Here is a 57,342-nt window from a genome sequence, read left to right as displayed (position 1 = left end):
CGGCGACGGACAGATCACCCTCGAAGGCAGCAACTCGATCCTCGGAACGTGGACCAACCTCGGCAACCTCTCCGGCATCGGCCTGACCGGCGCACAGGTCGAGGGCCCGATGTGGATGAAGTTCCGCGACCGCAACGAGTGGGCGCTCTACCTCGACCAGTACTCCTCCGGACGCGGTTACATGCCGGTCACCTCGACCAACCCCTCCGTCCCCGGCACCTACCAGCTGCCGACGGCGGGCAGCTACGACATGGGCGTCAGCAAGAAGCGTCACGGCTCGATCCTGAACCTCACGGCCGCCGAGGAGACCCGCGTCCTCGCACGCTGGAGCGACATCCCGGCCAAGCGGCTCCAGTCGTTCAACTTCCAGGACCGGTACGTGCGGCACGCCAACTTCGACGTGCGCATCGACCAGAACATCACCGGCCCGGACGCCCAGTTCCGGCTGCGGCCCGGCCTGGTCGGATCCGGAACCGTCTCCTTCGAGTCGGTGAACTACCGCGGCTACTTCCTGCGGCACGTCAACAACGACTTCCAGCTGGTCCGCAACGACGGCACGGCCCAGTTCGCCGCCGACGCCACCTTCAACCAGGTCGCCGGACTCGCCGACCCCACCTGGTCCTCCTTCCAGTCCTACAACCACCCGGACCGGTACATCCGCCACTACGCCTACTACCTGGAGCTCGACCCGATCACCACCGCGACAGGACGCGCCGACGCCACCTTCCGCGTGACGGACTGACCCGACACCGACAGGGACGCCGGCGCCTCCAGGAGAGCGCCGGCGTCCCTTTCCTCTGCCTCCGCATGCTGACGGAGGTGGCCGTCGGCGTCTGCTCACGGGCCCGCCCCCCGTCGGTCGCACGACATTCGATACAGCGAGCACCTGGAAAGGAAGTACCGTGATCCTTCGCCATCGGGCCGTGGTTGGCCGGTGCCGTGGCCTTGCTCACGGCACTGGTCTGTGCGCAGGGACCCGCGTCCGCGGTTGACGGCCGCCCGTACACGAACCCTCTGAAGTCCTTCAAGGGTGCGGATCCGTGGCTGGAGTACTACGACGGCAACCTCGTCACGACGACGTTCACCGGCGTCCTGGGCATGCGCAAGTCGCCCACCCTCGCCGGCCTCGCCACCGCCCCCAACGTACAGATCTGGTCGGACACCACCCCTACCCGCAACTCCAACATCTGGGCCCCGGAGATCCACTTCTCCGACGGCCACTGGTACCTGTACTACAGCGCCGGGCAGAGCGGCACTCCGGGGCGAACGGCACCCAGCGCACGCATGTCCTGGAGAGCGCCGGCACGGACCCGATGGGCCCGTACGCCTACAAGTCGATGATCAAGGGTGCCAACCTCTACCCGACCGACTGGCTGATCGACGCGAGCGGAGCCCTTTCACAGCCCGTGCCGGTCGAGGATGCTCATCAGCTTGCGTCGGCGTTTGAGTTCCGCCCGCAGGCCGGCGAGATACGCGGTGAACGCGTCCTCGGTCCCCAGCGCGCGATGGCAGTCACGGGCCGCCAGGAGCAACCCGGCCAGGTGCTCGTAGGCACGGTCCCCGGTCGGCTCCTTCGACCGCTCGACCAGCCGCAGGTACACGCCGAGCGCCTCGGCCGGACGTATCTCGCGCGACAGGTCGGCGAGTCGCTCCCACTGCCGGTCGTCCGCGCGGTCGGCCGCCTCGAGCCAGGCGGCGTCCAGGTCGCCGTCGTCGAGCAGCGCGTCGATCAGCACGGGCCCGCCCTGCCGGCCGCCGCGCTCACGGCGGGCGTCCTCCCTCAGGACGGCCAGCGCGGCCACACGCTCGGTCTCCCAGCACTGCGCCACCTGGGCGGCAGAGCGCAGCTGCTGGTAGGCGGCCAGAGACCGCTCGGCATGGAACCGGTCCCGGCGCACTCCGACCACGTCCGCCGACCGCCCCACCTTCGCATAGCGGGCACACACGTAGTCGACCAAGCGGCCATCGATGTACATCTCGGCGGCACAGTCCCGAATTCCGCGCTCCGCCCACGTGAGCGCCTCGTCCGCGCGGCCCGCCGATTCGAGTTCCTCGGCGATGCGCAGATGCGTGGCACCTGACGGGTCGAGATCCTGCGCGTACAGGGCGACCAGCGTATCGACGTCGCCCTCCGCCTTGACCAGACGCTCCATCAGATACCGCTCCGCCCACCCGGACGGCCTGCGCCGCCGTGCCTCGGCCGCCAGCTGCCGCAGGCGGGCAAGCCCGCTCGGTCCCAGCACCTCGGCGTAGTCGAGCGGGTCCGGGTCCGCCACCCCGCTACCGTCGCCGAGGACCTGCCCGACCAGCCACTCGGCCAGCCGCCCCGGATCGGGGCGCGCTACTCCGCACGCCTCCCGATGGGCCTCGACCACCGTGTCAGCGGCCTGCCCGACCACCCCGTCGGAGTCGTCGATCTCCTCGTACACCTCCCCCAGCACCCGGATCGCCTCCTCGGCCAGACCGACCGCCTGCGCCGCCTGTCCGCCGGCAGTCAGGGCGCCCAGCGCGGCCGCCGCCTCTGCCACCTGTCGCCCATACCCCGCGGCATCCGCGTACTCGACGTACCCGTACTGGGCAAAAGGCCGCGGATCGATCAGCGCCAGGATCCGTTCCCGGACGGTACCGAGGTCGGAACGAGCAGCGGCGGCCCGCAGCTCCAGGCGCCGTCGCAGCCCGCGGTCCTCGGCGATCTGCTCCCGCACCAGCCCCAGGAGTTCGTCCCGGGACAGCGCCGTGAGCCACGCCTCCAGGCCGGAGGCCCGTGCCCGTGCGGCGGCCCGCTGACGCGGGAGCGCCCTCGCCCGCCGGAGCACGGTCAGCCCCACCGCCACACAGTGCTTGCAGAAGTTGCCCTCCTGCCGTACGGGCAGTCGCACCACCCCGAGACCCCCTCGTCGCCTCCGAGGGTGAGCTCCACCTCGTAGACATCCGTACCGTGCACCACGGCGGTGACCGAGCCCTCCCCCACCTCCAGCCCGCTCACCGCGTCCAGATACCCCAGTCCTCGCTCGAAGGACCGAGTCCCGGCCAGCGCCCTCAAATCGTCCTCGCCGAACCCCAGCACTTTCGGTGACACACCGGTATTCAACCGCGGAAGGCGGGGAGTCCCGAAGATCTCAGCTATCCCCCTATGAGGGGCCGCAAGCAATGCTCTCGGTGCCCCATCCCGACCTGACGCGCGTCGGGCCCGACCGGGGGCTGCCTTGTGGACACGATCAAGGGGAACGCCGTCCTCATGTCCGAAGAGGACTTCAGTTCGTGGACCGAGACAGTGCACCTCCTGCGCTCTCCCAAGAACGCCCGTCGCCTGCTCGACTCCATCGCCGAGGCGGAGGCCGGCAAGGCACAGCATCGCGAGCTGATCGACCCCGATGCGGAGCGTGCGTGAAGATCTCGTTCACGACCCACGCCTGGGAGGACTACACCTACTGGGCCGAGAACGACCGCAAGATGGTCAAGCGCATCAACAAGCTGATCGACGACACCATGCGTGATCCCTTCAAGGGCATCGGCAAGCCGGAGCCCCTGAAGGGTGACCTGTCGGGCTACTGGTCCCGGAGAATCGACGACACGCACCGACTCGTGCACAAGCCGACCGACGATGAGCTGATCATCGTCCAGGCTCGATACCACTACTGACACGACCCGAAGAACCTGCACGGGTCCCGAAGCGCGCATGACGCTGAGGCGACGCCACCCCTGAACTGCAGCCGCCCAGCCACGCGAGAACACATACGTTGCGGTTCGAGATCCGCACCGTCGAGGCGAGCTCGGCCCTCGAGGCCCGCTCGCGCGCCGAGGCGAACCGCCCGACGCTCTCCGCCTCTGCCAGGAGGATCAGCGCGGTGGCGAGCGCCCCCACGCCAGGCAGCGCCGAACGCCCAGCCCTCGGGCCCCCGCCCGCGCCCGCGCCCGCGCCGGGCATCTCACCAGCGACCTGACGCGCCCCCTGTTCGCCTCCGCCACAGCAGACCCGCACGAGGCCGACCGGCCACGGGACGAGGCCCACCGCCGAGGACAGCGCGACCAAGCCGCACTACCGTTCCCGAACCTCGCGTCCCCTGCGTGTCCCCTGGCCACTGCTCTACGCCATCCTGCCGCCCCTCCGGTCACGACATCACCGCAGGTCACAGCACAGAGGCAACCCCAGCCAGGTGATCCTACGCCGGCAGGCGTTCAGCCTTCGATTCAGGCGGGCCGTGAAGTGAAGATCGCGGCTGCGCCGGCAGGCAGTCGGTAGCTGTAGGTCCTGCTGCCCCAAGGGACGTCGAACACGGCGTCGCGTGTACCGGAGTTGTAGGTCACCTGCAGCTGGGTGCCATCGGGCAGGGTCGCGTTCTTGCGCTGGAGGCCGGCGCTCGTGCCGGTGGCCGACGTGGTCTTGCCGTCGGGAGCGAACACGGAGACGTCGTGGATGGACCACCAGCTGCCGGAACCGGCCGTGTTGACCACGCGGATGTAGCGGGCGGTGGTGATGGGCAGCTGAATGCGGGTCACGGTGCTGCCGGGGCCGGTGGCGATGGGCTCGCCCCAGGTGGTGCCGTCGTCGGAGGTGTACACCTCGTACTGGCGGGCGAAGTCGCCGGACGAGGCGCTGGTGTCCAGGACGACCTGGTCGAAAGTCCGGGTGGAGCCGAGGTCGAGCTGGAACCAGTCGCCCGGCTGCATGCCGTGTCCCGAGCTCCAGCGGGTGGACGCGTCGCTGTCGATGGCCTTGGAGGGCGGGTCGTCCGAGCTGCTCGCGGAGGCCGTTGCCTGCCAGCCGTCGCGGGAGAGGGCCGCCTCACCGGTGGGCGGGGTGAGCGATGCGCCGGTGGGCAGGGTGTAGGCGAGCCACTGGTCGCCGATGCGTACCTGAGGCTGCTGGGTGAGCAGGCTGCTGTCGTAGGTGATCAGGGCCTGGCTGCCGTCGGGGTTACGGAAGGGGATGTCCACGGAGCCGATGGCGGACGGGGCGGTGCTGCCGTGCTGGGTGCCGGTCCAGGTGAAGGTGGCGGCTGTTCCGGCGGTCAGGGTGTAGGTGAAGTGGCGGTCGCCCCAGCGAACGGTGAAGGTGCGGTCGGTGCTGCCGGAGTTGTAGGTGACCAGCGCGGTGGAGCCGTCGGGGTTGGTGAAGGCGACGTCCTCGATGCTGCCCTTACCCAGGGTGCTGGAGGCGACCCGGCGGGCGCCGGGCTGGACGAACTTGCTGGCGTGTGCGAGGCCCCAGTAGTCGGCCGTCGGCGTGTAGGTCCACTTGCCGTCGGTGTTCGGGGAGACGGTCACCACGGGGCGGCAACCCTGGCAGCCGTTGTTCGTGGGCCCGCCGCTGGAGTCCAGGGCCAGGTTCCAGCGGATGATGCTCTGGGCCCAGTTCCGCGGGCCGTTGATGACGTTGTCCATGACGCCGGCGAAGGCGCCCTTCTCGTCGCCCTCCCAGTTGCCGCCGGAGCACTCGGTCTGGAAGGCGGGCTTGTTGGGATAGTCGTTGTGGACGACGGTCTGCGCCACCTCGTCCCCGGCGTAGCAGTGCCAGGCCGTGCCGGTGACCTGCTGGGCGGTTGCCGGGTCGGCGTAGAAGGACTCGGGGTAACTGGTGACGTCCCAGTTGTGGTCGTAGCCCAGGATGCCGGTCGACAGGCCCTGCTTGCGCAGCGTCGGGGCGAGGTGGTCGGTGACGAAGGTCTTGGCGTCGTCTGCGGGCAGGTACATGCCTGGGTAGGTCGACGGTTCGTGCAGCGGCTCGTTCTGCGGGGTGACGTAGCGGACCGGGACGCCGGCCGCCGCGTACGCCTTCAGGAACTTGGCGAAGTAGTCGGCGAGCGGCTGGTAGGCGTCCGTCTTGAGCCGGCCGCCGTTCATCGAGTCGCTCGTCTTCATCCAGCCCGGCGGGCTCCACGGGGTGGCCATGAGGGTCAGCTGAGGGTTGATCTGCCGGGCCTGCTTCAGCAGGGGGATGGTGTACGACCGGTCGTGGTCGATCGTGAAGTTGGCCAGCGTGGGGTCCGTCTCGCCGGCGGGCATGTCGTCGTAGGAGTAGTTGCCGCTCACGGTGAAGTCGGTGGCGCCCATCGGCTGGCGCAGGAAGCTCAGGCCGATGCCGTCGCGACGGCTGAACAGGTCGCGCATCAGCGCGTTCCGCTGTGCGGCGCTGAGCTTGGTGCCGACCAGCCAGGCGGAGGAGTCGGTGAACGAGGCCCCGAAGCCGGTCATCGGCTGGTACTTGCGGGTGGTGTCGACCGTGATGGTCGAGCCAGACGATGCCCGTCCGGTCTTCCAGGTCACAGGCGACTGCTGGGACAGGTACGTCTTCGTGGACGGGTTGGTGACCCAGACCGACGCCTTGCCGGCGGTGCCGGCGGAAGCCGGTGTGGCCGACGGCAGGACGGGGAGCGTGGCGAGCAGGGTCGCGGCGGCTGCCAGGGAGGTCCGGCGCCATTGCCGGGTGATGGTTCTCATGGAGCGGCTCCTTGCGGGCATGACGGCCATGCACGGCGGCGCGCGTGCATGACGTGGGCGGTGCGGAACCGGCGCGTGGGGGCCGGGTGGGGGCGCCGGAGCTAGGGTCACTTCAGGCCGGTGGTGGCGATGCCGGCGACGAAGTGGCGCTGGAAGAGCAGGAAGACGATGGTCACCGGGAGCAGGACGACGACGGCGCCGGCGAGCAGGATGCCGAAGCGGGTGAAGTCCTGCCCGCTGCTGGCCAGGGCGAGGCCGACGGGAAGGGTGTACTGGCTCTCGTTCTGGGCCACGACCAGCGGCCACAGGAAGTTGTTCCAGGAGCCGAGGAAGGTGATGATCCCCAGGGTGGCCAGGGCCGGTTTGGTCAGCGGAAGGATGATCTTCCAGAAGATGGCCAGCTCGCGGCAGCCGTCGACGCGGGCGGCGTCGATCAGCTCATCCGGCAGGGTGGAGATGAACTGCCGCATCAGGAACACCCCGAACGGGGTGGCCAGGAACGGCAGGATCAGCCCGAGCAGGGAGCCGGTCAGCTGCATGTTGGCCACCAGGACGTACAGCGGTACGAAGGTGACCAGGCCCGGAACCATGAGGGTCGCGATGACCACGGTGAACACGACACGCTGTCCCCGGAACTCCAGCTTGGCCAGGGCGTAGCCGAGCATCGAGCAGAAGATCAGGTTCCCGGCCGTGACGGCCAGGGCCACGATCACGGAGTTGGCGAACATCCTCGTGAAGTCCAGGCTGCCGAACAGTTCCTGGAAGTTCGTGAGCGTGGGGCGGGTGGGGATCAGGTCGGGCGGGATCTTGCGGATGTCGGCCTCAGGCTTGAACGACCCGGACAACATCCACAGGAACGGCGTGACCATCAGCAGCAGGAGGCCCGTGAGCGGGAGGTACAGCCATGGACGGCCCCACTCCTGGCGGATGTGGCGACGGCGTACGGACTTCTGTACAGCGGGAGCGAGAGGTGCGGTGCTCATGGGGCATCAGTCCTTGTCGCGCAGCATGCGGAACTGCAGCACGGTCAGCGCGATGATGAGAACGAAGACGACGTAGCCGGCCGCCGACGCGACGTCGTAGTTGCCGTTGCCGAACTGCTTGTAGGCGTACAGCGTGGTCGACAGGGTGGAGTCCAGCGGTCCGCCGTCGGTCATGACGAACGGCTCGTCGAAGAACTGCAGGTAGCCGATACCGGTGGTGACGGCGGTGAGGAGGAGGGCGGGGCGCAGGAGGGGGAAGGTGACCCGCCAGAACCGCTGCCAGGGCCCGGCGCCGTCGAGTTCGGCGGCCTCCATCAGGGACTGGGGCACGGACTGCAGGCCCGCCAGCATGATGATCATGACGGTGCCGAGGTTGCGCCACACGGCCATGAGGATCATGACGGGCAGGGCGAAGCGGGTGTCGGCCAGCCACGCCGGGCCGTCGATCCCGAACCAGGCGAGGACGGTGTTCACCAGGCCGGCGTGGGGTTCGAGGAGGGTTTTCCACACCACGGCGACGGCCACGATGCTGGTGATCACCGGCAGGTAGAAGCCGACCCGGAAGACGGCGCGGAAGCGGCGGATGCCTCGGTCGAGGGTGACGGCCGCGGCGAGCCCGGCGGCCAGCGTCAGGGGCAAGGCCACCAGGACGAAGACGCCCGTGTTGCGCAGGGCGGTGAAGAACTGCGGGTCCTGGAACAGCCGTATGTAGTTGTCGAGGCCGACGAACGACACGTTCAGCGGGGTGCGCAGGTCGGCGCTCTTGGTGTCGGTCAGGCTCATCAGCGTCGACCAGACGACCGGCAGCAGCATGAAGGCGAGGAACAGGGCGAGGAACGGGGCGGCGAGCACCCACGCGGCGCGGGCCTGGCGGCCCCGCGCGGTGCGCCGCGGCGAGGAGGTGCGGCGGCGCACCGCCGGCTGTTTGCCGGCGGTGTCGCGCTCCTCGGTGCCCTGCCCGGCGATGGTGTTCGTGGACATGGTGGTCATCCGTCCGTGGGCATGGTGGTCATCCGTCCGTACGAGGGATACGAGAGATACGAGTCCGTACGAGGGTTACGGGCGGCGGCGCGTCAGCGGCCGGTGCCGATGCTGGTGGCCTTGGACTGCAGGGTCTTCTGCACGTCGGCGACGGTGACCTTGCCGTAGGCGAGCTTTTCCAGCTCGGAGTCGATGGCGTCGGCGATCTGCTGCCAGGTGGTGATCGCCGGCGGCGCCTTGGTGACCTTCAGCTGGCTCTCGAAGGCGGCCATCTTCGGGTCCTCGCTCAGGTCACCCTCCGACCAGGACTCGACGGCCGCGGGCAGACCGCCGCTGGCTTCCCCGTACTCGGCCAGGTTCTTCGGCTCGGTGAGGAACTTGACGAACTTCCAGGCCGCGTCGGCGTTCTTGGCGTCCTTGAAGACCGCCAGGTCACTGCCGCCTGCCAGGCCGGCCGCCTGCGTGCCCTTCGGCAGCGGCATGGTCTGCCACTTGCTGTCCAGCTCGGGGGCGTTCTTGTGGAGGTCGCCGCCGACGCTGGCGCCCTGCTGCACGGTGCCGATCAGCCCGTTCTGGAGATTCTGGCGGGCGTCGGTCTTGTCGTTCGGCGTCAGCTTGTCCTTGAACATGCCGCTGTAGTACTCCAGGGCCTTGGTGACCGCGGGCGTGTCGAACGTGAACTTCTTCGCGTCGGCGTCGTAGATGTCACCGCCCTGCTGCCACACCATCGGCAGCCAGAACAGCCAGGAGTTGAAGCCGACCTGCAGCTGGGTGGCGTTGCGCAGCTTGGCGTTCTGCTTGCCCGCGGTGGCCTGGATGGCCTTGAGGTCCTTCAGGTAGCCGTCCCAGTCGCCGGCCGGGGCACCCTTGATCCCGGCCTTCGTGGTGATGTCGGTCCGGTAGTAGATCACCGACGTGTCGGCGGTGAAGGGGACACCGTAGGAGGTGTCCTTGTACTTGGTGGTGTCCCACTGGCCGGGGAAGAACGCGGACGACTCGAACGAGGCCGGGGTCGCCTGGAAGCCGTTCATGGCGGCCATCTCGGCCATCCAGGTGGACCCGATCAGGGACATGTCCGGGGTGTTGCCGCCGGCGATCGCGGTGGTCAGCTTCTCGTGGGCGGCGTCCCACGGCACGGCGGTGATCTGCACCGTCACGTCCGGGTTCTGCTGCTCGAACTTCTTCGCCAGGCTCTCCAGGTCCTTGTCGGCCTTGTCGCCCATGGACCACATGACGATCTTGCCCTTGGCCTTGCCGCTGCTGATCTTCGCCGGGGCGTTGTCGGAGGCCGAGGAGTCGTCGCTCCGGCCGCAGCCGGTGGCCAGCAGGGCGGCGGCCACGGTGGCGCAGGCGATCTGAAGGGTTCTGGCGGTGGGACGGGTGGTACGCATGGTTGCGGCTCCTTGCGGGTCGTGCTGAACGGGGCGCGGGGGGGTGAGTGGGGCAAAAGGGGCTGACCGTCCGGTGGGTCAGACTGCGGGGTGTGGGCGGCCGTCGTCGACGGTCACCTCGGCGGTGAGACGCGGATCACGGCTGGAGCGTCCGACGTGCAGGCGGTAGCGGCCGGGCGGCGTACGCCAGGCGCTCGCTTCGCCGTCCCAGATCTGGAAGGCGCGGGCGGGCACGTGGATCTCGGCGGTGACGCGAGCGCCCGGTTCCGCCTGGATCGTGGCGAAGCCGGCGAGCAGGCGCACCGGCCGGTCGGAGCCGTCCCGCGGCGGCTCCAGGTAGACCTGGACGACCTCACGGCCGGCCCGGGGGCCGGTGTTGGTCACTGCCACGGTCAGGTTGAGCCCGTCTCCGCCGGCGGGGCTGGGCAGATCGGCGGAGACGGGAGTCGGGGAGAGGGACACGGACTCGTACGTCCACCGGGTCCAGCCGAGACCGTGACCGAAGGGGAAGGCCGGGACGAGCTCGGCGCGGTCCCAGGCCCGGTGACCGACGTGGACGCCTTCGCCGTAGTCCACGATGCCGTCGCGGGGGCGGGCGTCGGGGACGGGGACGTCCTCCGCTCGGGCGGGCAGTGTCCACGGCAGGCGACCCGCCGGCTCCGTACGACCCAGCAGTACGTCGGCCAGGGCGTGCCCGGCCTCCTGGCCCGGCAGCCATGCCCAGAGCAGTGCGGGGGCCTCGTCGGCCCAGGGCAGGAGCACGGGGGCGCCGGCGTTGACGACCACGATGGTGCGCGGATTGGCGGCGAGCACCTTTCGCACCAGGTCGTTCTGGTGGCCGGGCAGGTCGAGGGCGGTGCGGTCCCAGCCCTCGGACTCGACCTCCTCGTTGGTGCCCACCACGACGACGGCCACATCGGCCGCCTGGGCCGCGGCGGCGGCTTCGGCGATCTCCTCGTACGGCGTCGGCCCGGGCGGAGCGTGCCGAACCTGGGCGGTGACGAAGCGGCCGTAGCCACCGGCGTCCACGACGGTGAGGTCCAGGGCGAGCGCGAGCCTGCAGCCTTCCGGTCCCACCTCGACGTCGATTCCCCGCAGCGTCGGGTGGTTGTGGCTGGACTCCAGCACCAGCTCCACACCCCGGTCGTCGTCTCCGGCCAAGACCTCCTCGTCGTCCAGGCTCACGCTGAAGCGCCCTGAGCAGCCGAACTCCAGGCGGTGCGTCCCCGGTTCAGTGAGGGTCAGCACCGTGCGCAGCACCACCCGGTGGGTCGCCGGGCTGAAGCCGTCGTACATGGTCCAGTCTCCGGTGGCGTGGGCCTCGCCGCCGATCCGGTTGCCGTCGGCGTCCAGGTGGTCGGCGCGTATGCCCGTCGCGCCGGTGTCGGGGTCGGTGAACAGCGCGGCGGCGGCGTACGGCAGGCGCATGCGGGCGTCACCGCCCCGGTGCACGGTCAGCCGGACGTCCTCGGGGAGTGCGGCGCGCAGCCCTTCCTCGAACATCACGGTGCGCACCGCCGGGACGAAGGCGCTACCACCGCCCTGGAGGTACGGCGCGACGGCGTTGGGGCCGATCAGCGCGACGCTGCGGATTCCGTCCGGCGTCAGGGGCAGCAGGTCCGCCTCGTTGCGGAGCAGCACCGTGCCCCGAGCGGCGACCTCGCGCAACAGACGGAACTCCTCCGGTTCGGGCTCTGCCGGGACGGTGGCCGGCACAGGCTCGCCGAGCCGACCCACGTGCCGGGCCAGGCGCAGCAGCCGCAACACCTTGTCGTCGACGACCTCCTCGTCCACCTCACCCGCGCGCACGGCCGCCACCAGAGCGTCCCCCCACGGGCCGTCGGGCCCGGGCATCACGAGATCCAGGCCGCCGACCGCCGAGGCCACGGTGGAGCGGGTCGCGGCCCAGTCACTGACCACGGGCCCTGCGAAACCCCACTCACCCTTCAGCACCTCCCGCAGCAACCGCGCGTTCTCCGTCATCGGCGCCGACTCGGTCCCGTCGTCGACGCCCGAGTACGCGGCCATCACACTCCACGGCGCGGCCTCGGCGAGAACCTGCTCGAAGGGGGCCAGGTAGACCTCCCGCAGCGTCCGCTCGTCCAGCCGGGCGCGGTACTCGGTGCGGTCGGTCTCGGAATCGTTGGCCACGAAGTGCTTCAGGCACGCGCCCACGCCCCGGCTCTGCAGGCCGCGTACGACGGCGGCGGCCAGGGCGCCGGTGAGCAGCGGATCCTCGGAGAAGTACTCGAAGTGCCGCCCGGCGACCGGGGTGCGCTGCAGGTTGACCACCGGCGCCAGCACCACGTCGACACCCTTGCGGCGGGCCTCCGTGGCGAACAGCTCCCCCAGGCGCTCGCCGAGCTCGGTGTCCCAGGCCGCCGCCAGTGCGCTCGGCGCGGGGGCCAGCAGCCCGGTCTCAGCGGGGTCGTCACCCGTCCCCCGCACTCCCTGCGGGCCGTCGGACATCGTCACCGCCGACAGACCGATCCGGGGCTCGGCCGGGAGTCTCCACAGGTCGGCGCCGGTCAGCAGCCGGACCTTGGAGTCCAGGTCCAGGCCGCGGACGCGGTCGCGGAGTTCGGCGTCATCGGGGAGGGCAGGGCGGCTCATGCTCGTCCTTCCAGGCCGCGGGGCGGCACGAAGCGGGCGGAACGGAGAGCAGGAAAGCACACTTACTAAGTACTTGGTAAGTGCTTGTGCGTAAGTTCTTTCTCAGGTTGGATCGGAGAGTGACCACTGATCGACAGGCCCGTAGACTCCGCACGATGAGCGAGAGCACGCCGAACGGGGAGCGGCAACCCCGCGCCGGAAAGAGCCTCAAAGCCCAGCGGCGACGGCAGGAGATCCTGCAGATCGCCATGGACACCTTCGCGGCCCGCGGCTACAACAACGCCTCCCTACAGGAGATCGCCGACCGGGCCGGCGTCACCCAGGCCGGCGTTCTGCACTACTTCCGCTCCAAGCCCCAACTGCTCACCAGCGTCCTGGCGTTGCGCGACGAAACGGACATCGAACAACTCGGCACCGAGCGCCCCCGCGGCCTCGCCTTCCTGCGGCACCTCGTCGACACCGTCCGCCGCAACACCGAACGTGAAGGCATCGTCCGCCTGTACGCCGTGCTCTCAGCCGAGAGCGTCACCGAAGGCCACCCCGCCCAGGACTACTTCCGGGACCGCTACGCCGGTCTGCGCGCCATGGTCACCGACGCCCTCGCCGAGGCCGCCGAACTCGGCGAGACCCGCCCCGGCCTCAACCTCGAAGAAGCAGCCACCGCGATCATCGCCGTCATGGACGGCCTCCAGGTCCAGTGGCTGCTCGCCCCCGACTCCGTCGACATGGCCGCGGGCACCGACCGCGTCATCAACGCGCTCCTGGCCGACATCAGCGGCAAACTCACCTGATACCCGGGCAAGCCCTCGCGGCTTCTGCCCCGACGCCAGGTCCCGTCCGCCGCCGCACAAGGGGGACGCGCCGCTCAATGCCGGGCCCACTGACCTGCGGGCCCGGACAGTACGGCAGCAAGGCCGGCTGGAGGCATCCACTGCCACCCGGCCCGGAAACAGCCAGCATGTGCGGGGGCCTACGAGCAGAGGTGCTCCTCGTGCCTTTTCCCGTACGGGCCGTTTCCACGGCGCCTCGACAGGGCTACGGAATCAGCCGCAGGTTCCAGCCCTCTCTTCGACACGCACATCACAGCGCCGCCGCCATGGCCGGCCAAAGCCTGCGTGGAGTCGACCGAGGTGGCTTCGCGGCAAGCCTTCGCGATACCTGCCGTCCTCACAGCGTCCCCGATTCGCCTCGGCCTCCCCTGTCGAGGCCGCCGCCGGGGGGACTCCCGCCCCACGCTCCGCCGCATTCACGCAGGTCAGCACAGGGTGCACCGTCATCCACCTACACCCCGTCCAACTGACGAGCAGCGGATTCAGTCCGTTGGACCCGAGTTGGGGTTCCGGCGTCCCGGAAGGTGCGTTTCTGCAGGTCAGAGGACTGCAATGGTGGGGCGGGTGGGACTCGAACCCACGGCCGACGGATTATGAGTCCGCTGCTCTAACCGGCTGAGCTACCGCCCCATAGCGGCGTGTCGCGTACATGTGTGCGCGCCGTCTGCCGCAGCATAGCCGCTCATACGATCTCCTGCTTCGGCTGGGCGGCTGCGCGCGGCCTTCGTGACCATGAGGACTGCGACCAGCGCCGCGCGGTTCCCAGGAGATCCGAACGGACATGAAAAAGGACCCCTGAGGGGCCCTCGTTCAGCGTGCTCCCCCGACTGGACTCGAACCAGTAACCTGCCGGTTAACAGCCGGCTGCTCTGCCAATTGAGCTACGGAGGACCGAGCTCCCCGGACTGGACTCGAACCAGTAACCTGCCGGTTAACAGCCGGCTGCTCTGCCAATTGAGCTACCGAGGAAGGTCTCGTTTGCATCGAACGTACCTACCTGGGTATTCGCCAGGGGGCGCTCGCTCGCTGCGACACATACATTAGCGCAAGCAGGGGGGTGCTTCGCCAATCGGTACTCCCCGGCGCTCCACGCCGTACCGGAGACCTACGCAAGGGAAGGGTGACCGCCATGCGTTACCGGCTCACGTTCGTCGCCGGAGTCGTCCTGGGTTACGTGCTGGGCACGAGGGCCGGACGCGAGCGCTACGAACAACTGAAGAAGTCGGCCCGACAGTTCGCACAGAACCCCGCCGTCCGCAACACCGCGGAGTCGGCGGCCCACCAGGGCCGCGAGTTCGCGGGCAAGGCGTACCACGTGGTGAGCGACAAGGTCGGCGACCGCGTCCCCGACTCGGTCGCCGACCGCGTCCGCCACCTCAAGGAGCGAGCCACCCACAACGGAGGCGAAGACGACTGGGGCACAAGCAACACGTAACAGTTCCTTCTCAGGCTCCGAGCACGGGCACGCCCGCAAGGGGCCCGGGGAACTGCGCGACCAGCCACGACGAGGCCCGCACCCGAAACCCGGCGACACCCGCCACGGCGCCCACGGCCCAGGCCGGCGCAGCGGTACGGCAGAATTTTGGCCATGGGGATAGTCGCCGGGTTGGACAGTTCACCCGATTTCACTCGCATCGTCGTCTGTGACACGGACTCCGGAGCCGTGCTCAGGCAGGGATATGCGCCGCATCCGGTGGAGAGCCCCGACAGCGGTGGCCGCCCGTCCGACGTCGACCCGCAGGCCTGGCTGCTGTCCCTGGGCGAGGCCGCGGGCGGCGGGCTGCTGGAGGGCGTGCAGGCCATCGGCGTCTCGGCGCAGCAGAACGCCGTCGTGCCGCTGGACGCGCAGGGCAACACCGTGCGGCCGGCGATGGTCGGCAGCGACAAGCGGACGCAGGTCGCGGCCGCCGACCTGATCGACGCGCTCGGGGGGCGCGAGGCGTGGGCGCAGGCGGTGGGGTGTGTTCCGCAAGCCGCGCAGCCGGTGACGAAGCTGCGCTGGCTGGCGCGGACCGAGCCCGAGAACGCGCAGCGCACCGCGATCCTCCTGCAGGCGCACGACTGGCTGGTGTGGCAGCTGCTGGGCCGGCCGGTCCGGAGAACCACCGACCGGGGCGGGGCGTCCGGCACCGGGTACTGGTCCGCGGCGACCGGCGCCTACCGGCCCGACCTGGTCGAGCTGGCGCTCGGGCACCAGGTGATGCTGCCGGAGGTGATCGGCCCGGCGGACGCGGCCGGTACGACTCCGGAGGGGCTGTTGATCTCCGTGGGGACCGGCGAGACCATGGCGGCGGCGTTCGGGCTCGGCATCGGGCTCGGGGACGCCGTGGTGTCGCTGGGCGCGTCCGGGTCCGTGATGGCCGTGCATCCCGAGGCGCTGGTCGACGGCTCCGGGATGATCACCGCGCTGGCCGACGCGACCGGCATGCACCTGCCGGTCGTCACCACGCTGAACGCCGTACGGACGCTGCGCGGGACCGCCGAGCTGCTGGGGCTGCCCGATCTGGAGAGCCTGTCCGACCTCGCGATGAAGTCGACGCCGGGGGCGCACGGGCTGGTGCTGCTGCCCTATCTGGAGGGTGAGCGGACGCCGAACCTGCCGCACACGGCGGGCACCCTGGCGGGGCTCAGGCGCGAGTCGATGAAGGCGGAGCACCTGGCCCGGGCCGCGTTCGAGGGCATGCTGTGCGGGCTCGCGGACGCGCTGGACGTGCTGCGCGCCCGGGGCGTGGAGGTGCGGCGGGTGTTCCTGCTCGGTCCGGCCGCCGAACTGCCCGCCGTGCAGGCGGCCGCGCCCTCGCTGTTCGGGACGCAGGTGGTGGTGCCGCAGCCGGCGGACTACACGGCGATCGGAGCCGCCCGGCAGGCGGCGTGGGCGCTCGGGGCGTCCCAGGGCACGCTCGACGCGCGGACCCCGCCAGCCTGGCAGGGCGCGGTCGCGCAGGTGCTGGAGCCCGGGGAGGAGCTGGCCGTGGGGCAGGCCGTCCGGCAGCAGTTCGTGTCGGTGCGGGAGCAGACCCACCCCGGGGCGTTTTGACCGCCTGTTGGGTTAATTCGGTTGAGGTAACGCGGGTGGAGTGTTCGACGATAGGGGCCAGGGGCAACCGAACCGGCCCCGTCGCCCACCCGAGAGAAGCAGCGTGCTCATACCACTTCTGCAGGTCCATCTCAGGCCCTACAAGAAACCCATCGCCCTGCTGGTGCTGCTGCAGTTCCTGCAGACCTGCGCCACGCTCTACCTGCCCACGCTGAACGCGGACATCATCGACCAGGGTGTCGTGAACGGCGACACCGGCTACATCCTGGGCTACGGCGCGCTGATGATCGGCATCTCGCTGGTCCAGGTCGTGTGCAACATCGGTGCCGTGTACTACGGCGCCCGTACGGCGTCGGCGCTCGGGCGGGACGTGCGGGCTGCCGTCTTCGACCGGGTGCAGTCGTTCTCCGCGCGTGAGGTGGGTCACTTCGGGGCCCCCTCGCTGATCACCCGTACGACGAACGACGTCCAGCAGGTGCAGATGCTGGCGCTGATGACGTTCACGCTGATGGTGTCGGCGCCGATCATGTGCGTGGGCGGCATCGTGCTGGCGCTCGGTCTCGACGTCCCGCTGTCCGGGGTGCTGGTGGCGGTCGTGCCGGTGCTGGGCATCTGCGTGACGCTGATCGTGCGGCGGCTGCGGCCGCTGTTCCGGTCGATGCAGGAGCGGCTGGACTCGGTGAACCGGGTGCTGCGCGAGCAGATCACCGGCAACCGCGTCATCCGGGCCTTCGTCCGGGACGAGTACGAGCAGCAGCGCTTCCGGAAGGCCAACACCGATCTCACGGACTTCGCGCTGGGCACCGGCAACCTGCTCGCGCTGATGTTCCCGATCGTGATGACGGTGGTGAACGTGTCGTCGATCGCCGTGGTGTGGTTCGGCGCGCACCGGATCGACAGCGGGGGGATGCAGATCGGAGACCTGACCGCGTTCCTCGCCTATCTGATGCAGATCGTCATGTCCGTGATGATGGCCACCTTCATGTTCATGATGGTGCCGCGCGCCGAGGTGTGCGCGGAGCGCATCCGGGAGGTGCTGGACACCTCGTCGAGCGTCGTGCCGCCGTCCGCGCCCGTGCGGGAGCTGCGCCGGCACGGTCATCTGGAGCTGCGTGGGGCGGGCTTCCGCTATCCGGGTGCCGAGGAGCCGGTGCTGCGGGGCGTCGACCTGGTCGCCCGGCCGGGTGAGACGACCGCCGTCATCGGCTCGACCGGCAGCGGCAAGTCGACGCTGCTCGGGCTGGTCCCGCGGCTGTTCGACGCGACCGAGGGGCAGGTGCTCGTGGACGGCGTCGAGGTGGCGGAGCTCGACCCGGCGCTGCTCGCGAAGACCGTCGGGCTGGTGCCGCAGAGGCCGTATCTGTTCGCGGGCACGGTGGCGACCAACCTGCGCTACGGCAACCCGGACGCCACCGACGAGGAGCTGTGGCACGCGCTGGGGGTGGCGCAGGCCAAGGAGTTCGTGGAGCGGCTGGAGGGCGGGCTCGACGCGCCGATCGCGCAGGGCGGGACGAACGTCTCGGGCGGTCAGCGGCAGCGGCTCGCGATCGCCCGGACGCTGGTGCAGCGCCCGGAGATCTACCTCTTCGACGACTCCTTCTCCGCGCTCGACTACGCCACGGACGCCGCCCTGCGGGCCGCACTCGCGCAGGAGACGGCCGAGGCGACCGTCGTGATCGTCGCCCAGCGGGTGGCGACCATCCGGGACGCCGACCGGATCGTCGTCCTCGACGAGGGCCACGTCGTCGGCACCGGACGGCACCACGAGCTGATGGCGGACAACGAGACCTACCGGGAGATCGTGCTCTCCCAGCTCTCGGAAGCGGAGGCTGCCTGATGGCAGGGCCCATGGGGCGGATGATGGCCGGGGGCGGACCCGACCAGCGCTCGCTGGACTTCAAGGGGTCGGGCAAGCGGCTCGTCGCGCGGTTCCGGCCGGAGCGGCTGACCATCGGCGTGCTGCTGCTGTGCGTGGTGCTCAGCGTCGGTCTCAACGTCGTCGGGCCGAAGATCCTCGGCAAGGCGACCGACCTGGTCTTCGCGGGCATCGTCGGTCGGGACATGCCTCAGGGGGCGAGCAAGGAGCAGGTCCTCGACCAGATGCGGCAGCGCGGCGACGGTGATGTCGCCGACATGCTGCGCAGCACCGACTTCACACCCGGCGAGGGCATCGACTTCACCGCCGTCGGACATGTGCTACTGCTCGCGCTGGGCGTGTTCCTGGTGGCCGGGCTGCTGATGGCGGTGGCGACGCGGATGGTCAACCGGGCCGTGAACCGCACCATGTTCCGCATGCGCGAGGACGTGCAGACGAAGCTGTCGCGGCTGCCGCTGTCGTACTTCGACAAGCGCCAGCGCGGTGAGGTGCTGTCCCGGGCGACGAACGACATCGACAACATCGGGCAGACGCTCCAGCAGTCGATGGGGCAGCTCATCAACTCGGTGCTGACCATCATCGGCGTCCTCGCGATGATGTTCTACGTCTCCTGGCTCCTGGCGCTGGTCGCGCTGGTGACCGTGCCGCTGTCGTTCGTCGTCGCCACGCGCGTGGGCAAGCGGTCGCAGCCGCACTTCGTGCAGCAGTGGCGCTCGACGGGCAAGCTGAACGCGCACATCGAGGAGATGTACACCGGGCACGCGCTCGTGAAGGTGTTCGGACGGCAGGAGGAGTCGGCGCAGCAGTTCGCCGAGCAGAACGAGGCGCTGTACGAGGCGGGGTTCCGGGCGCAGTTCAACAGCGGGGTCATGCAGCCGCTGATGTTCTTCGTGTCGAACCTCAACTACGTGCTGGTCGCGGTCGTCGGCGGGCTGCGGGTCGCCTCGGGCTCGCTGTCCATCGGTGATGTGCAGGCCTTCATCCAGTATTCGCGGCAGTTCTCCATGCCGCTGACGCAGGTCGCTTCCATGGCGAACCTGGTGCAGTCGGGTGTCGCCTCGGCGGAGCGGGTCTTCGAGCTGCTGGACGCGCAGGAGCAGAGCGCCGATCCGGTGCCGGGCGTGCGGCCCGAGGAACTGCGCGGGCACGTGGCGCTGGAGCACGTGTCGTTCCGCTACGACCCCGAGAAGCCGCTGATCGAGGACCTGTCGCTGAAGGTCGAGCCCGGGCAGACGGTGGCCATCGTCGGCCCGACGGGGGCCGGCAAGACGACGCTGGTGAACCTGCTGATGCGGTTCTACGACGTCACCGGCGGGCGCATCACCCTCGACGGGGTCGACATCGCGCGGATGTCCCGGGACGAACTGCGCGCCGGGATCGGCATGGTGCTCCAGGACACCTGGCTGTTCGGCGGCACGATCGCGGAGAACATCGCGTACGGGGCGTCCCGGGAGGTGACCCGCGGGGAGATCGAGGAGGCGGCCCGGGCCGCGCACGCGGACCGGTTCGTCCGGACGCTGCCGGACGGGTACGACACGGTGATCGACGACGAGGGGACGGGGGTCAGCGCGGGTGAGAAGCAGCTGATCACCATCGCGCGGGCGTTTCTGTCCGACCCGGTGATCCTGGTGCTCGACGAGGCCACCAGCTCGGTCGACACCCGCACGGAGGTGCTCATCCAGAAGGCGATGGCCAAACTGGCGCACGGACGTACCTCGTTCGTCATCGCGCACCGGCTGTCGACGATCCGGGACGCGGACGCGATTCTGGTGATGGAGAACGGGGCGATCGTGGAGCAGGGCGCGCACGAGGAGCTGCTGGCGGCGGGCGGGGCCTACGCCCGGCTGTACAAGGCGCAGTTCGCGCAGGCGGCGGCTGAAGTCGACTGAGTCGCATTCGAGGTGCCATGTGGTGTCGTGGGGCGGCTGCGGGCCGTCGCGACCAGCCCCCGGCCGGCCCGCAGACGGCATCAGTCCAGATAGCCCCTCAACTGGTCCGCGAAGGTGTGGTCCCGGAGTTTGTTCAGGGTCTTCGACTCGATCTGACGGATGCGTTCCCTCGTGACGCCGAAGATCCTGCCTATCTCCTCCAGCGTGCGCGGGCGGCCGTCGGCCAGGCCGTACCTCAGTTGGACGACCTTCCGCTCCCGCTCACCAAGGGTGGACAGGACCGCCTCCAGGTGCTCCTTGAGCAACAGGAACGCGGCCGACTCGACCGGTGATGTCGCGTCGCCGTCCTCTATGAGGTCGCCGAGGGCGACTTCGTCCTCCTCCCCCACCGGCGCGTGCAGCGACACCGGCTCCTGGGCGAGGCGCAGCACTTCGCTGACGCGCTCCGGCGGCAGGTCGAGGTGGGCGGCGACCTCTTCCGGTGTCGGCTCGTAGCCCCTTTCCTGGAGCATGCGGCGCTGGACGCGGACGACCCGGTTGATGAGCTCCACGACGTGCACGGGGACCCGGATGGTGCGGGCCTGGTCGGCCAGGGCGCGGGACATGGCCTGGCGGATCCACCAGGTGGCGTAGGTGGAGAACTTGTATCCGCGGGCGTAGTCGAACTTCTCGACGGCCCGGATGAGTCCGAGGTTGCCCTCCTGGACGAGGTCGAGCATGGTCAGGCCGCGTCCGACGTAGCGCTTGGCGACGGAGACGACCAGGCGCAGGTTGGCCTCGATGAGGCGGCGCTTGGCCATCCGGCCCATGACGACGAGCCGGTCGAGGTCCAGTGCCAGCTGGCTGTCCAGGTCGGGGGCGAGCCGCAGCTTCTCCTCGGCGAACAGGCCGGCCTCGACGCGGCGGGCGAGTTCGACCTCCTCGGCGGCGGTCAGCAGGGGGATGCGGCCGATCTCCCGCAGGTACTGGCGGAACAGGTCGGAGGAGGGGCCGCCGGTGTCGGGGCGGGCCCGCGGCGGTTCGACGGGCTCGGGAGCCTCGATCGTCTCGACGGCCTCGGCGGGCGGCTCCTCGGGTTCCGTCTCGGGGTGGAGCACGACGCGGCCTTGCGCCGGGACCGCGGGGAGGACGTCGTCCTCCCCGTCCGGTGCGGCGCCGTCAGCGCCGATGGCGCCGCTGACGTCGGTCTGGGTGAGGGTCTGGGTCTGCACGGGGGCGACCTCCAGGATGATCGCTGCCAAGGCGGGCGGCAGCGGTACTTCGGGGGCGGAGTCGGCGGCCTCGCCGCTGTCCGTCCCGTACGCGATGAGCGGAACCGCGGGGGTCTGGGACCCGTCGGGGACGGATCGGCCGCGCTCCGAGGACTCAGGCACCGGAACCCAGTGTGGGGTAAGACACATCGTCGCCACGAGGGGCGTGCGATGACTTTTTGCTTCCGGTCCGTGACCGCGCGGTCGCCCCCTGGTGGGAAACCCGGATGCCTCACGCGTCCCTGGTCTGCGAGGATCGGCCGATGTCCGCTTCCCTGTACGAATCGCATGTGACGGTTCGCTGCGCCGGACCCGACGAGTCCGCGCGGCTGCGCCGGTGGGCGGCCGCGGCCGGCTTCAAGCTGACGCACATCGTGCTGGCCAGGGGCCGGATGCGTGACCAGCCGATGCTCACGCTGTCCGGTTCGCCGTCGTACGCCTGCGAATCGGCGCGGGCGCGCGAGGTGGCGGCGCGCTTGCGCGCGGACGGTTTCGAGCCGGTCCGCGTGAAGATCGAGTCGTCGCCGTGGGCACCGGAGGTGCCGCGCGAACCGTGCGACGGCGGACGGTACTTCGAGCACCATGTGAAGCTGCTGCTCGCCTCGGGCACGGACCTGCCGGCCCTCGCGGCCCGCGTCGTGCCGCACGGCGCCCACCTGTCGTGGAACGCCAGGCGGGTGCGGGGCACACGGCACGAGCGGTTCGTGACCCAGCGCTGCCGCGCGGTGGACGCCGAGGGCGCCGGACGGGCGCTGGAGCGACTGCTCACGGAGCTACGGGGATACGAAGTGCTCGGCGTGGAGCGCGAGTTCGTGCTCCACGACAGTGATCTGTCGGTGGACGAGGGATGGCTGGAGGAGCCGGTGGGGGTACGGACATGACCGGGACGTCGTGGGAGAGGTTCGGGTGGCAGAACCCGGAGATACCCCGGGAGCCGCTGGACGAGGCCACCCGCAGGGCGGAGCACCTGCCGAAGACGCTGCGGCCGGTGCCGGGGGACGACGTGGTGCAGCGCCCGGTCTTCGACCCGGCCCTGAAGCAGCATCGGAACGCCTACCGGGCCACCGATCCGAGCTTCACCGACCCGGCCCGGGGCGAGGCCTGGCGGGCCGCCCGCCGTCGGGCCCTGCATCTGGTGCTGGCGGCCGTCTCCGGTTCGCCCTGGGTGGATGCGCTGGTGCTGCGGGGCAGCGTGCTGATGTCGGCGTGGTTCGGGGAGGCCGCGCGTGAGCCGGGGGACCTGGACTTCGTCGTCGTGCCGCACACCTGGCGGATCGAGGACGGCCGGACGGACCGGATGCTGACCGGCATCGCCGAGGCGGCGCAGGAACTGGCCGAGGCGCGCGGGGATGAGGTCGGGGTCTCGGCGCGCGGCGCGGTCGTCGAGGACATCTGGACCTACGAGCGGGTGCCGGGCCGGCGGATGGTGCTCCCCTGGGGCGCGCCCGGGCTGCCCGGCGGCCATGTCCAGCTGGACTTCGTCTTCAACGAGCGGCTGCCCGAGGAGCCCGGGCCGGTGGAGCTGCCGGGCGGTGTGCTCGTGCAGGCGGCGACGCCGGAACTGTCGCTGGCGTGGAAGCTGATGTGGATCATCAACGACACGTACGCCCAGGGCAAGGACCTGTACGACGCCGTCCTGCTGGCCGAGCGGCATCCGCTGCGCTACGAGCTGCTGCACGAGGTGTTCCGGCTGTCGGGCGAGTGGCCGTACCCCTACCGCGAGAAGATCCTGCTGGAGGACGTGGTGGAGGCGGTCGGGTACGTGGAGTGGAACCACTTCGTCACCGAGTATCCGCGCTTCGGGAACGACGAGCGGGAGTTCGCCGAGCGGCTGGTGCGGGCGGTGACGCCGACGTTCGAAGGGGGCGGGGTCTGAGCGGCGTCAGAGCGCGGCGGCGCCGTGTTCCCGCAGGGCCTGGTCGTACTGCTGGAGGACCCAGAGCTCGTTCTGCACGGCGGCCAGCTGGGCGGGGTCGCCGTGGGTGCCGAGGCGGGTGAGCTGGCCGGTGATGTCGCGGATGCGGCGTTCGACGGCGCGGCGGCGGACGGTGACCAACTGGGCGCCCGCGTAGGTCTCGTCGACGCCCTTCACGCCCTTGTGCAGCAGGATCGCCTCGACGGCCAGTTCCGTCACCATCGCGCGGACCACGTCGTCCGGGGCGGCCTCGCGGACCTTCACCAGGTAGTCCTGGGGGTCCGCGACGCCCAGTTCGGCGCCGCCGGCGTCCAGGATGGCCTGGCGTACGGCGGCGTAGGGCGGGGCGGTGAACTCGTCGACGCCGTACGCGTCGAAGGCCGGGGAGACCAGCTCGGGGCGCTGGAGGGCGAGTTTGAGGAGTTCGCGTTCGGTGGCGTAGACGGGGTTGCGGAGGTTGAGGGCCGGGCCGCGGGGGCCCGCGGACGGCTGGGCGGCGGCGTACTGCTGAGCCCCGTGCTGGTGCCGGTCCGGGGCCGGGCCCTTGCCGCCGCGGTCGCGGGCCCAGCGGGCCAGCTGGGCCACGCGCTTGACCACGAACTGGGTGTCGAGGATGCCGAGCATGCCGGCGAGCTGGACGGCGACCTCGTGCTGGGCGCCGCTGTTCTTGATGCGGGCGACGATCGGCGCGGCCTCGTCCAGGGCGGCGGCGCGGCCGGCCGGGGTGTCGAGGTCGTAGCGGCTCACGATCTGGCGCAGGGCGAACTCGAAGAGCGGGGTGCGGGGTTCGACCAGGTCCGCCACCGCCTCGTCGCCCTTGGCCAAGCGCAGGTCGCAGGGGTCCATGCCGTCGGGGGCGATGGCGATGTACGTCTCGGCGGCGAACTTCTGGTCGTCCTCGAAGGCGCGCAGAGCGGCCTTCTGGCCGGCCGCGTCGCCGTCGAAGGTGAAGATGACGCGGGCCGAGCCGTTGTCCATCAGCAGCCGGCGGAGGATCTTGATGTGGTCGCCGCCGAAGGCCGTGCCGCAGGTGGCGATGGCGGTGGTCACCCCGGCCAGGTGGCAGGCCATCACGTCCGTGTAGCCCTCGACGACCACCGCGCGGCTCGTCTTCGCGATCTCCTTCTTCGCCAGGTCGATGCCGTAGAGGACCTGGGACTTGCGGTAGATCGGCGTGTCGGGCGTGTTCAGGTACTTGGGGCCGTTGTCCGCCTCGTAGAGCTTGCGGGCGCCGAAGCCGACGACCTCGCCGCCGATGTCGCGGATGGGCCACATCAGCCGGCCGCGGAAGCGGTCGATGGGGCCGCGGCGGCCCTCCTGGGCGAGGCCGGAGAGCAGGATCTCCTTGTCGGTGAAGCCCTTGCCGCGCAGATAGCGCGTGAGGTGGTCCCAGCCCTGGGGGCTGTAGCCGACGCCGAAGTGGACGGCGGCGGCCTGGTCGAAACCGCGCTCGGCGAGGAAGACCCGGCCGGTGTCGGCCTCGGGGGAGGTCGCGAGCTGTTCCGCGTACCACTCGGCCGCGATCTTGTGGGCCTCGACCAGACGGATCCGTTCGCCGCGCTGGTGGGAGGGGTTGTACCCGCCCTCCTCGTAGCGCAGGGTGATGCCCGCCTGGCCGGCCAGGCGCTCGACCGCCTCCGAGAAGGAGAGGTGGTCGATCTTCATCACGAACGTGATGGTGTCGCCGCCCTCCTGGCAGCCGAAGCAGTGGAAGAGTCCCTTGCCCGGGCTGACCTGGAAGGACGGTGACTTCTCGTCGTGGAACGGGCACAGGCCCTTGAGGTTGCCGCCGCCCGCGTTGCGCAGCTGGAGGTACTCGGACACCACGGCGTCGATCGGGACCGCGTCCCGTACCGCCTTCACGTCCTCGTCGTTGATCCGTCCAGCCACGGAGTGATTCTACGGGGCGGAACCGACACTCCTGCGGCGGTGAGCGCCCCCCTGCCGGGGGTCCGGGGGGGTGCCCCCGGGGATTGCAGCACGGGGGCGGACCGACAGTCCTGACGGCTACGAGGCGAGGCTGTCCAGCGGTGCGTGCGGGTCCGCCAGCGCCTCCGTGTCCACCCGGGCCTTGGAGCGGATCAGCTGCTGGATCTTGTCTGTGACATCCCACACGTTCACGTTCATCCCGGCCAGCACCCGGCCCTCCTTCATCCAGAAGGCGATGAACTCGCGTCGGCTCGCATCGCCCCGGATCACCACCTGGTCGTACGTCCCCGGCGGCGCCCAGCCCGAGTACTCCATGCCGAGGTCGTACTGGTCGGAGAAGAAGTAGGGCACCCGGTCGTACGTCACGTCCCGGCCGAGCATGCAGCGGGCGGCCGCCGGTCCGCCGTTCAGCGCGTTGGCCCAGTGCTCCACCCGCAGACCGGTCTCGAAGAGGGGGTGGGGGAAGGAGGCCACGTCGCCGGCCGCGTAGATGTCGGGGTCGGAGGTGCGCAGCCGCTCGTCGACCACGACGCCGCCGCCGCGCCCCCGGTCGGCGATCTCCAGCCCGGCCGCCTCCGCGAGAGCGACCCGCGGGGCCGCGCCGATCGCGGCCAGGACGTCGTGCGCCGGGTGTTCCTCGCCGTCGTCCGTGCGGGCCGCGAGGACCATGCCGTCCTGGCCGACGATCTCGGTGAGCCGGCTGCCGAAGTGGAAGCGGACGCCGTGGTCGCGGTGCAGGTCGGCGAAGAGCTGGCCGAGCTCGGGGCCGAGGACGTGGTGCAGCGGGGTCGGCCCGCTGTGGACCACGGTGACCTCCGCGCCGTACTCGCGGGCCGCCGCCGCGACCTCCAGGCCGATCCAGCCGGCGCCCGCGATCACGAGGTGCCCGTTGTCCCGCCCGAGGTTGGTCAGGACGTGCTTGAGCCGCTCGGCGTGGGCGAGCCGGCGCAGGTGGTGGACGCCGGCCAGGTCCGTGCCCGGGATGTCCAGGCGGCGGGGCTCGGCGCCGGTCGCCAGGAGCAGCTTGTCGTAGCGGACGACCGTGCCGTCCTCGCCGAAGCGGACCGTCCGGGCCGCACGGTCGATCGCGTCGACGGTCTGGCCGAGGTGCAGCTCGATGTCGTTCGCCGCGTACCAGGCGGGCTCGTGCACGAAGACGCTGTCGCGTTCCTCCTTGCCCAGGAGGTAGCCCTTGGACAGCGGCGGACGCTCGTAGGGGTGGTCGCGTTCGTCGCAGATCAGTATCACCCGGCCGGTGAAGCCCTCCGCCCGGAGCGTCTCGGCCGCCTTGGCGCCGGCGAGTCCGCCTCCGACGATGACGAATGTCTGATCCGCGTCGACCACTTGGTGCCTCCTCGTAAGGGTGTCGCCACTTGCGAGCGTCCCGCACGGAGCGTGATGCGGGAAGAGGGAGTGACCCGATCAGGCCACGGAGGGTCACGATCGGGCGTGCCGTGTTCCCCTGTCTCCCGGGTGTTGTCCCCTGTTTCCCATGGGTTTTCCCACCAGTCTCATGCGTGCCCTGTCAGACGGGCGTGAAGCGAGCGGGCGGAGGTGTCGGTGAGGGAGGCGATCTGGTCGACGATCACCCGTTTGCGGGCCCGGTCGTCCGGCGCCCGGTCGAACAGGGCGCGGAACTGCGGGTCCAGGCCGTCCGGCGCGCGGGCGGTGAGCGCCTCGGCCAGTTCGGCGACGACGACGCGCTGGTCGGCGCGCAGGCGTTCCTGCTCGGCGCGCTGCATGACGTAGAGGTCGGCGACGGCCTTGAGGACGGCGCACTCCAGACGGGCCTCGCGCGGCACGACCAGTTCCGCGGCGTACCGCGTGAGCCGTCCGGTGCCGTAGGCGGTGCGGGTCGCGGTCTCGGCGGCCAGGCAGAAGCGGCCGATGAGCTGGCTGGTGGCGTCCTTCAGACGGGCCTGGGCGACGGCGGTGCCGTCGTAGCCGTGCGGCCACCACTCCTGGGCGAGGAGCCGGTCCAGGGCCTCGGCGAGTTCGGCGGGGTCGGTGTCCGCCGGTACGTAGCGGTCCCGGGCGACCTGGAAGACGTCCTGCCGTTCGGGTTCGGCGTGCAGGCAGTTGGGGTCGATGTGGCCGGCGTGCAGGCCGTCCTCCACGTCGTGCACCGAGTAGGCCACGTCGTCGGACCAGTCCATGACCTGCGCCTCGAAGCAGGTCCGGGTGCCGGGGGCGTCCTTGCGGACCCAGTCGAAGACCGGGCGGTCGTCGTCGTAGACACCGAACTTGCGGGACGCCGGGTCGATGGGGTGGGCGCTGCGGGGCCAGGGGTACTTGGTGGCGGCGTCGAGGGCGGCGCGGGTGAGGTTGAGGCCGACGGAGCCTTCGGGGGTGAACCGTTTGGGCTCGATGCGGGTGAGGAGTCTCAGGGACTGGGCGTTGCCCTCGAAGCCGCCACAGTCCGCCGCGAACTCGTTGAGGGCCTGTTCGCCGTTGTGGCCGAAGGGCGGGTGGCCGAGGTCGTGGGAGAGGCAGGCGGCTTCCACGAGGTCCGGGTCACAGCCGAGGGCCGCGCCCAGCTCGCGGCCCACCTGGGCGCATTCGAGGGAGTGGGTGAGGCGGGTGCGGGGGCTGGCGTCCCAGGCCGGGCCCATGGTGCCGGGCGTTACCACTTGGGTTTTGCCGGCGAGTCTTCTCAGGGCGGCGCTGTGCAGGACTCGGGCGCGGTCGCGTTGGAAGGCGGTGCGGCCGGGGCGCTTGTCTGGTTCCGGGGCCCAGCGGTCGGCTGACGCCGGGTCGTAGGCCGGGGGGTGTTGTGAGGTGCCGTCCATGTGCCGACAGTATGCGCCTGTGCGTCTGCCGGGCTTTGTTTCCGGGCGGGTGCGGGTCGATCTGGGCTGGTCGCGCAGTTCCCCGCGCCCCTGAGGTCGGTGCAGTACCCCGCGTTCTAAGCCGAGGCCAATGTGGGCACAGCCGGCGAAGCCGCCGCGAGGGCCTCGTCGTAGCGGTGGAGGAGGAGGCGGGCCATGGACGGGTGCGTGCCGAGGGGGGCCGCTGCTATCCAGGGGGCCGACCGGGTGCACTCCGTGGCGAAGCGGCCGGGGGCCGTGAAGTAGGAGGCCAGGGCGATGCGGTGGCGGCCCCTTGCGAGGAGGGTGCGGACGGCCGACTGGACCGTCGGGGTCGCGGCGGAGGCGTAGGCGGGGATGACGGGAACGCCGAGGCGGGCGGCGAGGAGGTGGGCCGTGCGGCCGGTGTCCGTCTTGGCGTCCGGGTCGCGGGAGCCCGCGGCGGCGAGGACGACGGCGCTGGTGCGGCGGGTCGCCTCGTCCATGTGAGCGGGCCAGCCGGCCTCCGTCAGGCGGGACTGGAGGGCGTCCACCAGGAGGGGGTGCGGGCCCAGGGGGGCCGCCAGGTGGGTGCGGGCCTTGGAGGCCGCGGCCATCTCGGGGATGTCCTGCTTGACGTGGTAGCCGCGGCTGAGGAGGAGGGGGACCAGGACCGCCTCCGTGTCGCCCAGGGCGGCGAGCGTGTCGGGGAGCAGGGGGGCGTTCAGTTCGATGTGCCCGAGGTGCACCGGCACGTCGGGGCGCTGCGCGCGGACGCGGTCCAGGAGCGCGCGTACGGTGCTCAGCGCGCGGGGGTCGCGGCTGCCGTGCGCCACGACCACGAGGGCGGGCGGGGCCGGGCGGCGCGTGGCGGGCTGCGGGACGAGGCTGAGCTGGCTGGGCATGCCATCGATGGTCGCCGCCGCACGTTGCCTTCCCGTTGCGTGGGCGTCACGGGTGTTTTCCGGCGGTTCACGATGTGGGACGGGTGGAGTGTGAGGCGGCCTGACCTGGCGGTTCCGTGTAACGCGTGAAGCTGGTCACGCGGAGGCGGATGAACCTGGCGGTCCGTGTGGACGTCCCTGACTGTCGAGGGGCCGACCTGGGGAGGGACCGTCCGATGCGTCCTGTGACGTTCCGCAGACCGCGGCTGCCGCGTACCCGGCGAGGGTGGCGGCGGCTGGTGCAGGCGGTGATGGCCGGGTGTGTGCTCGCGTTGCTGCCGGCGACCTGGATGTACGTGGCCGCGGGTGACCGGCTGCGGACGGCGTCGGACGTACCGCGGACCGATGTGGCCGTGGTGTTCGGTGCCGGGCTGTGGGACGGGGAGCCGTCGCCGTACCTCGCGCACCGGCTGGACGCGGCGGCCTCGCTGTACCGCGCGGGGCGGGTCGAGGTGGTGCTCGTCACCGGGGACAACAGCCGCGAGGACTACGACGAGCCGGACGCGATGCGGGTGTATCTGACGCGGCACGGGGTGCCCGACGGGCGGATCGTCAGCGACTACGCCGGGTTCGACACCTGGGACTCCTGCGTGCGCGCGAAGAAGATCTTCGGGGTGGACGAGGCCGTGCTGATCAGCCAGGGCTTCCACATCCGGCGGGCGGTGGCTCTGTGTCAGGCGGCGGGTGTCGAGTCGTACGGGGTGGGGGTCGACGCCGTGCATGACGCGACCTGGTACTACGGGGGCGCCCGGGAGATCCTCGCAGCCGGGAAGGCGGCTCTGGACGCGGCGTTCCGCCCGGATCCCCGGTTCCTCGGGCCCCGGGAGCCGGGCGTGGAACGGGCGTTGGCCACGGCCGAATAGCGGACCGGGCCGTCCGCCGGGGGCGGGAGCGCGGCCGGTGCGCTCCCGCCCCTGGCCGGCCTGTGGCCGTCAGCGTCCGTGGAAGCGCGAGGGCCGCTTCTCCAGGAACGCCGTCATTCCCTCCTTCTGGTCCTCGGTGGCGAACAGGGCGTGGAACACCCGCCGTTCGTAGCGCAGGCCGTCCCGCAGGCCTGTCTCCAGGGCCCGGTCGACGCACTCGCGGGCCGCCCTGACCGCCGTACGGCCGTACGAGGCGATGGCCACCGCCGCTTCCAGGGCCTCGGCGAGGACCCGGTCGTCGGGCACGACGCGGGAGACCAAGCCGCAGCGCTCGGCCTCCCGGGCGTCCATGGTGCGGCCGGTGAGAATGAGGTCCATCGCCTTGGCCCGGCCGACCAGACGGGTCAGCCGCTGGGTGCCGCCGATGCCGGGTATCACGCCCAGTTTGATCTCCGGCTGGCCGAAGAGCGCCGACTCGCCCGCGACGACCAGGTCGCACATCATGGCCAGCTCGCAGCCGCCGCCGAGCGCGTAACCGGACACGGCGGCGATCTTCGGGGTGCGCAGGGCCGCGAAGTCCTCCCAGGCCGCGAAGTAGTCCTCGGACATCATGTCGACGGCCGATCTGCCCGCCATCTCCCTGATGTCCGCGCCGGCCGCGAAGACTTTCTCCGAGCCGGTGACGACGAAGCAGCCGACGTCGGGGTCGTCGTCCAACGGGACGAGGAGGCCGAGGAGTTCGGCGAGCAGCTCGGAGCTGAGCGCGTTCAGGGCGTGCGGGCGGTGCAGGCGGACGGTCACGACACGGCCGTCCCGTTCGGCTTTCAGGTGGTTCATCTTCCCTCCCTGGACGGTGGGTCACGAGTCCCAGATCGCGCCGTACGCCGGAATGCCGCGCCGTTCCAGGCCGTGCACCACCTGCCAGGTCAGCCGCTTGTTGGAGATGCAGATGACCGCCTCCGCGCCGAACTCGCGGTACGCGGCGTGGGCGAGCCGCACCATGTCGGGCTTGCCGTGCCGGGAGGTGTCCCAGACCAGGGCGTGCGGCTGGACGGCGAGGATCTCGTCGACGAGGGCGTCGCCGTAGGTGGCGCGGGGGTCTCGGGTCGCCCAGACCAGGCGCGAGGGGACCTCCCCGGCGAGCAGATGGGGCAGGCAGGGGCCGATGCCGCTGCCGGTCGCGACGTAGACGACCTTCCTGAACAGGACCTCGATGTTGGCGACTCCGGCCGTGGTGATGCCCTTCACCCACACCCGCGACGGCAGGTCGTCGATGAAGGAGCCGGTCCAGTCACCGGCGCGGGAGATGGTGAGCCGGAAGCCGGAGCGGCCGGGGGCGGGGACGTTGGCGAAGGAGTGCCATTCCTTCAGCGGGCTGCGGCTGATCGCGGTCGAGGAGCCGGCGAAGGGGGTCTCGCCGTAGTCGAAGCGGGCCAGCGCCACGTGGCGGGAGGGGCGTTCGGTGCGGACGTCCACCTTGCGCAGTCGCAGCCAGGGCAGGGCCACGCTGAACGTGACGACGGCGAGGACCGCGAGCGGCACCGGTCCCTGGCCGGACAGCAGGGTGTGGGTCCACAAGAGCGCGAGGGCGCTCCAGCCGCCGAAGCGGTGGATCTTCTCGAAGTGGTCGTGCCGGCGGGAGCGCAAGGGTGGCAGGGCGGTGGCGATGATCAGGGCGAGGAGGGCCACCAGGGTCCAGCTCACCGTGATCAGCGGCAGGTCGGTTCCGGCGCGGGTCAGCGCGAGCGTCAGGGCCAGGAACCAGGCTGTCGCGGCCAGCGCCCCGCCCATGTGCAGCCCGCCGAAGTGGTACACCTTCCCGAGCGTCCAGCGGATCTTCAGCGGCCAGTGCACCGGGGCCGAAGTCGCCAGCCGGAACAGGAGGTTGATGACGTACTGCTGGCGTACCAGGACGGCGAGGGCGAGGTTGGCGAGGGCGGCGTGCCCGAGGGTGGGCGTGGCCGGGGGTCCGGCGGCCCACAGGTACGCCGCGTTGGCCAGGAGGACCAGGGCCGCGAGGCGGTTGTAGTGCATCAGCCGGGGGTGTTTGAGCAGGCGGCGGGGGGCCGGCAGGAGCGGCGGGAGCTCGCCCGTGTCCTGGCGGGTCCGGGCCGGGGACGTGGTCATCGGGCCACCGCCAGGCGTTGTTCGAGCATGCCCAGCAGGGCCTGTTTGTCGACTTTGCCGCGGTCGGTCTCGGGGAGGAAGGCGAGGGGCAGGACCTGCTCGGGGACGCAGTAGTAGGGCAGGGCGTCCGCGACCGCGCGGCGGGCCGTGTCGGGGTCGACGTCGGCGGGGCAGACGAAGGACACCAGGGTGCGGGCGTCGCGTTTCAGGGTGACGGCGCGGGTGCAGCCGGCGGCCGTCTCCAGGACGGCGGAGACGGAGTCCAGCTCGACGCGGAAGCCGCGCACCTTGACCTGGTCGTCGGTGCGCCCGAGGTGCTCCAGCTCACCGTCGGGGGTCCAGCGGCCGAGGTCCCGGGTGCGGAACATGCGCCGGCCGCCGCCGAGGAAGGGGTCGGGGGCGTAACGCTCGGCGTTGAGGGCGTCGTCACCGAGGTAGCCCGCACAGACGCAGTCGCCGCCCGCCCACATCTCGCCGGGCTCGCCGATGGGCAGCGGGCGCCGGTCGGCATCGAGGACGTAGACCGTGTTGTTGGGGGTGGGGCGGCCGATGGTGAGCCGCGGGGCGGCCGGGTCGTGGCGGCTCATGGTGTTGACGATCGTGGTTTCCGTCGGGCCGCAGCAGTTGTGGAAGACGGCCCGCCGGGCCCAGCGGTCGGCCAGCGGGCGCGGGCAGGGCTCCCCGGCGACGGCGACGGTGCGCACGCGCGGGCAGGCGGCGGGGTCGAGGCCGGACAGCACGGTCGGCGTGGCGATCAGCACGTCGGCGGTGCGGGCCGCCGCGGCGATGTCCTTGCCGCGGATGACGAGGGTGCCGCCGTGGGCGAGGCAGCCCAGGATCTCCCAGGCGGCCATGTCGAAGGCGATGTTCAGGAGCTGGGCGACCCGGTCGCCGGGGCGGATGCCGAGGCCGCCCGGCTCGGTGAGCAGGATGTTGGCGACGTTGCGGTGGGTGACCTTCACGCCGTTGGGGCGGCCGGTGGTGCCGGAGGTGAACAGCACGTAGCAGCCGTCGTCGCCCGTGACGCGCGGGCGCGGGGGCGGGGCGTACGGCTGCGGCTCGTCGAGCGCGAGGAGGCGGTGGCCGTCCGGCAGCGGCACCCGGTGGGCGTGTTCGGCGCCGGTGAGGACGACCCGGGTCCGGGCGGTGCGGATGACGTGGGTGAGCTGGGCCGGGGGCGCGAGGCCGATGTCCTGCGGGACGTAGGCGGCGCCGGCCTTCAGGATGCCGAGCAGGCCGACGAGCATCGGGATCGAGCGGCGGACGAACAGGCCGACGTGGTCGCCGGGGCGTACGCCCTCGCGGACGAGGCGGGCGGCGAGGGCACCGGCGTACCGGTCGAGCTCGCCGTAGGTGAGGCGCGCGCCCTGGTGTTCGGCCGCCACGGCGTGGGGGGTGGCGGCGGCGTGCCGGGCGACGGCGTGGTGCAGGAGCGGGTCGGGGACGGGGACGGTGGGGCCCCGGCCGTACTGGTGGAACAGCTGCCGGTCATGGGGGGTGAGATGGCGCAGAGGCATGGTCGGGTGGCCTCCTGGCTGTGTTCGAGGGTCGGATTGCCACACGCGGCGGGGCCGCGGGTGGATGCAGCCGTGAGCGGCGGGCATGCCCGGGTGTCGAACGCCGTGCGGAGTCGTGCGAGCGCTGCGCGTAGCGAGAGCGTAGTGCCACTGCTTCAACTCTCAACGAGGTCGGATCAGCCAAGAAAGGAGAGCAATGAGCCACATGTGACGTTTTTCGTCACATCGGCAACGTCCGTGCCGGTCGGCGGCGACCTGAAGGCGGACAGGCGTGTGCCTCACGTCGGCGGGGTGGTCGCGGGGAGGTTGCCGTCCCTGCCGCGTAACAGGGAACCGTCCCGGGCGTAACACGGCCGAAGCAGGCTGAACGGTATGCAGACCACCGCCACGCCCACGCACTGCCCGTACTGCGCCCTGCAGTGCGGGATGAACCTGACGCCCGCGCCCGACGGGACCGTCGAGGTGAGCGAGCGTACGGACTTCCCGGTGAACCGGGGCGCGCTGTGCGGCAAGGGCCGTACGGCTCCGGCGGTGCTGGCCTCGAACGTGCGACTGACCTCGCCGTTGGTGCGCGAGGGGGGCGCGCTGGTGCCGGCCTCCTGGGACGAGGCGCTGAACCGCGTCGTCGAGGGGCTGCGCAGTACGCGCGCGCAGTACGGGCCGGACGGGGTCGGGGTGTTCGGCGGGGGCGGTCTGACGAACGAGAAGGCGTACACGCTCGGCAAGTTCGCGCGGGTCGTGCTCGGCACGTCCCAGATCGACTACAACGGCCGTTTCTGCATGTCGTCGGCCGCGGCGGCCGGGATCAAGGCGTTCGGTCTCGACCGGGGGCTGCCGTTCCCGCTGGAGGACATCCCGAAGACCGGCTGTGTGATCCTGGTCGGCTCGAACCTCGCGGAGACCATGCCGCCGTCGCTGCGTTTCCTCACCGAGCTGAAGGAGAACGGCGGCACGCTGATCGTCATCGACCCGCGCCGCACGAGGACCGCCGAGCAGGCGGACCTGCACCTGGCGCCCCGCCCGGGCACGGACCTGGCGCTCGCCCTGGGCCTGCTGCACCTGGTGATCGCCGAGGGCCGGGTGGACGAGGAGTACGTCCGGGAGCGGACCGCGGGCTGGGAGGACGCCCGGGCCGCCGCGATGGCGCACTGGCCGGAGTACGTGGAGCGGATCACGGGGGTGTCCGTTCCCGAACTGCGGGAGACGGTACGGATGTTCTGCGAGCCGGAGTCGGCGATGGTGCTCACGGCACGCGGGCCCGAGCAGCAGTCCAAGGGCACCGACACGGTGGGCGCGTGGATCAACCTGTGCCTGGCGACCGGGCGGGCGGGCCGCCCGCTGTCCGGGTACGGCTGCCTGACCGGGCAGGGCAACGGGCAGGGCGGCCGCGAACACGGGCAGAAGGCCGACCAGTTGCCGGGCTACCGCAAGCTCGACGACCCGGCGGCGCGGCGGCATGTCGCCGAGGTGTGGGGCGTGGACCCCGACTCGCTGCCGGGGCCGGGGCGCAGTGCGTACGAGCTGCTGGACGCGCTGGGCACGGACATCAGGTCCCTGCTGCTGATGGCGTCCAACCCGGTGGTGTCGGCGCCGCGTGCCGCGCACGTCGAGGAGCGCATCAAGTCCCTGGACTTCCTGGCCGTGTGCGACGTGGTCCTGTCGGAGACGGCGGCGCTCGCCGACGTCGTGCTGCCGGTCACCCAGTGGGCCGAGGAGACGGGCACGACGACCAACCTGGAGGGCAGGGTCCTGCTCCGCCGCCAGGCCATCACCCCGCCCGACGGCGTCCGCAGCGACCTGGAGGTCCTGCACGAACTGGCCGCCCGCCTGGGCGTGGAGAAGGGCTTCCCGACCGACCCCGAGGAGATCTTCGAGGAACTCCGCCGGGCGAGCGCGGGCGGCCCCGCGGACTACTCCGGGATCACGTACCGCAGGATCGTCGAGGAGAACGGGGTGTTCTGGCCTTGCCCGGCGGTGGAGCCGGCGGGCCTGACGGGGGCCGAGGACGGGGCGGGTGGCCCTGCCGCGCAACGGGGCGCTGCGGGCCGCCCGGCCTCCACCGAGACGGAGGAGACGGTGGGCGTCGCCCACCCCGGCACCCCGCGCCTCTTCCTCGACCGTTTCGCCACGCCCGACGGACGCGCCCGCTTCGTCCCCGTCTCGCACCGGGCCATCGCCGAGGAACCGGATGACGAGTACCCCGTGCTGCTCACCACGGGCCGGGTCGTGGCGCAGTACCAGTCCGGGGCGCAGACCCGGCGTGTGGCGGAGCTGAACGCCGCCGCGCCCGGGCCGTTCGTGGAACTGCATCCGCGGCTCGCGGCCCGGCTCGGGGCGGCCGAGGGCGATCCCGTGGCCGTGGTGTCCCGGCGGGGCCGGGCCGTGGCGCCCGCCCGGATCACCAGCACGATCCGCCCCGACACCGTCTTCATGCCGTTCCACTGGCCGGGCGAGGGCCGCGCCAACTCCCTCACCAACCCCGCGCTCGACCCGACCTCCCGGATGCCGGAGTTCAAGGCGTGCGCGGTGCGGCTGGAGGCGGTGCGGCCCTGAGCGGTGCTCGCAGCGGGCTTCGCGCGCTCAGGGGCGGTGACCTGCCGTCGGCCCGCTCCGCCATGTGCTTGCACCTGCGGGCCGCCTTCGGCGACAGCGAGCGCTTCCGCGCCCGTTCACCCGAACTCTTGGCCATGGTTTCCTCGTCCGCGCCGGTGCGGCGGAACGGGCGCGCACCACGTCGTTGAACACCACGCGGGCGCACCCGAACGCGCGGGCGGTCCCACCGTATGAGGCCTTCCGTGCGGCGGCGGGCGGACCCGCGTGACGGGACGTGGGCCCGCCGCCCGATGAACGGTCCCGGGACTCAGCCCACGTCGACCGCGCTCCAGGCCGCCGCCACGGCCTTCTGCTCCGTGCTGCCGCTGCCGTAGAGGTCCTTCGCCGCGCTCAGGGTCGCCGTGCGGGCGCCCGCGTAGTCCGTCGAGGACGTCATGTAGACCGTCAGGGCGCGGTACCAGATCTTGCCCAGCTTGGCCCGGCCGATGCCCTTCACCGTGGAGTCGTCGCAGGTCGGGGAGGTGTGGGCGACGCCGTTGATCGTCTTCGCGCCGCTGCCCTCCGCGAGCAGGTACGCGAAGTGGTTGCCGACGCCCGAGGAGTAGTGGACGTCGAGGTCGCCCAGGTCCTTGCTCCAGCAGTCGGCGGACTTCCCGTCCTTCGACGGCTTGTCCATGCGGCGCAGGGCCTCGCGGCCGAGCCCGGAGCGGACGACCTTCTCGCCGATCAGCCAGTCACCCGGGTCCTCGGCGTTGTCCGCGTAGAACTCCACCAGCGTGCCGAAGATGTCCGACGTGGCCTCGTTCAGGCCGCCGGACTCGCCCGAGTACGTCAGCGCCGCCGTCTTCGACGTCACGCCGTGGGACATCTCGTGCCCGGCCACGTCCAGCGACACCAGCGGTCCGAGCTGCTTGCCGTCGCCGTCGCCGTACGTCATGCAGAAGCAGTTGTCGTCCCAGAAGGCGTTGTTGTAGTCCTTGCCGTAGTGGACGCGGTTGTACGAGCCCTTGCCGTCGCCGGCGATGCCGTTGCGGCCGTGCAGGTTCTTGAAGTAGTCCCAGGTGACGTCCGTGCCGTACTGCGCGTCCACCGCGACCGTCGCGCGGTCGGAGACCTCGCCCGTGGCCCAGTGGTTGTCGGCGTCCGAGAAGACCGTCGCGGGGGCGCGGGTCAGACAGATCGTGAGCAGGCACTGGTCCGTCTTGTTCGCCGCGTCGCCCGTGTACGTGCCGCCCCGGGTCGCGTCCTTCAGCCGGTACGACGACCCGGACTTCGTCGTCTCCAACGGGACCGTGCCGCCGTAGAGGGACTTGCCGTCGCCGGACGCCGACTCCAGGGTGTCCCAGGCGTCGATCCGGTCGCCGGTCGTGGCGTCGGTCAGCACCGTGCGCCCGACCGGGTTGCCCAGCCCGTCGTGCGCCACCGCGTCGGTCTGCCAGGCCAGCTTCGGGGCGCCGTGCAGGGCGTCGACGACCAGCCGCGGCTTGGCGGTCAGCTTCTTCAGGGTCTCGCCGAGGTGCGCGGCGCGCAGCAGGCTCGCGGCGAGGTCGGCGGCCTTGGGGGCGGTCACCTTCGGGGTGACGCTCTCGAGGGAGAGCGCGGACTTCGTCGCCCGGCTCGTGCCGCGGTAGGTGCCGTCCGGGTTCAGGTGGAGGACGAAGTCGCCGCCCAGGACCGGGAGTCGGTGGTACGTGCGGTCGTAGCGGACGTGCCGGCTGCCGTCCTCGTCGACGACCACGTCCCGGACCCTGGTCTCCTGGGCCGGGGTGAGGCCCAGGTCCGCCGCCCGGTCGGCGAGGACCGTCTCGGCGCTGTCGATCGCGTCGGACCGGGTCGGCCGTTCCTCCGCCAGGGCGGTCGGCGAGAGCGCGGCGGCCAGCAGGACGGCGGTGCCGGTGGCGGCACCGCCCGCGAGGGCGAGACGGGAACCCCGGACGTGACGTATCCGACTCATCGGTCTCCTCATACGGGCGCACCCGGTCGCGTGGGGTCGACCGGGGGCGGCGTTGATGTTGACCGCGAGTTAAGGCGGCCCGGACATGTCATGTCCATAGGCCCGCTGTGGAGGTGTGTGAGGGTGGAGAATCGTTCCTGTGACCCTGCCTTTCTTCGTCTACGGCACCCTCCGTCCCGGCGAGGTCAACCACGACCTCTTCCTGCGCGGCCGCACCCGCTCCGTGGTGCCGGGGCGCCTCTCGGGCGCCGTGCTGTACGAGGGGCCGGGCTATCCCTACGCGGTCGAGGAGCCGGGCGGCGGGGTCGTGTGCGGGGAGCTGGTCACCGCGCACCCGGAGACGTACGCGGAGCTGCTCGCCGAGCTGGACCGGCTGGAGGACTACGTGCCGGGCGATCCGCGCAGCCTGTACGAACGCGTCGAGCGGAAGGTCGTACGCGACGTGGACGGAGCGGCCGTCCGGGCCTGGGTCTACGTGGCCGCGCCCGCCGTCGCCGCACGGCTGCGGACAAGCGGGAGGCCGGTCGCGGGCGGGGACTGGCGGGCGCGGGGGTGACAGAGCGGGCAGGGGGCGCGCGGTGACTCAGGGGTCCTTTCGCCATGCCCGCCCGGGCATGGTGAAAGGAACCTCTCAGCCCGCGTACGGCCGCTTGGCCCTGGCCTCGCGCAACGCCCGGCCCCACCACACCAGTTGGTCCAGCATGGCCTTGGCCGCCGCGTCCGGGCCGGACGGGTCGCGCAGGGTGCCCGCGTCGTCGAAGGACGCACCGGCGTTGTGGAAGGAGACGGTGTCGCGGATCGTCACGGCGTGCAGCTCGGCGAAGACCTGCCGGAGGTGCTCGACGGCGCGCAGACCGCCGGCCAGTCCGCCGTAGGAGACGAGGGCGACCGGCTTGGCCCGCCACTCGCCGAAATGCCAGTCGACGAGGTTCTTCAGGGCCGCCGGGAAGGAGTGGTTGTACTCGGGGGTGAGGACCACGAAGGCGTCCGCGCGGGCCAGTTTCGGGGTGACGCCGGACAGCGCGGTGGTCGCCTCGGGGGTCGGTTCGAAGGACGTCGGCAGGTCGGCGTCGGCCACGTCCACGACCTCGGCGACCAGGTCGTCCCGGTCCCGGAGGCAGTCGAGGAGCCAACCGGCGACGACCGGGCCGAAGCGGCCGTGGCGGTTGCTGCCGACGACGAGGGTCACCCGGAGGGGCTCGGTCGGGGACTGGGCAGGGGCGGATGCGTTCGTAACGGCTGTGTTCATGCCGCACAGCCTCATACCTCAACCTTTCTTGAGGTCAAGCCCGGCCTGCGCGGCGCCCGGGTCACCCGTTCACACGCCCGCCCGGCTCTTTTCCGTGATCCGTCCGGCGATCGCCTGTGACCTGCCCAAACACCCACGAAGACCGGTCGGCCCGCCTCTCCCTGACACCCATTCACCCCAATTCTGACGCTCCCTCAGAAAGCGCGGTGGCCCCGCTGCCCGTTACCTCGGAAGGGCAGGTGCACGACCGACCGAACCGCTCGAGGGAGCACCGATGCGACGTACCGCCCGGCCGCTGACCGGCACCGCGCTCGCCGTCGCCGCCGCGGCTCTCGCCGCCGCCCCCGCGTACGGCAGGCCCGCCGGTGACGTGCAGGTGCACCCGTCCTCGGTCGTCCCGGGCGGACAGGTCACGGTGCGCACGGCGGCCTGCGGCGACGGCGGCTCGGCGACGGGTGACGCCGGTGCGGTCGGGGCCGGTTCCCTCAGCCTTGCGCCGGGCCGGCACGAGCAGGACGCGACCGGGCGGTTCAGGGTGCCGCCGAGCGCGCAGCCGGGGACGTACGAGATCACGGCGACGTGCACCGGGAGCGGCCGGCGGGTCACCGGTGACCTGGTGGTCGCGCCGGCCTCCGGGCGGCCGGAGGACCATCCCAGAGGGAGTGTGAAGACGGGGGTCGGCGGCGCCCTGGGCCCCGATCCCGTGCAGACCGCGGCCGGTGTGGCGGCCCTCGCCGTCGCCGCCGCGGGCGGTACCTGGCTCCTGCATCGCCGGGCGAGAGGCGGCGGGATCTGACGGACACCCTCCGCTGTCCGTCGCCGGTACCGCGTGTCCCCTCCCCCTCCGGGTCCGACGCCCCTCGCGGCCCAGAGGGGGGTACGGGGCGCACCCGGAGGACGGGAGCCGGGGGCCGGGGCCGGGGGTGGGAAGTCTGAGCCGGAGGTCGGAGACCGGACGGCCATCGGGGATCAGGAAAGGTCGGCCATGCGCAGGTTCCCCAGGTACGGCACCAGGTTCGGCAACCCGGCCGACGCCGCCATGGCGGCCGTCACGGTGTTCGCCCTGTGCTCCGGGACATGGCTGCTGCGCGACGGCGCCGAGACACACGCCCCGCCACAGCCCTCCGCCGCGCAGGCCCGCGCCGGGCAGGACGGGCGGGACGGCCGGGCGGGGCAGGGCGGCCGGGCCGGTGAGCGGCCCGGCGTGCCCGCGCTGCCGCCCTCGCCGCCCGACCGCATCCGCATCCCGGCGATCCGGGTGGACGCGCCCCTGACCGGTCTCGGCCTGACGAGGACCGGCGGTCTCGGCGTACCGCCCGCCGAGCGGACGAACCTCGCCGGCTGGTACGAGGCCGGCACCACACCCGGCGAGCGGGGCACCGCGATCGTCGCCGGGCACGTCGACAACGCCGACGGCCCCGCGGTGTTCTACGGCCTCGGCGCCCTGGCCAAGGGCGCCACGATCGAGGTGGACCGGCGGGACGGCAGCGTCGCGGTGTTCACCGTGGACGCCGTCGAGGCCTACGCGGCGAAGGACTTCCCCGACGAGAAGGTCTACGGCGCCGCGCACCGCCCCGAGCTGCGGGTCATCACCTGCGGCGGCGGCTACTCACGCGGCACCGGGTACCAGGGGAACGTCGTCGTCTTCGCGCATCTCACCGGCAGCCGGTGACCTGCCAAGGACGTTGGCCCTCCCCCAGGCCCCCAGCGGCTCCAGCGCCTCGTTCAGGGAGGCGCCCCGGGGTGTCAGCGAGTACTCCACGCGGGGCGGCACCTCGTCGTACGCCTCGCGGTGCACCAGCCCGTCGGACTCCATCTCCCGCAGGTGCGAGGCGAGCACCTTCTCGGTGATGCCCGGCAGCTCGCGCCGCAGCTCGCCGAAGCGGCACGGCCGCTCGTTCAGCGCCCAGAGGATCAGCACCTTCCACTTGCCGCCGATCACGTCCATCGCCGCGTCGATCCCGCAGACGTACGCCCCCGGCCGCCGCCCCGTCGCCCCCATGCCCGAGCCCTCCCCTTCCGCTGCCTGGCTCCTTCCCCCGAGGTAACCACCCACTTCGAAGTACGTACTTGAGCAGGCGCTTCCCTGGGACGAGCCTGAACGCCATGACCGACAACGCAGTTGTTTCCCGCACCCCTGTCACCCTCCTCGGCACCGGCGCCATGGGCACCGCGCTGGCCCGTACCTGGCTCGCCGCGGGACACCCGGTGACCGTCTGGAACCGCACCGCCTCCCGCGCCGAACCCCTCGCCGCCGAGGGCGCCGTCGTCGCCCGGACCGCCGCGGAGGCGGTGGCCGCGAACCGGCTCGTGGTCGTCTGTCTGCTCGACGACGCCTCCGTGGGCGAGGCCCTCGACGGGGCCTTACTCGCGGGACGGGACCTGGTGAACCTCACGACGGGCACGCCCGGCGAGGGCCGCAGCCGCGCCGCCTGGGCCGAGGCGCGCGGCGCCCGCTTCCTGGACGGCGGGATCATGGCCGACCCGCCGATGATCGGGGCCCCGGAGTCCGGCGGGTACGTGTTCTACAGCGGCTCCCGCGAGCTGTTCGAGGAGCACCGGGACACCCTCGCCGTCCCGGCCGGCCCCCGGTACGCCGGGGCCGACCCGGGATTCGCCGCGCTGCACGACGTGGCGCTGCTCAGCGCGATGAGCGGCATGTTCGCGGGTGTCACGCACGCCTTCGCGCTGATCCGCCCGGAGAACATCGCGCCGAAGGACTTCGCGCCGCTGCTCGTGGACTGGCTGACCGCGATGGCCCGGGCCGTGCACCAGACCGCCGACCACCTTCAGAGCGGCGACTACACCAGGAACGTCGTCTCCAACCTCGCCATGCAGGTCGCGGGCAACGCCACGCTGCTGCGCACGGCCGAGGAGCAGCGGGTGAGCCCGGAGCTGCTGACGCCGTACCTGGCGCTGATGGAGCGGCGCCTCGCCCAGGGGCACGGCGACGAGGACGGCACGGGGATCGTCGAGCTGCTGGAGCTGCGGGCGGGGGCGTCCTCCTAGTTCCGGGGCTCTAGGCCAGCCACTGCTCGTACGCCAGGTTCCCCACCAGGGCGAAGACCACCGTCAGCAGCACGGCGCGGACGAAGCCGCTGCCCTGCTTCAGGGCCGTGTGGGCGCCCAGGGTGCCGCCCGCCAGATTGAACACGGCCATCAGGGCGGCCAGTTGCCACAGGACCGCGCCCTGCCAGGCGAAGGTCGCGAGGGCGCCCGCGTTGGTGCAGCAGTTGACGATCTTGGCGGTGGCGGAGGCCGTGACGAGGTCGAGGTGGAGCAGGGCGGTGAGCGCGAGGACCAGGAAGGTGCCGGTGCCGGGGCCGATGAGACCGTCGTAGAAGCCGATGCCGAGGCCGGCGAGGCCGATCGCCGCGAGGATCTGGCGCCGGGTGGCCGGGCCGGTCGCGGGGGCCGTGCCGAAGGCGGGCCGCAGGATCACGAACGCGGCGACCCCGAGCAGCACCACCATGATCACCGGCTTGAGGACGTCGGTGCTCATCCCGGCCGCGAAGAACGCCCCCGCGGACGATCCGGCGAGCGCGGCCAGCCCGATGCGCACCGCCGTGCGGACATCCACCGGGGCCAAGGGCCTGCTCGGCGGATCCGGCCGCAGACGCGGGGGGCGGCACGCACATCTGCCGCGTTGTCGTCGGTCCTCGACGCTCCGCGTCGACTCCCTCCTCCGCCTTGCATCTGCACGCACCGCCCCCCGCTCACCGGCGTTGTCAGGCACTGCGGCTTTCCTCCGACCTGATCCGCCGAGCAGGCCCTTGCGGGCGTATGTCACCGCCGCGCCCGTCGTGCCGACGATGGCGACCGCCTTGTTGGTGCCCAGGGCGTGCGCGGCGGGGGTGTGCGACGGCAGTCCGAGCAGCAGCACCGGCAACAGCAGGAGCCCGCCGCCGCCGACCACGGCGTCGATCCACCCGGCGGCCAGAGCCGCGAGGCAGAGCAGAGCGATCATGGTCAGCGGTATGTCGGGCATGATCGGCAGCCTATGCGACGGCCGGGCGACGCCGTCCTCACAGTCCGCCGTCGCCGCCCCCCAGGAACCCTCACATTCGCCCCCGGCCCCCGCTGAGGGCAGCGTTCCCCGTGGGAAACAGTCGTGATGCTGCCGGGAAACACCGGCACCGCACGCTCAAGGACATGACCTCGAATGAGCGTGTGGTGGTGATCGGCACCGGCCTCGCGGGCGTACGGCTCGCCCGGCGGCTCGGTGAGCTCGGCACGCCCGCGTTGCTGATCGGCGAGGAGGAGCACCGGCCGTACAACCGGGTGCTGCTCGCCGAGGTGCTGGCCGGACGTTACAGCCCCGAGGTGATCGCCCTGCCGACGCCCGCGCAGGCCGTGCGCGGCCGGGTCGTCGGCATCGACCGCGACGAGCGCACCGTCGAGTGCGCCGACGGCACGGTGATCGCATACGACCGGCTCGTCCTCGCCACCGGATCCAACCCCGTCCTGCCGCCCCTGCGCGGCCTGTTCACCCCCGACCACGTGCTGCCCGAGGGCGTTCACGCCTTCCGGACCATGGACGACTGCCTGGGCCTGTCCAAGGCGGTCCGGCCGGGGGCGCGGGCGGTCGTCATCGGCGGCGGGCTCCTCGGGGTCTCCGCGGCCCGCGCGCTCGCCCTGCGCGGCGCCCAGGTCGTCCTCGCCCAGCAGTCCGAGCGGCTGATGGAGCGCCAGCTCGACCCGGCCGCCTCCAAGCTCGTCAAGCGGCACCTGACCGACCTGGGCGTCGAGGTGCACACCGAGTGCCGCGTACGGGACGTGCGCTGCGTCGGCGGCGCCGTCCGCTCCGTGGAGATGGCCGACGGGTACGCGCTCGACGCCGACCTCGTCGTCGTGACCTGCGGCGTCCGCCCCCGGGTGGGCCTCGCGCAGGCCGCCGGCCTCGACGTCCGCAAGGGCGTCGTCGTCGACGACGAGCTGCGCACCTCCGACCCGTACATCCACGCCATCGGTGACTGCGCCCAGCACGACGGCGTCCTGTACGGCCTCGCCGCTCCGGCGCTCGAGCAGGCCGACGCGCTCGCGGAGCTGCTCGCCGGCAACGCGGACGCCCGCTACACCGGCACCCGCTCCCTGACCCGACTCACGCTGAACGGGCACGACAGCCCCTTCGACCTCGCCGCGTTCGGCGAGACCGAGGCGCTGCCGGGCGACGACGTCGTCCAGCTCACCGACGCCACCCGCGGCACCTACCGGAAGGTCGTCGTCCGCGACGACCGCCTGGTCGGCGGGGTCCTCGTCGGCGAACTCGGCACCGTCGGCGCGCTCGCGCGCGCCTGGGAGGGAGCAGAGCCGCTCCCCTCCGACGGCGGCCCGCTGCTCCACCTGCTTACCAACGATGGAGGCTCCTGATGTCCGCGGACACCCCCACGATCGTGCTCGTCGGCCATGGCATGGTCGGCCAGCGCTTCCTCGAAGCGCTCGCCGAGCGCGGCCTGACCGCCACGCACCGCGTGGTCGTGCTCTGTGAGGAGCCGCGCCCCGCGTACGACCGGGTCCAGCTCACCTCGTACTTCTCGGGCAAGACGCCCGAGGACCTGTCCATGACAGACATGAAGTTCATCGAGGACCACGGCATCGAGCTGCGCGTCGGCGACCCGGCGGAGACGATCGACCGCGAGGCGCGCAGGGTGACCTCCCGCTCCGGTCTCGTCGTCGACTACGACGTGCTCGTCCTGGCCACCGGCTCGTACCCGTTCGTACCGCCGGTCCCGAACAAGGACGCCGAGGGCTGCTTCGTCTACCGCACGATCGAGGACCTCCTCGCGATCGAGGAGTACGCCAAGAACGCGACGACGGGTGCCGTGGTCGGCGGCGGTCTGCTCGGCCTGGAGGCCGCGGGCGCGCTGAAGGGTCTCGGACTCACCTCCCACATCGTGGAGTTCGCGCCCCGTCTGATGCCCGTCCAGGTCGACGAGGGCGGCGGCGCCGCCCTGCTGCGCACCATCGAGGAGATGGGCCTGAGCGTCCACACGGGCGTCGGCACGCAGGAGATCGTCGTCGGCGAGGACGGCGCCGTGACCGGCATGAAGCTGTCCGACGGCTCCGAACTCGCCACCGACATGGTGGTGTTCTCCGCCGGTGTCCGCCCCCGCGACCAGCTGGCCCGCGACTGCGGCCTGACGGTCGGCGAGCGCGGCGGCATCGCGGTCGACGAGCAGTGCCGCACGGTGAACGACCCGCACGTGTTCGCGATCGGCGAGTGCGCGCTGGCCGCCGACGGCCGGGTGTACGGCCTGGTCGCGCCGGGTTACGAGCAGGCCGAGACGGCCGCCGCGACGATCGCGGCGGACGAGGCCGCCTTCACCGGCGCCGACCTGTCCACCAAGCTGAAGCTGCTCGGCGTGGACGTGGCGTCCTTCGGAGACGCGCACGGCACCGCCGAGGACTGCCTGGACGTCGTCTACTCCGACTCCCGCGCGGGCCTGTACAAGAAGCTGGTCATCGGCCGCGACGGCACGCTGCTCGGCGGCATCCTGGTCGGCGACGCGGAGGCGTACGGCACGCTGAAGGCGTTCACCGGCTCGGTCCCGCCGGTCGCGCCCGAGGCGCTCGTGCTGCCCGCCGGTGCGGGCGCCCCGGCGCAGCTGGGCCCGTCCGCGCTGCCGGACGACGCGATCATCTGTTCCTGCCACAACGTCTCCAAGGGCACCATCCGCGGCGCGGTCACCGACCACCAGTGCACGACCGTGCCCGAGGTGAAGAAGTGCACCAAGGCCGGCACCGGCTGCGGTTCCTGCGTCAAGGTGCTCGGCCAGCTGGTCACCGCCGAGCTGGAGGCCAGCGGCGTCGAGGTCGACAAGGGCCTGTGCGGCTGCTTCTCGCAGACCCGCGAGGAGCTGTACGAGATCGTCCTCGCCCTGCGCATCAACAGCTACCAGGAGCTGCTGGACCGCCACGGCCGCGAGGAGGCCAGGGGCGGTGACGGCTGCGAGATCTGCAAGCCGGCCGTCGCCTCGATCATCGCCTCCCTCGCTCCGACGATCGGCGCGAGCGGCTACGTCCTCGACGGTGAGCAGGCCGCCCTCCAGGACACCAACGACCACTTCCTGGCCAACCTCCAGAAGAACGGATCCTACTCGGTCGTCCCGCGCATCCCCGGCGGTGAGATCGCCCCGGAGAAGCTGATCGTGATCGGCGAGATCGCCCGCGACTTCGGCCTCTACACGAAGATCACCGGCGGCCAGCGGATCGACATGTTCGGCGCCCGCGTCGAGCAGCTGCCCCTGATCTGGGCCCGCCTGGTCGACGCCGGCTTCGAGTCCGGCCACGCCTACGGCAAGTCGCTGCGCACGGTGAAGTCCTGCGTCGGCCAGACCTGGTGCCGCTACGGCGTCCAGGACTCCGTCCGCATGGCGATCGACCTGGAGCTGCGCTACCGGGGGCTCCGGTCGCCCCACAAGCTGAAGTCGGCCGTCTCCGGCTGCCAGCGCGAGTGCGCCGAGGCCCAGTCGAAGGACTTCGGCGTGATCGCCACCGCCAACGGCTGGAACCTCTACGTCGGCGGCAACGGCGGCGCCACGCCGCGCCACGCGGACCTGCTCGCGCAGGACCTGTCGGACGCCGAACTGGTCCGCCTGATCGACCGGTTCCTGATGTTCTACATCCGTACGGCCGACCGCCTGGAGCGCACCTCGACCTGGCTGGAGCGGATCCCCGGCGGCCTGGAGCACGTGCGGGACGTCGTCGTCCACGACTCGCTCGGCATCTGCGACGAGCTGGAGAAGCTGATGCAGGCGCACGTCGCGCACTACCGCGACGAGTGGGCCGAGACCATCAACGACCCCGAGAAGCTGGCCCGGTTCGTGTCCTTCGTGAACGCCCCTGACACCCCGGACCCGGTCGTCGCCTTCGTGCCCGAGCGCGACCAGATGAAGCCCGACCTGCCGCTGCTGTCCATCGGTATGCGACCCGCCGAAGACGTACTGGAAGGAAGCGCCCAGCGATGACCCTGGCACCTGAGACCACCGACCTGAAGGTCGAACTCGCTCTGGACGGCGACTGGTTCACCGTCTGCGACCTCAGCATGCTGCTCCCGGGCCGCGGGGTGGCGGCACTGCTGCCGGACGGCCGCCAGGCGGCGATCTTCCGGGACCGCACCGGTGAGCTGTACGCCATCGACAACCGCGACCCGTTCACCGGCGCGGCGGTCCTCTCCCGCGGCCTGACCGGTACCCACCAGGGCCGCCCGTTCGTCGCCTCCCCGCTGCTGAAGCAGCGCTTCGACCTGTCGTCCGGGCAGTGCCTGGACGACGAGGAGGTACAGGTGACGACGTACAAGGTGCGCACCGCCTGACGGTCCGCCCGAAGAAAGCACCGCGCGCAGGATCCCCGCCGGCCTCCGTGGCCGGGCGGGGATCCTGGCCCACCCGGCCGAGTAGGCGGAACCCGGCTCGCTTGACCGGTCGTTCCAGAAAAGCCTAGGCTCCGTTCCGTGGCCAGGACCAAGGAGTTCGATCCGGACGCCGCGCTGCAGGCAGCTCTTGAGCTGTTCTGGCGGCGCGGCTACGAGGCGACGTCGATGTCCGACCTCGTCGAGCACCTCGGCATCGGGCGCGCCAGCATCTACGCGACCTTCGGCAACAAGCACGAGCTGTACCTGAAGGCGCTGGACCGCTACCAGCAGAGCTGTGACCCGCGGCTGCTGCGGGAGCTGTCCCGGCCGGGGCCGGCCCTGCCCGCCGTACGGGCGGTGGTGCGCCGTTTCGCCGCCGAGTCCGCGGCCGACGAACGCCGCCTGACCGGCTGCTTCGTCGTCAACACGGCTACCGAGCTGGCCCCGCACGACACGGCCGCGTGCCGCCGCGTGGAGCACAGCTGGGACCAGCTGGAGACCCTGCTGCACTCGGCCCTGCTCCGGGCGCAGGCACAGGGCGAACTGGACGAGGGCCGCGATCCGCGCGCTCTGGCCCGGATGCTGCTCGTCCTGATGCAGGGACTGCGGGTCGTCGGCAAGGCGTCGGCGGACCCGGCCCGGGTCCGGGACGCGGCGGAACAGGCCCTGGCACTGCTCGACTGAGAACCGGGCGCCCGCGAGGGCGCTTTTTCCATGCCCTCATACCGAACCGATCAGTCAAGAATAGGGGAGATCATGACCCACCGCTTCACCGGCAGGACCGCACTCGTCACCGGCGGCGGATCCGGCATCGGACGCGGAATCGCGCTCGCGTTCGCCGCCGAGGGCGCGAACGTCGTCGTAGCCGGGCGCCGTCGCGAACCCCTGGACGAGACGAAGGCCCTGGTCGAGGCGGCAGGTGGCAAGGCCCTGGCCGTCACCGCCGACGTGACGCGCGCCGACGACGTCCAGGCCGTCGTCGATGCCACCGTGGACCACTTCGGTTCGCTCGACGTGGCGGTGAACAACGCGGGCGTCCTGGAGGCCGGCGGACAGCCCGTCGCGGACGTCCCCGAGGACGCCTGGCGCCGGATGCTCGACATCAACGTCACCGGTGTCCTGCTCGCGCTGCAGGCCGAGGTGCGCCAGATGCGCACCCAGCCCGGCGGCGGCGCCATCGTCAACATCGCCTCCCGGATCGGCGTCCACGGCCGCATCCCCGGCACCACCGCCTACGGCGCCACCAAGGCGGCCGTGTCGGTCCTCACCCGCGGCGCCGCCCTGGACCACATCGCCGACGGTGTCCGCATCAACGCCGTGTCGCCCGGCGCCACCGCCACGCCCATGTCGCTCCAGCCGGGCGAGACGGAGGCCGAACGCGCGGAGCGCATGCGGACCGCGGTCCCGCTCGGCCGGGTCTCCACGGTCGAGGAGACAGCGGCGGCCGTGCTGTACCTGGCCTCCGACGACGCGGCGTCGGTGGTGGGCACGGACCTGGTGGTGGACGGCGGCTCCACGGCCTGAGCACGGAACGGCACCCCGGGCGGCCTGGGCTCCTGGCAGGCTGGGCGCATGGTCACGCAGCCGAACGACTGGTCCGCGCTCACCTGGTTGGGCCCTCCGATCGACGCCCGCGCGCTGTTCGGTCCCGAACTGGAGGCCCTGCTCGGTCTGCTGAGGGGGCTCGGGTCGGCGGAGTGGGCACGGATCGCCGTGCCGGGATGGACCGTCCACGATGTCACCGCGCACGTCCTCGGCGACTGCGCCGCCCGCCTCGGCCACCGCGATCCGGGCGCTCCCGCGCCGGGAGAGACCCTGGAGGCGTTCATCCACCGCGCCAACCAGGAGTGGGTCGAGCGCCACCGGGACGTCGACTCCGCCTCACTCGTCGATGCCCTGGAGCGGGCCGGTGCCGAACTGGCGGGCCGCTTCGCCGCCGCGGACCTGGCCACGCCGTCGCTCGGCGTGTCCTGGGCCGGGGCCGACCCGGCGCCTATGTGGCTCGACTGCGCCCGGGAGTTCACCGAGTACTGGACGCACCGGCAGCAGATCCGGCACGCGGTCGGGCTGGACACCGACGCCGGTCCGCGGGCCCTGTCCGTCGTCCTGGACACCTTCATGCGGGCCCTGCCGCACACCCTGCGGGACACCGGGGCGCCGGGCGGTACCCAGGTGGAGGTGACGGTCACCGGGCCGGGAGGGGGAGTGTGGACCGTGACGGCCGAGGCGGGCGGCTGGTCCCTGGGCGAGGGACCGCAGGGGCGGCCGGCCTCCGCCGTACGACTGGACGCGGAGACGGCGTGGCGGCTGTGCACGCGCGGCATCGAGCCGGACACCGCCCTCGCCCGGGCCCGCGTCCAGGGCGATCGGCGGCTCGCCGGGGCCGTGTGCCGGATCGTGTCCGTCGTGTACTGACCCGCACGGGCCGCCGCGCGCTGTCGAGTTCCTGTCGAGTTCGCCAACTCGGCGCGGCCCAAGGGGCACTTGGTGTTTCATCGGGTGCGTCGAGTCACACCCCCGCCGGATCGCGCTGGAGGGCGGCACCGACGTGACAGGCGGCGACGGGCTGGTCCGTCTCGGCCGCACCCTGTACGTCGTCCAGAACCGCTTGAACAAGATCACCGTCTGGCACCTCGACGAGAAGGCCACTACGGCGACCCTGAGCAGGACGATCACCGACCCGCGCTTCGACGTCCCCGCCACCGCCGCCCACTTCGGCGACCGCCTCTACCTGGTCAACGCCCGCTGCACCAGCCCGCAGACGCCGGAGACGACGTTCGACGCGGTGGCCGTGTCCCTGTGAGCGTCATGCCTCCAGGGCGTCGTACGTCACGCCGGTGAGCTCCTCGGACGCGGCCCACAGCCGCTGCCCCGCCGTGTCGTTGCGGGTCCAGGGCGCCCGCCAGGACGGTGCGGGCGTCCCGCGCCACATGGCGATGTGCGGGCCCGTGAAGGAGTCGGGCTGCACGCCGGGTTCTGTCGCGGCGTACAGGATCGGCAGCGCGCCCGCCTCGGCCGGCTGCGCTATAACCCGGTTGGCGATCCGCACGAGCCGCTCGGCGGCCGGGCGCCCCTCGGCGAGCGGCCCGGTGGTCTGGAGGTTGGTGGCCGCGTACCCGGGGTGGGCGGCGGCCGCCACCAGGTCCGTGCCGTGCGCCGCCGCCCGGCGGGCCAGCTCGTGCGTGAACAGCAGGTTGGCCGTCTTGGAACGGGCGTAGGCGATCCAGCGCCGGTAGCGCCGCTCGCTGTTGAGGTCGTTGATGTCGATGTTGGCGAGGGCGTGCATCCCGCTGGAGACGACCACGACCCGGGCCCCCGGCGCCGCCAGCAGCGCGGGCAGCAGCAGGCCGGTGAGGGCGAAGTGCCCCAGGTGGTTGACCCCGAACTGCGTCTCGAAGCCGTCCGCCGTCGTCCCGTACGGCAGCGCCATCACCCCGGCGTTGTCGACGAGCACGTCCAGCCGCTCGTACGGGAACCCGGCCGCGAACTCGCGTACGGAGGCCAGGTCGCCGAGATCGAGCCGGCCCAGCTCGACCCGGGCGTCCGGCAGTTCCGCGCGGATCCGGTCCACGGCCGCGTTCCCCCGGGCCTCGCTGCGGCACGCGAGGATCACCCGCGCGCCCTTGTGGGCCAGTTCCCGTGCCGTGACGAGCCCGATCCCGCTGTTGGCGCCGGTGACGACGGCGACGCGGCCGCTCTGGTCCGGGATGTCCTGTGTGGTCCAGCCTGGCATGGCAGGCTCCCTTTCGTCGGTGGCCGCGGTCCAGCCTACGAGGAGGCCTGGAGGCGAGGCAGGCCCGGGCCACCGGCTCCCGGCCGCTCCGCCTCAGCCCACCGGGCTCGACCGCTGGTCGTCGGGGAGGGGCCGGGTGTCGAGGTAGAACCACTCGGCGTCGGCGGTGGGCCAGGGGGAGGGCGGGGCCGGGTCCCCCACGGGTTCGTGCCACGCTTCCTCGGCCGTCGTCGTGACAGGCCGTTTGGGCAACGGTGCCTGGGCGTCTGCGGCGGGCGGCGCAGCGGCCCGGCCGCCGGCCGGTTTCGCCTCCCCCGGCATCAGCAGCTCCACCCGCAGCCCCAGCCCCCGTTGCTGGGCGGTGAACTCCTCGACCTGGTTGCGGCAGGCGTGGTCCAGGTGGGTCACGCCGGTCAGGTCGAGCCGGATCCTCGGCTTCCCGGCCGCGGCGGCGGCCTCCAGCGCCTCGATCACCTTCGGCAGCCGCAGGAACGTCGCGTTGCCGGCCATGACGACCTTCGCCGTGTCGTCCTCGACGTGCTGGCGGATCGCGGTCTGCGACATGCGCAGCGCGGCCAGCACGATGCCCGCGGCGAGGCCGACCAGCACGCCCTCCAGCAGCGCGGTCACCACGATGACCAGGGTGGTCAGCGTCATCACCGCGAACTCGCCCTTGTCCTGCCGCCACATCTTCGGGAACTCCGCGGGCCCGAACAGCTTCCAGCCGCTGTGCACGAGGACACCGGCGAGCACCGAGATCGGGATGAGCGCGAGCACCTGCGGCAGCAGCAGCGCGAAGGCGAGCAGCCACAGGCCGTGCAGGGTGCGGGAGAGGCGGGTCTTGGCCCCGGCCTGGACGTTGGCCGAACTGCGGGCCACGACCGCGGTGATGGGGAGCGCGCCGAGGATGCCCGCGACGGTGTTGCCGGCGCCCTGGGCGATCAGCTCGGTGTTGTAGCGGGTGCGCGGGCCACTGTGCATGCGGTCCACCGCGGCGGCCGTGAACAGGCTCTCGGCGGACGCGATGACCGTGAAGGTGAGGATGGCGGTGATGACCGCCCCGTCCGCGAGCCCGGCGAACTGCTCCGGTCCGGGCAGCGACACGGAGGCGAGCAGATTGCCCACCTGGAGCGTCTTGATGTCCACGCCGGGCAGGGCGGCGACCACGATGCCGATGCCCACGGCGACCAGCGCGGCCGGGATCTTCCCGGCCGGGCCGGGCACCTTCTTCCACACGAAGCTGAGCACGATCGTGACGACGCCGAGCAGGGTGGCGATCATCGCCTGCGGGTCGGTCAGGATCCCGGCCAGCAGCGCGGGGATGCCGGCCATGTTCTCGATCGCCGTCCCGGGGGCCTTGGCGTCGGCCATCGGATAGGCCTGGCTGAACATCAGCGGCACACCGATGCCGGCCAGCATGCCCTGGACGACGGCGACGGAGATGGCCTGGAACATCCGGCCGAGCCGCACCAGTCCGAGGATGATCTGGAGGATCCCGGAGAACAGCACGATCACGCCGAGCATGGCCACGCCGACCTCGGCGACGGTCTCCGCGACCAGCGCGGCGAGGCCGGCGGCCGGACCGCTGACCTGGAGCGTGCTGCCGCGTGCCGCGCCGACGACCAGACCGCCGATCACCCCGGAGATGATCCCGAGCTCGGCGGGCACGCCGGAGGCGACGGCGACACCGATGCACAGCGGCAGGGCGACGAGGAAGACGACGAGCGAGGCGGTGATGTCGGTGACGAGGTCACCCTTGGCCCCTGCCCCGCCCTTCACCCGCCCGACCAGCCCGGCCAGCACGCCGCCCACGCCGCCCACGCCGCCCACGCCGCCGCCCGGGCTACCGGCGAGACCCCGGCTACCGGCGAGACCGCCCGACCGCCGCCCTGCAACACCGCCCGCCGAGTCCCACGCGGGGCCACGGCTGGGACCGCCACTCGGGCCGTGGCCGGGGCCACCATCCAGGCCGTAGCCGGAACCGCCATCCGGACCGTGGCCCGGACCACCCGACCGGCCCCCCGCAGGACCCCCCGCGGAGTCCCATGCCGGGTCACCGCCGGGGCCACCCGACCGGCCGCCCGTCACACCGCCCTCCGGACCGCCCGGCCACCGTCCCGCAGCACCCCCCGCCGAGTCCCCGACCAGGCCACCGCCGGGGGCATCCGACCGGCCCCCCATCAAACCGCCCGCCGGTCCGTCTGCTCCCCAACCCGTGGCACCCCCCGCCGGATTACCCACCGGCCTGCCCGGCCCCCAGTCCGAAGCGCCCTCGTCGGAACCAGCCGTCCCCCATCCCGCCGCGCCCTCACCGCGACCGCCCGGGCCCCAGTCCGCCGCGGACTCCCCGCGACCACCCGCCCCCCAGTCCGCCGGGCCCTCTGCGAAGCCGCCCGGCCCCCAATCCCCCGCGCCGTCCGAGGAACCGCCCGATCCCCAGCCCGAAGCACCGCCCTGGGAACCAGCCGATCCCCAACCCGCCGCGCCCTCACCGCGAGCGGCCGGCTCCCCTGGGAAGCCGCCGGCCGACCCCCAGTCCCCCGCTCCCGCCGAGGAACCGCCCCACCCCCAGTCCGGAGCAACCCCCTCGGAACCAGCCGCCCCCCAGCCCCCCGCGTCTCCCGCAGGCCCGGCCTGACGGCTCCCCGGTGTGGCGCCACCCCGTGCCCGCCCCCGCGCATGCGCCCCGCTCACGCGGCATGCACCCGGAACGCGCCGTCGTCGCCGAGTTCGTAGACGAACCCCGTGTCGACCTCGTAGTACCAGCCGTGCAGCCGCAGCCGGCCCGAGTCGAGCCGTTGCCGCACCACCGGGTAACTCCGCAGCGCCGCCAGCTGGTTGACGACGTTGCCCTGGGAGACCTCCGGCAGCGACGGGTCGTCCGGCGCGGACTCCAGCACGGGGGTCAGTTCGAGGCGGGCGATGTGGAGCCAGGCGTCCACGCCCGGCAGCGCGGACAGGTCGTCACCGGATTTGAGCGCACCCATCGCGCCGCAGTGTGAGTGACCGCACACCACGATGTCCTGAACCCCGAGCACTTCCAGTGCGTACTCGATGGTGGCCGCCTCTCCCGAGGCCCCGGGCCGTCCGTAGGGCGGCACGATATTGCCCGCGTTGCGCAGCTCGAAAATCTCCCCAGGCCGCGCACCCGTGATGAGTGCGGGTATGACGCGGGAGTCCGAGCAGGTGATGAACAACGCCTCCGGATATTGCCCTTCGGCCAGTTTCCGGTATTCGCCGCTGTCGAAATCGACGCGCGTCCTGAACGTGCGGGCACGGTCCAGCAATGCCTTCAACTCTGCCTCCTGAGCTGCGGTTTCGCTTCGTGCACCTCACCGTAGACGGACGACCTACAGAGGAAGGTTAAGCGAACTCCAGAACGCGGCCAGGAATTGAACATTCTTTGTCCGGATACCCAGATGAACGGTCATCTTGTAGCGTGTGAACCCCAGGGCGGAGAATGCGAATTCACGCTGCCCGGATTCATGTCGGCTTCACGGAGAGACAGGACGTATGGGCCTACGAGTGCTGCTCATCGAGGACGACGAGACGATCGCGGAGCCGCTCACCGAAGGGCTGGGCCACTTCGGCCTGACGGTCGATCATGTCGCCACGGGCACGGACGGGCTGAGAGGCCCGTACAACGACGTCGTCCTGCTCGACCTGGGACTGCCCGACATGGACGGCATCGACGTCTGCCGCGGTATCCGGCAGGTCTCGGACGTACCCATCGTCATCCTCAGCGCCCGCGGCGAGGAGGCGGACCGCGTACTGGGCCTGGAACTGGGCGCCGACGACTACCTGGCGAAACCATTCAGCGTGCGGGAGCTGGTGGCCCGGGTCCGGGCGGTGACGCGCCGCACGCAACGCACCCGGCAGACGTTCCCGGAGCCCTCGGCGACACAGCCAACACCGGCGACACCGATCACATCACCGGCCACACCAGCCGACCCCCCTGCCACACCGTCCTACGACCCGCCCCCCGACCCTCCGCACGACCCGGGCCCGCTCGTCGTGGACCGCCGTACCCGCCAGGTCTGGGTCGGCGACTCCCCCGTACCGCTCACGCCCAAGGAGTTCGACCTGCTGGCGCTCCTCAGCGAGGACCCGGGCGCGGTCTACTCGCGCCAGCAGATCCTCGACCGCGTCTGGGATCCGCACTACGACGGCCCGACCAAGACGCTGGACGTGCATGTGGCCGCGCTGCGCCGCAAGCTGGGCCACCCGGCGTGGATCAGGACACTGCGGGGCGTGGGCTTCCGGCTGGCGGTGCACACGGGGCCGAACGCCCCGCAGGTGGCCTCTCCATGACCCGCCGGCTGCTGATCAGCTATCTCAGCCTCGCCGCGCTGGTGCTGCTCTGCCTGGAGATCCCGCTGGGCTTCGTCTACTCGCGCGGCGAGCGGGAGCAGGTGGTCAACGCGGCGAAGGACGAGGCCGAGTCGGTCTCCGCCTACGCCGCGCTGTCCCTCGCGGCGGGGCGGGCCGAGCGGGACCTGCCCGCGCGGGTGGCGCACTGCGCGCAGCGCATCGGCGGGAAGGTGGTGATCGTCGCCGCCTCGGGCACGACGCTCGCCACCTCGCACCCTGTGGACACCTCGGTGTCCGGCCCCCTGGCCGACCGGCCGGGCATCGCGGCCGCGCTGCGGGGCACCTCGACGGTGGACGTGCGCACCTCCACGATCGGCGGGGTCGAGTACCTGTCGGTGGCCGCGCCGGTGGGTCAGGAGGCGCGGCCGGTGGGCGCCGTGTGGCTGACGGTGCCCACACGGACGGTGCATGAGCGGGTCCACCACGTGTGGCTGCTGCTCGCCCTGGGCGGACTGGCCGTGCTGACGGCGGTGGCCGTGGTCGGCTTCGCCTTCGCCCGCTGGGCCGGCCGCCCCATCCGCGAACTGGAGCAGGCGACGCACGAGTTGGGAGAGGGCAGCGGCCGGTTCACCCCGGTGACGATCACGAAGGGCCCACCGGAAGTGCGGAGTCTGGCGGCGGCGTTCAACCGCACCGCTGCCCGCTTCGCCCATCTGCTCGCCTCCCAGCGGGCGTTCGCCGGTGAGGCCTCGCACCAGCTGAAAACCCCGCTCGCGGCGCTGCGGCTGCGCCTGGAGAACCTGGAGCCGGACGTCGCCGCCCGGGCCCGGGGCAGCCTCACCGCCGCCGTCACGGAGACGGACCGGCTCGCCCGGATGGTCGAGCACCTGCTGGCGATGGCACGACTGGAGGAGCACGCGGCGATCCCCGCCACCGTCGACCTGGGCGCGGTCTGCGCGGAACGGCACCGCACCTGGCAGCCGCTGTTCGCGCGGGAGAACGTCTCCCTCGTGCTCTTCGCGGGCGGTGTCGGCCCGGTGCTGGCGGTGCCGGGAGCCGTCGAGCAGATCATGGACAACCTGCTGTCCAACGCCCTGCGGGCGTCCCCGCCCGGCAGCACCGTCACGATCGAGCTGCGGGTGCCGGCCCCGTCCCGGCGCGCCCTGCGCGACAGCCGCCCCCGCTGGGTCGACCTGCACGTCACCGACGAGGGCCCCGGCATGACGGAGGAGCAGCGGGGCCGCGCCTTCGACCGTTTCTGGCGCGCCCCGGGCGCTCCCAAGGGCGGCTCGGGACTCGGCCTCGCCCTGGTGCAGCGCCTCGCCCACGCCAGCGGCGGCGAGGCGACCCTGCACGCGGCGGCGACGGGCGGCCTGGACGTGGTGATCCGGCTGCCATCCGTACGGCCGCCTGCGCAGGGACAAGCGCCGGGCACCGACCGGCTGAGGGGCACCCGCAGACGCGAGGCCCCGGCGCTGCCCGCGTGAGCCTGCCGCCCCACGGCCACGATGTGTCCATGCCCCGTCAACCCGGTCCGCTTAGCGTCCCTTCCGTCTCCCCCCACGCACGACCCTGCCGTCGACCGGCGGCAGGGCGGTACGGCACCTCTTGGAGTGAGAGTGGAACGTCGTAGCCTCCTGCGTGCGGCCGTCCTCGGCGGCACCTCTGCCGCCCTGGGCGGAACCCTGTGGCGCGGGGGGGGGGGGGGGGGGGGGGGGGGGAAGAAAAAAAAAAAAAAAAAAAAAAAAAAAAAAAAAGAGCCCAAACCCCGTCCGTTCCCTTCACAAGTTAAGCACATCCACCCCCCCCACACCACA

The 57,342-nt window shown here is 71.8% G+C and carries 46 protein-coding genes, 3 tRNA genes and 1 pseudogene (1 of these 50 only partly in view); 26 read left to right on the top strand and 24 right to left on the bottom strand.

The annotated features are described in order from the left end of the window. Together AC07F0_RS16140 and AC07F0_RS16135 are read left to right on the top strand one after the other, a co-directional pair. Positions 1-742, top strand: the 3' portion of a protein-coding gene (locus tag AC07F0_RS16140; RefSeq protein ID WP_478979270.1) for a glycoside hydrolase family 43 protein. It extends 689 nt beyond the left edge of the window; only the last 742 of its 1,431 coding nucleotides appear in the window; the start codon falls outside the window, past its left edge; it ends in the stop codon at positions 740-742. Positions 743-939: 197 nt separating this feature from the next. Next, positions 940-1,341 carry a family 43 glycosylhydrolase gene (locus AC07F0_RS16135; protein ID WP_478979267.1) on the top strand — a complete coding sequence of 134 codons (402 nt, stop codon included), beginning with the start codon at positions 940-942 and terminating at the stop codon, positions 1,339-1,341. A gap of 56 nt (positions 1,342-1,397) precedes the next feature. On the opposite strand, the gene AC07F0_RS16130 is transcribed toward AC07F0_RS16135, so the two are convergent. Beyond that, the gene (locus tag AC07F0_RS16130) at positions 1,398-2,882 is read right to left on the bottom strand and encodes a DUF6880 family protein (RefSeq protein WP_478979264.1); all 1,485 of its coding nucleotides are present in this window, start codon (positions 2,880-2,882) and stop codon (positions 1,398-1,400) included. A gap of 338 nt (positions 2,883-3,220) precedes the next feature. Between AC07F0_RS16130 and AC07F0_RS16125 the strand changes: the two are divergent. Next, positions 3,221-3,391, top strand: a pseudogene (locus tag AC07F0_RS16125) (type II toxin-antitoxin system Phd/YefM family antitoxin); the annotation flags it as partial. Beyond that, complete coding sequence (locus tag AC07F0_RS16120) at positions 3,388-3,642, top strand: Txe/YoeB family addiction module toxin (protein ID WP_478979261.1); 255 nt, start codon at positions 3,388-3,390, stop codon at positions 3,640-3,642. The pseudogene AC07F0_RS16125 and the gene AC07F0_RS16120, both read left to right, overlap by 4 nt. 549 nt (positions 3,643-4,191) lie before the next feature. Here the strand turns inward: AC07F0_RS16120 and AC07F0_RS16115 are convergent. From AC07F0_RS16115 to AC07F0_RS16095, 5 genes are all read right to left on the bottom strand, one after another. After that, a complete protein-coding gene (locus AC07F0_RS16115) occupies positions 4,192-6,441 on the bottom strand; it encodes a discoidin domain-containing protein (protein ID WP_478979258.1) in 2,250 nt (749 codons plus the stop codon). A 107-nt stretch (positions 6,442-6,548) separates the two neighbouring features. Next, a complete protein-coding gene (locus AC07F0_RS16110; RefSeq protein WP_478979255.1) occupies positions 6,549-7,424 on the bottom strand; it encodes a carbohydrate ABC transporter permease in 876 nt (291 codons plus the stop codon). A 6-nt stretch (positions 7,425-7,430) separates the two neighbouring features. Then, the gene (locus AC07F0_RS16105; protein ID WP_478979253.1) at positions 7,431-8,414 is read right to left on the bottom strand and encodes a carbohydrate ABC transporter permease; all 984 of its coding nucleotides are present in this window, start codon (positions 8,412-8,414) and stop codon (positions 7,431-7,433) included. 83 nt (positions 8,415-8,497) lie between these two features. Further along, the gene (locus AC07F0_RS16100) at positions 8,498-9,796 is read right to left on the bottom strand and encodes an extracellular solute-binding protein (protein ID WP_478979250.1); all 1,299 of its coding nucleotides are present in this window, start codon (positions 9,794-9,796) and stop codon (positions 8,498-8,500) included. A gap of 78 nt (positions 9,797-9,874) precedes the next feature. Then, positions 9,875-12,409, bottom strand: coding sequence for a beta-glucosidase (locus AC07F0_RS16095; RefSeq protein ID WP_478979247.1), 2,535 nt, complete (start codon positions 12,407-12,409; stop codon positions 9,875-9,877). A 155-nt stretch (positions 12,410-12,564) separates the two neighbouring features. Here AC07F0_RS16095 and AC07F0_RS16090 point away from each other — a divergent pair, with 155 nt between their 5' ends. Further along, positions 12,565-13,200, top strand: coding sequence for a TetR family transcriptional regulator (locus AC07F0_RS16090; RefSeq protein WP_478979244.1), 636 nt, complete (start codon positions 12,565-12,567; stop codon positions 13,198-13,200). A gap of 592 nt (positions 13,201-13,792) precedes the next feature. Here AC07F0_RS16090 and AC07F0_RS16085 read toward each other — a convergent pair. The 3 genes from AC07F0_RS16085 to AC07F0_RS16075 all read right to left on the bottom strand — a co-directional run bounded on the left by AC07F0_RS16085 (position 13,793) and on the right by AC07F0_RS16075 (position 14,208). Further along, positions 13,793-13,869, bottom strand: a tRNA-Ile gene (locus tag AC07F0_RS16085). Between the two features lie 188 nt (positions 13,870-14,057). Next, positions 14,058-14,130 (bottom strand) — tRNA-Asn (locus AC07F0_RS16080). Positions 14,131-14,135: 5 nt separating this feature from the next. Continuing rightward, positions 14,136-14,208 (bottom strand) — tRNA-Asn (locus AC07F0_RS16075). 160 nt (positions 14,209-14,368) lie between these two features. Here AC07F0_RS16075 and AC07F0_RS16070 point away from each other — a divergent pair. From AC07F0_RS16070 to AC07F0_RS16055, 4 genes are all read left to right on the top strand, one after another. Continuing rightward, positions 14,369-14,674: a YtxH domain-containing protein gene (locus AC07F0_RS16070; RefSeq protein WP_086560002.1), complete on the top strand. Its 306-nt coding sequence runs from the start codon at positions 14,369-14,371 to the stop codon at positions 14,672-14,674. Between the two features lie 153 nt (positions 14,675-14,827). Next, positions 14,828-16,276, top strand: coding sequence for a xylulokinase (locus AC07F0_RS16065; protein ID WP_436726998.1), 1,449 nt, complete (start codon positions 14,828-14,830; stop codon positions 16,274-16,276). Positions 16,277-16,379: 103 nt separating this feature from the next. Further along, on the top strand, positions 16,380-18,113 hold the full coding sequence (locus AC07F0_RS16060; RefSeq protein WP_478979241.1) for an ABC transporter ATP-binding protein: 1,734 nt from the start codon (positions 16,380-16,382) through the stop codon (positions 18,111-18,113). Continuing rightward, positions 18,113-20,041 carry an ABC transporter ATP-binding protein gene (locus AC07F0_RS16055; RefSeq protein WP_436726996.1) on the top strand — a complete coding sequence of 643 codons (1,929 nt, stop codon included), beginning with the start codon at positions 18,113-18,115 and terminating at the stop codon, positions 20,039-20,041. The genes AC07F0_RS16060 and AC07F0_RS16055 overlap by 1 nt, the downstream gene beginning before the upstream one ends. Before the next feature lie 80 nt (positions 20,042-20,121). Here AC07F0_RS16055 and AC07F0_RS16050 read toward each other — a convergent pair whose 3' ends face one another. Beyond that, entirely contained in the window at positions 20,122-21,414 is a 1,293-nt protein-coding gene (locus AC07F0_RS16050) for an RNA polymerase sigma factor (protein ID WP_436726995.1), read from the bottom strand. A gap of 140 nt (positions 21,415-21,554) precedes the next feature. Between AC07F0_RS16050 and AC07F0_RS16045 the strand changes: the two genes are divergently transcribed. Next, the gene (locus AC07F0_RS16045) at positions 21,555-22,172 is read left to right on the top strand and encodes a hypothetical protein (protein WP_478979238.1); all 618 of its coding nucleotides are present in this window, start codon (positions 21,555-21,557) and stop codon (positions 22,170-22,172) included. Beyond that, positions 22,169-23,167 (top strand): nucleotidyl transferase AbiEii/AbiGii toxin family protein, encoded by a 999-nt coding sequence (locus AC07F0_RS16040; protein WP_478979235.1) that lies wholly within the window; start codon positions 22,169-22,171, stop codon positions 23,165-23,167. Before AC07F0_RS16045 ends, AC07F0_RS16040 begins: the two co-directional genes overlap by 4 nt. A gap of 6 nt (positions 23,168-23,173) precedes the next feature. Here the strand turns inward: AC07F0_RS16040 and dnaG are convergent, their stop codons facing one another. The 4 genes from dnaG to AC07F0_RS16020 all read right to left on the bottom strand — a co-directional run bounded on the left by dnaG (position 23,174) and on the right by AC07F0_RS16020 (position 28,826). Beyond that, positions 23,174-25,096 carry a DNA primase gene (gene dnaG, locus AC07F0_RS16035; protein ID WP_478979233.1) on the bottom strand — a complete coding sequence of 641 codons (1,923 nt, stop codon included), beginning with the start codon at positions 25,094-25,096 and terminating at the stop codon, positions 23,174-23,176. A gap of 117 nt (positions 25,097-25,213) precedes the next feature. Next, positions 25,214-26,479 carry an NAD(P)/FAD-dependent oxidoreductase gene (locus AC07F0_RS16030; RefSeq protein ID WP_478979230.1) on the bottom strand — a complete coding sequence of 422 codons (1,266 nt, stop codon included), beginning with the start codon at positions 26,477-26,479 and terminating at the stop codon, positions 25,214-25,216. A gap of 167 nt (positions 26,480-26,646) precedes the next feature. Next, positions 26,647-27,924, bottom strand: a complete 1,278-nt coding sequence (locus tag AC07F0_RS16025) for a deoxyguanosinetriphosphate triphosphohydrolase (protein WP_478979227.1) — start codon at positions 27,922-27,924, stop codon at positions 26,647-26,649. Positions 27,925-28,040: 116 nt separating this feature from the next. After that, complete coding sequence (locus tag AC07F0_RS16020) at positions 28,041-28,826, bottom strand: sirohydrochlorin chelatase (RefSeq protein ID WP_478979224.1); 786 nt, start codon at positions 28,824-28,826, stop codon at positions 28,041-28,043. A gap of 215 nt (positions 28,827-29,041) precedes the next feature. Between AC07F0_RS16020 and AC07F0_RS16015 the strand changes: the two genes are divergently transcribed. Then, positions 29,042-29,728 carry a SanA/YdcF family protein gene (locus AC07F0_RS16015; RefSeq protein ID WP_478979221.1) on the top strand — a complete coding sequence of 229 codons (687 nt, stop codon included), beginning with the start codon at positions 29,042-29,044 and terminating at the stop codon, positions 29,726-29,728. A gap of 69 nt (positions 29,729-29,797) precedes the next feature. On the opposite strand, the gene AC07F0_RS16010 is transcribed toward AC07F0_RS16015, so the two are convergent. Genes AC07F0_RS16010 through AC07F0_RS16000 form a run of 3 tightly spaced genes read right to left on the bottom strand, consistent with a single transcriptional unit; the run spans position 29,798 to position 33,372 of the window. Further along, positions 29,798-30,565 carry an enoyl-CoA hydratase-related protein gene (locus AC07F0_RS16010; RefSeq protein WP_478979218.1) on the bottom strand — a complete coding sequence of 256 codons (768 nt, stop codon included), beginning with the start codon at positions 30,563-30,565 and terminating at the stop codon, positions 29,798-29,800. A 21-nt stretch (positions 30,566-30,586) separates the two neighbouring features. Then, positions 30,587-31,855, bottom strand: coding sequence for a ferredoxin reductase domain-containing protein (locus AC07F0_RS16005; protein WP_478979215.1), 1,269 nt, complete (start codon positions 31,853-31,855; stop codon positions 30,587-30,589). After that, complete coding sequence (locus AC07F0_RS16000; RefSeq protein WP_478979212.1) at positions 31,852-33,372, bottom strand: amino acid adenylation domain-containing protein; 1,521 nt, start codon at positions 33,370-33,372, stop codon at positions 31,852-31,854. The genes AC07F0_RS16005 and AC07F0_RS16000 overlap by 4 nt, the downstream gene beginning before the upstream one ends. A gap of 372 nt (positions 33,373-33,744) precedes the next feature. On the opposite strand from AC07F0_RS16000, the gene AC07F0_RS15995 reads away from it, so the two are divergent. After that, on the top strand, positions 33,745-35,925 hold the full coding sequence (locus AC07F0_RS15995) for a molybdopterin oxidoreductase family protein (protein ID WP_478979209.1): 2,181 nt from the start codon (positions 33,745-33,747) through the stop codon (positions 35,923-35,925). A 307-nt stretch (positions 35,926-36,232) separates the two neighbouring features. Here AC07F0_RS15995 and AC07F0_RS15990 read toward each other — a convergent pair whose 3' ends face one another. Then, entirely contained in the window at positions 36,233-37,879 is a 1,647-nt protein-coding gene (locus AC07F0_RS15990; protein ID WP_478979206.1) for a M4 family metallopeptidase, read from the bottom strand. A gap of 139 nt (positions 37,880-38,018) precedes the next feature. On the opposite strand from AC07F0_RS15990, the gene AC07F0_RS15985 reads away from it, so the two are divergent. After that, positions 38,019-38,435 (top strand): gamma-glutamylcyclotransferase family protein, encoded by a 417-nt coding sequence (locus tag AC07F0_RS15985; protein ID WP_478979203.1) that lies wholly within the window; start codon positions 38,019-38,021, stop codon positions 38,433-38,435. Between the two features lie 75 nt (positions 38,436-38,510). Here AC07F0_RS15985 and AC07F0_RS15980 read toward each other — a convergent pair whose 3' ends face one another. Continuing rightward, positions 38,511-39,128 carry an NADPH-dependent FMN reductase gene (locus AC07F0_RS15980; RefSeq protein ID WP_478979200.1) on the bottom strand — a complete coding sequence of 206 codons (618 nt, stop codon included), beginning with the start codon at positions 39,126-39,128 and terminating at the stop codon, positions 38,511-38,513. Between the two features lie 274 nt (positions 39,129-39,402). Between AC07F0_RS15980 and AC07F0_RS15975 the strand changes: the two genes are divergently transcribed. Together AC07F0_RS15975 and AC07F0_RS15970 are read left to right on the top strand one after the other, a co-directional pair. Then, positions 39,403-39,924 carry a hypothetical protein gene (locus AC07F0_RS15975; protein ID WP_478979197.1) on the top strand — a complete coding sequence of 174 codons (522 nt, stop codon included), beginning with the start codon at positions 39,403-39,405 and terminating at the stop codon, positions 39,922-39,924. Between the two features lie 189 nt (positions 39,925-40,113). Then, complete coding sequence (locus AC07F0_RS15970; RefSeq protein WP_478979194.1) at positions 40,114-40,800, top strand: class F sortase; 687 nt, start codon at positions 40,114-40,116, stop codon at positions 40,798-40,800. Here AC07F0_RS15970 and AC07F0_RS15965 read toward each other — a convergent pair. Then, complete coding sequence (locus AC07F0_RS15965; RefSeq protein WP_478979191.1) at positions 40,738-41,130, bottom strand: winged helix-turn-helix transcriptional regulator; 393 nt, start codon at positions 41,128-41,130, stop codon at positions 40,738-40,740. The two genes, AC07F0_RS15970 and AC07F0_RS15965, sit on opposite strands and share 63 nt — an antisense overlap. A 104-nt stretch (positions 41,131-41,234) precedes the next feature. On the opposite strand from AC07F0_RS15965, the gene AC07F0_RS15960 reads away from it, so the two are divergent. After that, complete coding sequence (locus AC07F0_RS15960) at positions 41,235-42,137, top strand: NAD(P)-dependent oxidoreductase (protein ID WP_478979184.1); 903 nt, start codon at positions 41,235-41,237, stop codon at positions 42,135-42,137. Between the two features lie 10 nt (positions 42,138-42,147). Here AC07F0_RS15960 and AC07F0_RS15955 read toward each other — a convergent pair whose 3' ends face one another. After that, entirely contained in the window at positions 42,148-43,116 is a 969-nt protein-coding gene (locus AC07F0_RS15955; protein WP_478979181.1) for a sulfite exporter TauE/SafE family protein, read from the bottom strand. 164 nt (positions 43,117-43,280) lie between these two features. Here AC07F0_RS15955 and AC07F0_RS15950 point away from each other — a divergent pair, with 164 nt between their 5' ends. The 7 genes from AC07F0_RS15950 to AC07F0_RS15920 all read left to right on the top strand — a co-directional run bounded on the left by AC07F0_RS15950 (position 43,281) and on the right by AC07F0_RS15920 (position 50,284). Then, a complete protein-coding gene (locus AC07F0_RS15950; RefSeq protein WP_478979178.1) occupies positions 43,281-44,498 on the top strand; it encodes an NAD(P)/FAD-dependent oxidoreductase in 1,218 nt (405 codons plus the stop codon). Beyond that, on the top strand, positions 44,498-47,095 hold the full coding sequence (gene nirB / locus AC07F0_RS15945; protein WP_478979175.1) for a nitrite reductase large subunit NirB: 2,598 nt from the start codon (positions 44,498-44,500) through the stop codon (positions 47,093-47,095). Before AC07F0_RS15950 ends, nirB begins: the two co-directional genes overlap by 1 nt. Continuing rightward, a complete protein-coding gene (nirD, locus tag AC07F0_RS15940) occupies positions 47,092-47,442 on the top strand; it encodes a nitrite reductase small subunit NirD (protein ID WP_478979172.1) in 351 nt (116 codons plus the stop codon). The genes nirB and nirD overlap by 4 nt, the downstream gene beginning before the upstream one ends. A 138-nt stretch (positions 47,443-47,580) precedes the next feature. Next, complete coding sequence (locus AC07F0_RS15935; protein ID WP_478979169.1) at positions 47,581-48,165, top strand: TetR/AcrR family transcriptional regulator; 585 nt, start codon at positions 47,581-47,583, stop codon at positions 48,163-48,165. A 72-nt stretch (positions 48,166-48,237) separates the two neighbouring features. Further along, positions 48,238-49,005, top strand: a complete 768-nt coding sequence (locus tag AC07F0_RS15930) for an SDR family NAD(P)-dependent oxidoreductase (RefSeq protein WP_478979166.1) — start codon at positions 48,238-48,240, stop codon at positions 49,003-49,005. 48 nt (positions 49,006-49,053) lie between these two features. Further along, on the top strand, positions 49,054-49,896 hold the full coding sequence (locus tag AC07F0_RS15925; protein ID WP_478979163.1) for a maleylpyruvate isomerase family mycothiol-dependent enzyme: 843 nt from the start codon (positions 49,054-49,056) through the stop codon (positions 49,894-49,896). 133 nt (positions 49,897-50,029) lie between these two features. Further along, on the top strand, positions 50,030-50,284 hold the full coding sequence (locus AC07F0_RS15920) for a hypothetical protein (protein ID WP_478979160.1): 255 nt from the start codon (positions 50,030-50,032) through the stop codon (positions 50,282-50,284). Between the two features lie 3 nt (positions 50,285-50,287). Here the strand turns inward: AC07F0_RS15920 and AC07F0_RS15915 are convergent, their stop codons facing one another. From AC07F0_RS15915 to AC07F0_RS15905, 3 genes are all read right to left on the bottom strand, one after another. Beyond that, positions 50,288-51,214, bottom strand: coding sequence for an oxidoreductase (locus AC07F0_RS15915; protein WP_478979157.1), 927 nt, complete (start codon positions 51,212-51,214; stop codon positions 50,288-50,290). A 93-nt stretch (positions 51,215-51,307) separates the two neighbouring features. Further along, positions 51,308-53,017, bottom strand: a complete 1,710-nt coding sequence (locus AC07F0_RS15910; RefSeq protein WP_478979901.1) for a SulP family inorganic anion transporter — start codon at positions 53,015-53,017, stop codon at positions 51,308-51,310. An 887-nt stretch (positions 53,018-53,904) separates the two neighbouring features. Next, a complete protein-coding gene (locus AC07F0_RS15905) occupies positions 53,905-54,510 on the bottom strand; it encodes a carbonic anhydrase (protein WP_478979154.1) in 606 nt (201 codons plus the stop codon). A gap of 217 nt (positions 54,511-54,727) precedes the next feature. On the opposite strand from AC07F0_RS15905, the gene AC07F0_RS15900 reads away from it, so the two are divergent. Together AC07F0_RS15900 and AC07F0_RS15895 are read left to right on the top strand one after the other, a co-directional pair. Next, positions 54,728-55,525 (top strand): response regulator transcription factor, encoded by a 798-nt coding sequence (locus tag AC07F0_RS15900; protein ID WP_478979151.1) that lies wholly within the window; start codon positions 54,728-54,730, stop codon positions 55,523-55,525. Continuing rightward, positions 55,522-57,012 carry a sensor histidine kinase gene (locus tag AC07F0_RS15895; RefSeq protein WP_478979148.1) on the top strand — a complete coding sequence of 497 codons (1,491 nt, stop codon included), beginning with the start codon at positions 55,522-55,524 and terminating at the stop codon, positions 57,010-57,012. Before AC07F0_RS15900 ends, AC07F0_RS15895 begins: the two co-directional genes overlap by 4 nt. Positions 57,013-57,342: the final 330 nt, after the last annotated feature.

The organism is Streptomyces sp. NPDC045955 (genome assembly GCF_056430805.1).
This window is presented reverse-complemented; position numbering and strand designations above follow the sequence as displayed.

Coding starts and splice junctions, on each gene's coding strand:
- AC07F0_RS16115 (WP_478979258.1), bottom strand. CDS start 6,441: ATGAGAACCATCACCCGGCAATGGCGCCGGACCTCCCTGGCAGCCGCC.
- AC07F0_RS16110 (WP_478979255.1), bottom strand. CDS start 7,424: ATGAGCACCGCACCTCTCGCTCCCGCTGTACAGAAGTCCGTACGCCGT.
- AC07F0_RS16105 (WP_478979253.1), bottom strand. CDS start 8,414: ATGACCACCATGTCCACGAACACCATCGCCGGGCAGGGCACCGAGGAG.
- AC07F0_RS16100 (WP_478979250.1), bottom strand. CDS start 9,796: ATGCGTACCACCCGTCCCACCGCCAGAACCCTTCAGATCGCCTGCGCC.
- AC07F0_RS16095 (WP_478979247.1), bottom strand. CDS start 12,409: ATGAGCCGCCCTGCCCTCCCCGATGACGCCGAACTCCGCGACCGCGTC.
- AC07F0_RS16090 (WP_478979244.1), top strand. CDS start 12,565: ATGAGCGAGAGCACGCCGAACGGGGAGCGGCAACCCCGCGCCGGAAAG.
- AC07F0_RS16070 (WP_086560002.1), top strand. CDS start 14,369: ATGCGTTACCGGCTCACGTTCGTCGCCGGAGTCGTCCTGGGTTACGTG.
- AC07F0_RS16065 (WP_436726998.1), top strand. CDS start 14,828: ATGGGGATAGTCGCCGGGTTGGACAGTTCACCCGATTTCACTCGCATC.
- AC07F0_RS16055 (WP_436726996.1), top strand. CDS start 18,113: ATGGCAGGGCCCATGGGGCGGATGATGGCCGGGGGCGGACCCGACCAG.
- AC07F0_RS16045 (WP_478979238.1), top strand. CDS start 21,555: ATGTCCGCTTCCCTGTACGAATCGCATGTGACGGTTCGCTGCGCCGGA.
- AC07F0_RS16040 (WP_478979235.1), top strand. CDS start 22,169: ATGACCGGGACGTCGTGGGAGAGGTTCGGGTGGCAGAACCCGGAGATA.
- AC07F0_RS16025 (WP_478979227.1), bottom strand. CDS start 27,924: ATGGACGGCACCTCACAACACCCCCCGGCCTACGACCCGGCGTCAGCC.
- AC07F0_RS16020 (WP_478979224.1), bottom strand. CDS start 28,826: ATGCCCAGCCAGCTCAGCCTCGTCCCGCAGCCCGCCACGCGCCGCCCG.
- AC07F0_RS16015 (WP_478979221.1), top strand. CDS start 29,042: ATGCGTCCTGTGACGTTCCGCAGACCGCGGCTGCCGCGTACCCGGCGA.
- AC07F0_RS16010 (WP_478979218.1), bottom strand. CDS start 30,565: ATGAACCACCTGAAAGCCGAACGGGACGGCCGTGTCGTGACCGTCCGC.
- AC07F0_RS16005 (WP_478979215.1), bottom strand. CDS start 31,855: ATGACCACGTCCCCGGCCCGGACCCGCCAGGACACGGGCGAGCTCCCG.
- AC07F0_RS16000 (WP_478979212.1), bottom strand. CDS start 33,372: ATGCCTCTGCGCCATCTCACCCCCCATGACCGGCAGCTGTTCCACCAG.
- AC07F0_RS15995 (WP_478979209.1), top strand. CDS start 33,745: ATGCAGACCACCGCCACGCCCACGCACTGCCCGTACTGCGCCCTGCAG.
- AC07F0_RS15990 (WP_478979206.1), bottom strand. CDS start 37,879: ATGAGTCGGATACGTCACGTCCGGGGTTCCCGTCTCGCCCTCGCGGGC.
- AC07F0_RS15980 (WP_478979200.1), bottom strand. CDS start 39,128: ATGAACACAGCCGTTACGAACGCATCCGCCCCTGCCCAGTCCCCGACC.
- AC07F0_RS15975 (WP_478979197.1), top strand. CDS start 39,403: ATGCGACGTACCGCCCGGCCGCTGACCGGCACCGCGCTCGCCGTCGCC.
- AC07F0_RS15970 (WP_478979194.1), top strand. CDS start 40,114: ATGCGCAGGTTCCCCAGGTACGGCACCAGGTTCGGCAACCCGGCCGAC.
- AC07F0_RS15965 (WP_478979191.1), bottom strand. CDS start 41,130: ATGGGGGCGACGGGGCGGCGGCCGGGGGCGTACGTCTGCGGGATCGAC.
- AC07F0_RS15960 (WP_478979184.1), top strand. CDS start 41,235: ATGACCGACAACGCAGTTGTTTCCCGCACCCCTGTCACCCTCCTCGGC.
- AC07F0_RS15955 (WP_478979181.1), bottom strand. CDS start 43,116: ATGCCCGACATACCGCTGACCATGATCGCTCTGCTCTGCCTCGCGGCT.
- AC07F0_RS15950 (WP_478979178.1), top strand. CDS start 43,281: ATGACCTCGAATGAGCGTGTGGTGGTGATCGGCACCGGCCTCGCGGGC.
- nirB (WP_478979175.1), top strand. CDS start 44,498: ATGTCCGCGGACACCCCCACGATCGTGCTCGTCGGCCATGGCATGGTC.
- nirD (WP_478979172.1), top strand. CDS start 47,092: ATGACCCTGGCACCTGAGACCACCGACCTGAAGGTCGAACTCGCTCTG.
- AC07F0_RS15930 (WP_478979166.1), top strand. CDS start 48,238: ATGACCCACCGCTTCACCGGCAGGACCGCACTCGTCACCGGCGGCGGA.
- AC07F0_RS15925 (WP_478979163.1), top strand. CDS start 49,054: ATGGTCACGCAGCCGAACGACTGGTCCGCGCTCACCTGGTTGGGCCCT.
- AC07F0_RS15915 (WP_478979157.1), bottom strand. CDS start 51,214: ATGCCAGGCTGGACCACACAGGACATCCCGGACCAGAGCGGCCGCGTC.
- AC07F0_RS15900 (WP_478979151.1), top strand. CDS start 54,728: ATGGGCCTACGAGTGCTGCTCATCGAGGACGACGAGACGATCGCGGAG.
- AC07F0_RS15895 (WP_478979148.1), top strand. CDS start 55,522: ATGACCCGCCGGCTGCTGATCAGCTATCTCAGCCTCGCCGCGCTGGTG.